Genomic DNA, 57671 nt, shown 5'->3' with positions numbered 1-57671 from the left:
CCTTTGATAGGCCGGCATTTCGGCCATTGTCTTTCTGGCCCTGTACGCTGCCTCAATGGCAAGTTTTACATCCTCATCTGTTGCTGCCGCAACCTCAGCTAGTTTTTTCCCGTCAAAAGGGCTATACAATGGCTTGTAAATTTCTGTCTCATGGTTGGTGCCATTAATCCATAATGATTGTTTCATCTTCTTCCTCCTATTTCCTGCAGCATTCAGTGATGGCATCTTCCAGCACCTGAAGTCCCTCCTCAAGCTGCTGCTCTGTAACAACTAACGGTGTCAGCAGCCGGATTACATTCCCATATAACCCCGCCCCCATGATGATTAAACCGCGCTGATGAGCAATGCTCATTATTTTTTGAACAAGAGGCTGATTTGGTTTTCCGTCCCTGTCAATAAACTCAATTGCGCACATTGCACCCAGTGAACGGAGATCACCAATTTCCGGCGTTGATTGCTTCAGCTTTTCAAAACGCTTCCGAAACGAAGCCCCAATAGCTTCCGCCTTTTCCAATAAGTTTTCGGAATTGATCGTGTTTATAACCTCAAGGGCGGCTACACAGCCAAGGGGGCTTCCTCCGAAGGTGCCGCCTATTTCTCCGGTGCCTGCCGCTTCCATTATATCAGCCCTGCCTGTAACTGCACTGATTGGAAGACCTGCAGCAATTGATTTCGACATGGTCATCAGATCAGGAATCACATCAAAATGCTCAATGGCAAACATCTTGCCAGTCCGCCCAAACCCAGTCTGAATCTCATCCGCGATGAATAGGACCCCGTATTTTTCACAAAGCTTCTTTACACCCTGGACGAACCTTTTAGATGGGATGTTAAAACCGCCTTCTCCCTGGACAGGCTCGAGGATAACAGCAGCAATTTCATCAGGAGGCACTTCACTTAAAAAGAAGCTTTCATACCTGTTCAACAGTAAATCATCAAGATCTTCCTCCGGCATTCCTGATTGAAAATAGAAAGGGAACGGCCATTTATAGGTTTCGGGAGCAAATGGGCCAAATTGATATTTATACGGCTTCACTTTGCTGGTCAACGACATTGCCATATAGGTCCTGCCGTGGAAGCCTCGCTCAAAACTGACAATTCCCTTTCTCCCTGTATATTTCCTGGCAATTTTAACAGCATTTTCAACTGCTTCAGCACCGCTGCTTAAAAAAAAGGTTTTCTTGGCATGGTTTCCTGGAGTAATTCCATTCAGCTTTTCAGCCAGGTCAATATAGGGTTCATACATCATGACATGAAAGCATGGGTGCAAGTATTTTTCAATTTGTTCATGCAAAGCCTTCACCACTCTTGGGGGACAATGGCCTGCATTTTGTGTACCGATTCCCCCTGCAAAATCGATGAATGTATTTCCGTCGATATCAGTGAGAAGAGCCCCTTCCCCTTTTACCGCAAAGGTTTTCATCGTATTGAACGGGCCAGAAGGTACATTCTTTTCTTTCCTTGCTAATAGCTCAGCAGCCTTTGGTCCCGGTATAGCCGTTTTTAAATTTATTGCTCCCATTTCGCCCCTCCCTCGTTTGCCTCGCACCACTTCATGATGGTGAGGGCGATGATTTCCGCTGTTTCAAAGACGTCTGCCAGCTCAATATATTCGTTAGCATCATGCGCTTTCTTTGTAACCCCTGGACCAAACACAACCACTGGCACGTTGGCGACTTTATTGAGGATGCCCCCATCAGTTGCCCAAGGTGAAGCTTCCACTATTGGAGATTTCCCTTTTATCATCGAATAACATTCACTTAAAGCGGCGACAAGTTCATGGTCGATTTCCAGGCTGCCCGGTAGCCAGCTGGCCCCAAACCATTCAACCTCCGGCGGATGACGTTCTAACCATTGATCCTGTCCTGCCATTGCTTTGATTGCAAGCTCCATCTCTTTTTTTGCGTGTTCCATTGTTTCGTCAGGAGCCACTCCCATCCGGCCTTCTATAATCGCTGAGTCGGCAACGGAAGAGGGCCATTCCCCACCATTGATTTTACCGACATTAATCGGAATCGGAATTGGGATTCCCGCAAAAAGCGGATCCTCGATTTTCCTGTTTCTACGTTTCTCTAATTCTCTCAGCTCCATAAGCACCTTTTCGGCCTTCTCAATCGCACTGACTCCCTCGTATCTTGTCCCGCCGTGGGCTTGTTTCCCCTTTACCTTGATTCTGAACCACATGGAACCCTGCTGCTTCGGGAAAAACTTCATATTCGTAGGCTCAGGAATAATGGCGCCATCTGCCCGGTATCCTCTTAAAACTGCGGCTAGGGTTCCGGCCCCGCCGCTTTCCTCTTCGATGACACTCTGGAAAATGACGTCCCCCTTTAAGGATATTCCGCTTTCCACAATTGCTTCAAGCGCCATCACCAAGGAAACAGTTCCGCCTTTCATGTCAGTCGACCCCCGCCCATATAGCTTCCCGTCATGAACATGACCGCTGAAAGGATCATGCTCCCAGACTTTTAGCGAGCCAACAGGAACAACGTCTATGTGACCGTTCAGGATAAGTGATTTTCCTCCGCCAGTTCCTTGCAGCACCCCCACAGCATTGGGATTTCCTTTAAAATTCACCCTGTCCGAACAAAATGCAGGATGGGATGTCAAAGTCTCCCCGCCGATTTCCCAAATGTCCATCTTCAGCCCTAGCTCCCTGCACTTCTCGATTATGACAGCCTGCGCCCTGCTTTCATGCCCTCGTATACTCCCTTCCTGAACAAGCCTTTGCAGAAAACGCTGGCCGCGCCCTTGATTCCTTCGGATATACTGAATAACCTTTTGCTGCCCCTCTTCCACACAGCTAGCTCCCTTCCTTTAAGTCTAGTAAGCTACTTTTTTTACATTGTCCTGCACCTCAAATGTACAGCCCGTTTTAGCTGCTACTTCCTCCACAGAACTTGTATTTCTATGTTCAATTAAAATCAGCTTTTGATTAGAGACCTTAAATACTGCAAGGTCGGTAATGACTAGATCGACGCATCGCCCCGATGTTAATGGCAACGTACATTCATCTACAATCTTTGGGTTCCCAGCCTTATCTGTATGGCTCATAAGGACAATCAGCTTTTTTGCTTTGGAGGCAAGCTCCATAGCGCCGCCCATTCCCGGAACTTTTTTACCAGGAATGATCCAGTTTGCTAAATCCCCCTTGCCGCTTACTTGAAGTGAGCCCAGTATGGAAAGATCCACCCGCCCTCTCCGAATCATTCCAAAAGCTGTAGCACTATCGCAATAGGAGGCTCCGGGGACAACAGTCACCGGAAATCCCCCTGCATTGCATAGGGCCTCATCCTCCTCCCCTGCGTGTGGAGTAGCTCCCATTCCAGTTATCCCATTTTCAGCATGGAACATGACATGCATATCAGGAGGAAGAAAGTTCGGCACCAGAGATGGAATGCCTATTCCCAGATTTACAACCATTCCCGGGCTGATTTCGAGGGCTGCCCTTCTTGCCATTCTGTTTCTTATCTCTATTCCCATGCCCATTTCCAGTTCACCCCGCACGTAGGTATTACCATGTCGACAAACACTCCTGGCGTGACAATTTCCTCTGGGTTCAAAGCTCCAAGGGGGACGATTTCCTCCACCTCAGCAATAGTATAATTCCCTGCCATCGCTACCAAAGGATTAGTATTTCTAGCGCTTTTATCGTAGATCAGGTTCCCATACGGATCGGCTTTTCTAGCATAGACAATGGAAACTTCAGCAGTAAGCGCGGGTTCCACCAAGTAGTCTCTACCATTTAAGATGAACTGCTGCTTCCCTTGTATCACCATCTCGTTGTCCAGTCCAATATCGACTAATATGGCGCCAATACCCATTCCCCCGGCCCGAATTCGTTCTGCTAGTGTTCCCTGCGGCGAAAATTCCACCTCCAGCAAGCCTTCATTCATCAACTTGCCAGCCACAGGGTTTGAACCGATATGGGAGACAATTACTTTCCTGGCCATTCCTCTGCTGACTATTTTTCCAATCCCGATCTCCGGAAATCCAGTGTCGTTTCCAATCAGTGTCAGCTCCTTCAGGTCCTTTTCCAGAATGGCTCCAATAAGAGCAGGGGGGGAACCCACTCCACCAAAGCCGCCAAACATAATTGTCATTCCATCTTGGAAATATTCCATTGCTTGATTCAGCGCGGCTATTTTATGGAAAGAATTAGCTAGTTTTCCCATTGGCTGTATCTCCTCATATTTTTAATTCCTGTTTGAATGCTTCCAAAACGGTTTTTAGCCGTTTAACAAGCTCTTCAATTTCCCTTTTCGTTATAGTTAATGGCGGCGAGATAATGACACCATCTCCACTTGATCCGTCCAGGCCGGCAGCTGCTGGATAGATTAGCAGTCCATATTCCCTGGCAAGATGGACCAGCCGCTCCGTTACCTTCATTTCAGGGGAAAACGGCTGTTTTGAAGTTTTGTCACTGACCAGTTCCATTCCCAGCAGCAAGCCTTTCCCTCTTACATCCCCTATAAAAGAGTACTGTCTCTGGAGCTTTACAAGCAGGTTCTTCAAATAGGTCCCTTTAGATTCCACGTCTTCCATAATGTTATTTTTTTCAAGATATTTAAATACAGCTAAGGCGGCTGCACAGGATTGAGGATTGGCACTCAATGTATGTCCGCTCATCACGACCTTTGAGCCATTTCTAATCGGCTCTATGACCTTTTCGCTTACCAGGGCAGCTGCAATCGGAGCATAACCGGAGCCCATTCCCTTCCCGAGAGCAACAAGATCTGGAAGAACCCCCCAATGTTCACAAGCCAGCATAGTTCCTGTCCGCCCACACCCTGTCATTACCTCATCGGCAATAAACAGAACTTCATACCTGTCACATATCTGTTTGATTTTTTTATAATAGCCAGGCGGGGGAGTTATGGCGGAACCTGCAGCTCCGACAATTGGCTCTGCGATGAAGGCGGCCACGGTTTCAGGATTTGTCCGTTTTAATGCCAATTCGAGTTCTTGGGCACATTCTAGAGCGCAGCTTTCAGGGGTCAGATTATATGGGCAGCGGTAACAATAGGGAGGAGAAACAACCGGGTAATCTTCAAGCAGTGAGGTAAACCGGGCCCTTCTGCCTGGATGGCCTGACATCGATAACGCGCCAAGGGTGATTCCATGATAGCTGATCCACCGTGATAAAATCTTTATTTTCCCCGTCCTGCCTAGTTCCTGCCAATATTGAATAGCAATTTTCATCGCGGTTTCAGTGGCCTCAGACCCACTGTTGACAAAAAAACTCCAGTTTAAATCCCCCGGTGCATGGCGGGCCAATTTTTCAGCCAGCTGTTCGGCGGCAGCGCTCGAAAACTGCGACCTGTAAACAAACGAAACTTTCTCAGCTTGATTGTTCATCGCTTCGATGATTTCTTTCACTCCGTGACCTATATTGGCTGTAACGGCACCAGCTGCCGCATCAAGATACTGCCTGCCTGCTGTATCATAAAGATAAACACCATCCCCGTAATCGACCACAGGATAATCACCGTCAAGGGAAGGCTTGATTAAATACGTTCGCTCCATCCTCTCACTCCGCCCTTTTTAAGCATCTGAACCTTCTGGGACTATTCTTTAAATTGTATGAATCACGAATGTAAATCTTTCATTAAGAATTTCCCTTGGTCGGCGTTTTCTCTTGAAGCAGAGAGAATCAGTCTTTGAGACTGATTAGAAAATGTTTGCTCTGGCATACCCTGAAAGAGTTTTTTAAGGATAAGGGCCCAGCGGGAAGCCAAAAAGGCTACTATGTTCCCTTATGATTTAGATAAGGCCGCACTGAACTATAAAGAGGCAAAAAGAGAAACATCAGTTGCTTGCGCGTTTTTTCTCCTGTGTGAAATTTCACTATGTATTCCTGGATGAGATGATCGTTGGTCAAATAAAAAAATTGTCCGGAAAACCGGACAATCTAGTTTTTATATTACCAATTTCCACAACTACAGCCGATGATGATGAGTAAGATAAAGAGAACCACAACTAATACAAATGTATTATGGCATCCAAATCCTGCACCCGCTACCCCTGCATACGGATATCCGCACATATTATAATCTGCCATAGGCGCTGTCATCGGAGCCGGCATATTAGGTGAAGACATTGGTGCCGCCATATTATCATAGTTATACATTAACATCTCTCCTCACTGATTTCTGTTTTCTTACATTAACACCTTATGTAGTAGGTACTTGACCCGTATGTGTATTTGCCCATTTTCTTTTTTAGGTGGATTGTAAATTTCCCAAAAGTGATGTATGGTTACTTTTACAAAGATGAAGGAGAAACAGCGTCTAATGAAAAGGTTTATCAAAAACTTTATTAATGGAATTCTGACTATTGTCCCAATCATTCTAGTCATCTATGTGATCTATAAGACCTTTATGTTCCTGGATGGCATTCTTGGGAATCTGTTAAAGCCTTATTTTAAGGACGATTATATTCCCGGCATTGGACTCCTGACGACCATTGTTCTAATCACCGCTTTAGGCTGGATGTCGACACAGTTTATTACAGGAAGCATTATCAAGATAATCGACAGGCTGCTTGAGAAAATTCCCATTGTTAAAACGGTTTATTCCGTCATCAAAGATACTGTTGGCTCATTTCTTGGAGATAAAAAATCCTTCTCGAAGGTTGTTCTTGTCACTCTTCCAGGTACGGAGATAAAAAGCATGGGGTTTATTACGACCGAGAATCTTGACAGCTTTTACAGCCCATTGAAGGACCATGCTGCGGTCTATATCCCGCAGACGTTTCAGGTGGCAGGTTTCACCTTTCTTATTCCCAAAGAGCAAGTTGAAGTGATTGATATTCCGCCTGAGGAAGCAATGAAGTTTATCTTGTCCGGAGGAATGACATCCGCGAACAGCAGTAAAACAGCGAGGGAAACCGGAGGCAGAAACCGGGCTTCGCTGGTAGATTAATTAGCACAAAAAAAGGTACGGGCCATCTTGAAGCCCGTACCTTTTTTTATTCAAATGTTACTTCAATTATGGAACTGGTCCCTCTCTCGACCTTCCCTTCACCTTTAATTACGAGGGAAGCTGCCTGATCTGTATTGGTAATGATTATTGGGGTAACGGTGCTTTTTGCTTTCTCTTTAATAATTTCCATGTCAAATGCGACAAGCTTGTCACCGGTTTTTACTTTATCGCCTTCACTTATATAAGTCTGAAAACCCTCTCCATTTAAGGAAACGGTCTCGAGTCCAATATGGATCAGGATTTCCGCACCATTCTTGGCCCTGATGCCGATCGCATGCTTGGTGGGAAAAACCTGCATGATTTCACCGTCGACAGGAGAAACAACGAGCCCCTCAGAAGGTTCAATTGCAAGCCCATCTCCCATCATCTTCTCTGCAAACACGGGGTCAGGCACCCTTTCAAGCGGTACAGCAGTGCCGGAAAGTGGCGCATTTAGCTGAATCGTTTTAACAGGCTCTTCTTTTTTTCCAAATAATTTTTTAAACATGGATGTTCCCTGCCTTTCGATGTAAAAGTAAAAATTATTGTTGTTCTTCAAACAGTTTCAGGTATTCACCATAGCCTTCTGCTTCAAGGTCCTCTTTAGGAATAAAACGGAGTGCCGCCGAATTTATGCAATAACGGAGTCCGGTTGGTCCAGGTCCGTCATTAAAAACATGGCCAAGATGGGAATCTGCCGTCTTGCTCCTCACTTCTGTCCGGGCCATAAAATGGCTGTAGTCCATTTTCTCTTCAACTTCCTCGTCCTTAACTGGCTTTGTAAAGCTTGGCCAGCCGCATGATGAGTCAAATTTATCCTTTGAACTGAAAAGCGGTTCCCCGGAAACGATGTCAACGTAGAGACCTTCCCTGAAATCATCCCAAAATTCATTGCGGAACGGCGGCTCGGTCCCATTATTTTGAGTTACTTCGTATTGCATTGGGGTGAGTTTCTTTTTAAGCTCTTCTTTATCCTTCATTCCCATGTTATACCTCCCGCTGCCTTGCGATAAAATCGGCCCGGCCAGAACCTTTTTGATAAGCATTATATCGCTCAGGGTTTTTCTTATAGAAATCCTGATGATACTCTTCAGCCCGGTAAAATGTCTTCGCCGGAAGAATCTCGGTTACAATCGGCTTTGAAAACCTACCACTTTCCTGCAGCTTCCGTTTTGATTCTTCAGCCAATTTCTTCTGTTCTTCATTATGATAAAAGATGGCAGGCTTATATGAGGTTCCCCGGTCAAAAAATTGGCCGCCCGAGTCGGTTGGATCATGCTGCTGCCAGAAAATCTCCAATAATTTCTCATATGAAAACAATTGTGGATCATAGCTTATTTGAACTGCCTCATAATGACCAGTTGTATCACTACAAACCTCCTGATATGTGGGGTTTTCCTTTGTACCGCCGGTATAGCCAGAAATAACACTTTGGATACCAGGCTGCTGATCAAATGGTTTCACCATGCACCAGAAACAGCCACCCGCAAATGTAGCGAGCTCCATCCTTTTTTCTGCCATTTTAACACCTCCTGGACATTCTCCATTCCTTTTCCCTATTGTACATATAATCACACCGAAAACCAAAACATAGGCTTTACATTGCATTTATCATTTGAGTTAGTCTCTAATAATGGCACGAGCTCCAGATTCCATCTTCATGAAAGCTGTGAACAGCCTTCTTCTCATTCTGATTTCAAAAATTTTGTCCGGGCCAGGTCACATGACATGCCAAAGAGCCATATGATAACCATAAAAAGAATGTTTTAGGAGCGAATGGTATGTACGATAATAAGTCTCAGCATAAATACTTTCGCAGTTTTTCAGATAGAATGCAAGCATGTTTTCCTGTTAGAAATTCTGTTGCAGCCATGCCTGCGACGCTCAGGTTCTTGCATGCTTCGCCAGAATTGCCACCTGTAGATATTTTTTTAGACGGCAGGCCGGTCCTTCAAAATTTCCATTATAAGAGTTCAACCACATATATAAATCTGCCTTCTGGTCAATACCAGTTCGATTTTTATCCAGCTGGAGAGTCAGCCTATGCACTCATCAGCAAAAAGGTTCATATACAGGCGGGGAAATGTTATACACTTGCTGCAGCAGGAAAGTCCGATAATCACAGGATTCTAACATTTGAAGATCAGCATGACGTACCGGCAAAAGAGGCAAAAATACGGTTCATTCATCTTTCCCCCGGCATAAAGGATATTGATATTGCGGTAAAGAGCAGAGATGTGATCTTTCAGAAGATTCCTTACCGGAACTCTACCTCGTATCTTGGAGTTACTCCCATGGTTCTTAATCTCGAAGCCAGAATAGCTGGTACTAGCGAAGTAATCTGTCAGCTCCCTGAAATTAAATTAAAACCGGACCGGGCATATACTGCCTTTCTCGTTGGATTAACGGATGATGAACACCCCATTGAGCTAATACTGCTCCGTGGATAATAGATACTTTACCTTTTACCGGCAGGGAAAGTCCCAGAGCCGGTTTTTCTTATTGATTAGCTCGACACCTGGCCGACAGCAGAAAATAATTTCTATTATAGAATGAAGGAGCTTTAATTTAATGGATTAACCGCAATCATTCAAAGAGAAAATGAATTTCCTCCTTGAAGTTGGAGAAAGGAGCTGTACCTATAAACATAAAAAAATCAGGCGTGAAACCGAGCGGATTTCACGCCTGAACCTTGTTGCACTCGTTCAGCTATCAGAACCAGGACTGTACGCACTTTTTTAATCTACAGGCACAAGCAAAGTAAAAGAAATATTGTCACGCTTTAAATCAAATTTATTGGCCCGGACTTTGATATTTGATTTCAGCTTCATTGTTTGTAAAGAAACATACACCGTTTCTTCACCCGGCCGGATTTCAACCCATTCAGGAATCTCGTAGCTACTTTTAATCAGGTTCATAACATAGGATACAGGAAGATTTAATGCCCCGAGAGAGATGGACTCCTGCCTTAAAACAAGATCCCCGTTCTTTAGCGCTTTTGGTTCAAACGTCAGCTTCATTTGCAGTTCCTGGCCAAATACCGGGATCGCTCCATAAAGTTCTACCTCATCCTGTAATAACACCTGATAATCAATCGAACCTGAAAATCCTTCTTCTTCAAGATAATGATTGATGACTTTATTTAAATCCGCTTTATTGGTGGTGATATCGAAAGAAACTTCTCTTTCAGCAGCCTCACTGGTGTTCGGAATATTTTCACCCTCTTCAACTGGTGCGCTAGCCATGATAAATAAGGTGATTAAGATTGCTGCTACTGAACCGAGCAATATAAAAAATGCCAGCTTCCACTTGTTTTTCATCTATTTAATAACTCTCCTCTTTCCGGACGGTATATGGCTTCTCGCCAAGAACTTCGATCGAATCCTCGCCAAGCTCCTCATATACGCGTTCAGCAATCAATTGATAGCCCCTGTCATTAGGATGGAAGTTATCATCAAATAGCAGGCTCTCTCCATTATCGAGAAAAAGGTCGTCAATATCAACAAAAACGGCATTGGGGTATTCATCAACAACTGAAGATCCAGCTTCATTCCACTCATCTACGATTACGTTCATTTCTTGAATGTTCGAAAACCACTGAAAGAACGGATTATAAAAACCGATCAGGACAATTGCAACATCGGGATTTGCAGACCGTATCGACTCGATCGTCTTTCTCACCCGTGATGCGTAGGCTGATTTCTCAGACTGAAATAAAGATAGCTCCAGGCTCAGGAAATTTTCCCTGATGATTTTCATCATATCATTTCCGCCCACCGTAACGGTTACCATGTCTGCTTCCCCGATTGCTTCCCTGATGGCAGGTTTCCCAAGTCTTTCTATAAGCTGGTCGGTCCGGTGCCCCTTTACTCCATAATTTTGAACGCTGACTTCCTTCACTCCGCTCTCGTTATCCAGCAAGTTTGCAAGATACGGAAGATAGCCGCCCTGCTCTTTACTGTCCCCTACCCCTTTCGTCAGGGAATCCCCAACGGCCACAATGTGAAATGGACCAGGAATGAATTCCTCGGGAACAGGGTCCTTCAGATCAATAGCCGTGTTTTTTGTGGCGGTTTCTCTTTCATCGACCGTTCTTTCCAAATGACTGCACGAAGTTAATAGCAAACCGCACAGATAAAGTAAGGTGATTTTTTTCAACATTGCTTTCACCTGCCTTTATAAATGTTTTTATTATTATACCACTCCAGTTTCCGAGTTGACACACGCACTACCCTTGAAATGGAAGCCAAAAAAAATAGGCTAAAAGCCTATTGTATTGCTTTAATATCCTTTATGATTTCCTCGTATGGAATATCATTAAGACCCGTATAAGATTTCATCACTTTCCCATTTTGATCAACAAGATAAAAATAGGTCTGGTGAATTACCTGATCTCCTTCTTCAGGCTTTTTGACAATGGTTTTAAAATTATCCATCGCGAATTTTTCGATATCAGCCTGACTGTATCCCGTCAGGAAGTTCCAGTTTTTAAAATCTACACTGAAGCGCTCCCCATACTCTTTTAACACTTTGGGAGTATCTACTGCTGGATCGACACTGAAAGAAACAAATTCAACATCTTCGAGCTTCTCCTCTTTCACCAGATCCTGAAGCTTCAGCATGTTGGCTGTCATTGGAGGACAGACATCCGCACAGTTTGTAAAAATAAAATCAGCAATCCAGACCTTCCCCTTTAAGTCTTTCAACCCGATAGGCTTCTCTTCCTGGTTGGTATAATTGAAATCCTCGACAGGCCAGTTCAATGCATTTTCAATCCCTTTTTGCCCGCACGCGGCCATTAGTAAAACGGCGGCACCCAATAATAGTAACAGTTTCTTCATTTGTTTTTATTCACCTGCAATTTTCTGATTCTACCAACTCATTCTAGCAAAGGTTTGTCGAATAAGAAAGAAAAAGGTTAGAAGGGAAATTAAAACTTCAATAAATTTAGATCATTATTCCCCCTGCTCGAAATAATACATAAACCCAATCGCCCCAACTCCCGTGTGGGTGCTGATGATCGGTGTTGTGTCCTCTATCTGGATTTGTGTATACCCTGTCAGCTCAATCAGTGCAGTTTTCAGTTTGGATGCCAATTCATATCCTTCAGCGTGCACTAGGCCCACTCCCTTAATGGTTCTGTTTTTTGTATCTTCAGCAAACTGCTTTGCCAGGTACTTTACAACCTGAGTGTGGCTGCGCACCTTTGCAACAGGCGTATATACACCTCCTTCGAGAGAAGCAATTGGTTTTATATTCAATAACGAGCCAATCATGGCCTTTCCTTTGCCTATTCTTCCTCCCTTTACAAGATTATCAAGGGTATCAACGACGACATAGAGTCTGCTATTGTTCCGCACTTCTTCGAGCCTTGTGATAATGTCTTCCATTTTCTTCCCCTCTTGAGCCATTCTCGCAGCTTCAAGAACTTGAAATGCCAATCCTTTCGAAATGAATCTTGAATCAATAACCTTCACATGGGCCTTGGACATTCCCGCAGCACTTTCAGCGGAGGCGACAGTCCCGCTCATCCCGCCTGTCATATGGATAGAAATAATCTCATACCCCTCATCTGCAAGCTCATCATAAACCTTAAGGAATTCCCCGGCAGATGGCTGGGAGCTTTTTGGAAGCTCAGGGGAGTTTTTCATCTTCTCAATAAATTCTTTTGGCGTTATATCAACTCTGTCCAGATAATGTTCACCATTAATGGAAATGGATAATGGCACAATCCTGATATCATACTGGTTAACCAAACCCTGATCCAGATCCACCGTGGAATCAGTAACAATTTTAATTTTTCCCATATCAAACACATCCCTAAATAAACAGTCTTAAAATATTATACAACTTCCTATTCCGTTAAGAAAATCAAAAAAGCGCCAAGTTAGGCGCCAGGACATATTGAAGCTTTACTATTCAGTTCGGATGTTGTAGCTAATTGTTCGCAGTCGGCCTGATTTAGGAACTTTTTAAATCCGCTCTTCTGTGAGGGCAGATAAATACTCTAAAAAAAACCTTCAAACGCCAGTAGTGCGCTTGAAGGCAAAATATCATTTTAAACAGTATTTTCATTGTCGCTCGCCATGGCGGCTTCCCAATCCTTTTCTTTCTTCAGCTTCTTTTTGTATACAATCTTGGATAGGTTAATACTGATTTCATAAAGGAATAATAGCGGAATCGTCACCAGGATATCAGACATGAAATCCGGAGGGGATATAACGACCGAAATAACCACCAGGATAAAATAGGCATATTTTCTGACCTTCACAAGTACGTAAGGATTAATGACACCTAGGGAGGTAAGGAACATGACCACTACAGGCAGCTCGAACAAAATCCCAAACGGAAGTGTCATATTCAGTATAAATTTGAAATACTTTTCTGCTGTAAAATTCGTTTCAAGCATATCGCCGCTCAATTCAACCAAAAAGTTCAAAACGGTTGGGAAAATGACAAAATATCCAAAGCAGAGCCCTGCAATAAATAAAATGAACAAGGCAGGGATATAAGAGAGCGTAATTTTTTTCTCACTTGGCAATAGGGCTGGTTTAACAAAGAGCCATATTTGAGAAGCAAGAACCGGGATTGTTGCAGCTATTGCAATCACAGAAGCAATCATGAAATATATCCAGATAATGTCGCTGGGCCCCAGAACGATTAGCTTTACTCCCAGGTCCCGTACAAAAAAGTTATAAATTTCCTCAACAAAAACAAATCCCGCCACAAAAAATATCAGAAATGCTGCCACAACGATGATCAGCCTTTTCCTCAGCTCTTCCAAATGGTCTACAACGTTTAGTTCTTTATCTTCCATCTTTTCACCTGCCAACACTATACTTCGTTAGAAAAGCTGCAGAGCATATCATGCCTGCAGCCCGTTTTAAAAAGTTTCCTTGAAAAAAGGTGCAGAGAATTTGCTTCTCCCACCTTTATTTAGTCACTTTGCCAGCTTCCTTTTTATCATCTTCGAATTCTTCCATGACATCACTGGTCAATTCCTTCGTCGACTTTTTGAATTCCCTTAACGTTTGACCAAAAGCACGGCCAATTTCCGGAAGCTTCTTAGGACCAAAAATAATCAAAGCCAGGATTAGAATCAGGATTAATCCCGGGACGCCGATGTTTGATAACATGAATCAACATCTCCTTTTCAATTTGTAACTCTACTGCGATTATAGTACAAGAATACCATTTTGGGAAAATTTGATATGTCTAGTAGCACTACATCATTCCCACAGATTCGATTCTATCTCTTATAACATGATTAGACAAGTAAATTGAATAATTGGTTATCTTTGTTAAGTTCGAGATAAGAAAATCCTTTCCTCTCCATACTTTCAATTAATCTGGCATAATCATTTTTATCCTTCAATTCAATTCCGACCAGGGCAGGTCCGCTCTCTTTATTATGCTTTTTGGTATATTCGAATCTTGTGATATCATCTTTTGGTCCCAGGACGTTATCCAAAAACTCTCGTAACGCACCAGCGCGCTGAGGAAAATTGACAATAAAGTAATGAAGAAGTCCTTCATGAAGCAGGGAACGTTCCTTGATCTCTTGCATCCGGCTTATATCATTATTGCCTCCGCTAATGACACAGACGACCGTTTTCCCTTTTATTTCGTCTTTAATAAAATCCAGTGCTGCAATTGGCAGGGCCCCAGCCGGTTCAGCAACAATCGCATGCTCATTATAGAGCTGCAGGATGGAAGTGCACACTTTTCCTTCAGGCACAACGACAATATCATCAAGAAGCTCCTGACAGATTTCATAGGTTTTCGACCCGACGCATTTCACAGCGGCACCATCGACGAAGGTTTCGATTTTATTCAGCGGAAACACACGATTGTTCTCGATTGAAGCCTTCATGGAAGCCGCTCCGGCCGGTTCAACCCCAATCACCTGGGTCGCGGGAGAGACACTTTTAATATAGGTGCCCAACCCTGACATCAGGCCGCCTCCTCCGATGCTGCCCAATATATAATCAATAGGCTCTTCACAATCATTCATTACTTCTACTGCAACCGTCCCTTGCCCCGCGATCACTTTTTCGTCATCAAAGGGATGGATGAATGAACGGCCTTCGCTGTTTGCACATGCAACCGCTTCGTTAAAAGCGTCATCAAAAGAATCACCCGCAAGAATGATCTCAATATATTCACGGCCAAACATTTCAATCTGCTTGACCTTTTGCCCAGGAGTCGTTGCCGGTACAAAGATTTTTCCGTGCACCCCCAGCTGCCTGCATGCGAATGCTACACCTTGAGCATGATTCCCCGCACTTGCGCAGACCACTCCATTTTCCATCTTCTCACCAAGAAGTTTCATTGAATAATAGGCTCCGCGCAATTTAAAAGAGCGGACATGCTGCAAATCTTCCCGTTTAAGATATACATTGCAATCATATTTTTCAGAAAGACGTTCATTTTTCTGCAGTGGTGTATGGGCAACAATTTCCTTTAGATGCCTGTACGCAATTAAAATGTCCTCAACTTGCACCAATTTTTTTGTAGCCGTATTTTGTTCCATACAACACCCTCACTTTTCCATTTTGTTAATTTGTTCATTATAACATGAAAAAACAGCATGGGAGGAAAGTTTTTTTAATATTTCTACTTACCTGAACACATTCGTTCGTCCTGTCATAAAAGAGAGGGAAAGCTGGGGCGAATTCATTTTTAGCTACCTGTCAGTCTGTTGATTTCCTCTCCACGGCGCTTCGCTTTCCGCGGGAGGCCCCAGTGAGACTCTTCGGCGTTTTATGCGGCTGCCTGTACGATTTCCTATGAACCCTTTCAATCTGTTTTAAGTATACTGGGGCACGTTCCATGTTGACTAAGCTTCCCAACATCCATTGCAGTTGAGATTCCCCTTGCGAGTCAGGATTCAGCCCGGCAGAGTGAAGATCAGCTGTTAAAGCAGGTTATTGTTTTCACAAGCTGGACACAGGTTTTTCAATAAACAAGAAAAATTGATGCATAAACAAAATTAATCTATGCATAAATCAGGATAATCGATCGATAACTAGAAGGAATCGAACAATAAATGATAAAAGGAACTTTTTTCTGGAGAACAACTAGTTACAACCGAGTTCCAGCAGCATATTTATTCGTTAAACTGGTACCTTTTTAGATGTATGAACCTTGTTTACAGATCCTTTAAAGGAATCAAGCTAGTTATTCGCTGGTTTTCACAAGCTGGACACAGGTTTTTCAATAAACAAGAAAAATTGATGCATAACCAAAATTAATCCATGCATAAATCAGGATAATCGATCGATAACTAGAAGGAATCGAACAATAAATGATAAAAGGAACTTTTTTCTGGAGATCAACTAGTTACAACCGAGTTCCAGCAGCATATTTATTCGTTAAACTGGTACCTTTTTAGATGTATGAACCTTGTTTACAGATCCTTTAAAGGGATCAAGCTAGTTATTCCCTTGTTTTCACAGTCTGGACACAGGTTTTTCAATAAACGAGGAGAATCGATGCATAACCAACATTAATCAATGGATAATCAATCGATATCTTAAAAGGATTGACTATAAAAACTGACAAAAAGACCCTTTCGTCAGAAATTATCCATTTAAATTAAAGTGGAACCTATTTCCGGCTTTGATTTCTACTCTGCATAAAAAAAGGCAGCCAATGCCGCCTTAACCTTTTCGTTTATAGATTAGAAATTCGTATTCATACGGGTTTTTTTCATCCTTGACGCCCACTTCCCTGGACTCTAGTTCCCACTGGCTCATATCAAACACCGGAAAATATGTATCTCCTTCAAACACATGATGAATCATGGTCAGATACAGACGATCGGCATAAGGAAGAATCTCTTTGAATATCTCTGCTCCCCCGATCACAAAAACATCCTCATCCTTTTCGGAAGCATACTCCCTCAGTTCCTTAATTGAATGAAGGACGGTACAGCCTTCCTTTTGGTATAGGGAGTCCCGCGTAATGATAATATTTTCGCGCCCCGGAAGCGGCTTGCCAATTGAGTCAAATGTCTTTCGGCCCATTGCAATCGGATGCCCCATCGTCACTCTTTTAAAGAACTTTAAATCCTCGGGCAAATGCCATGGCAGCTTATTATCCCTGCCAATCACCCTCGTCTCATCCATCGCCCAAATCAATGAAATCATACACTAACAACCCCTTTGATATGTGGATGAGGCTCATAGTCCTCCAGTAAAAAGTCCTCATACCGAAAACCGAAAATATCCTTCACGTCGGGGTTCAGCTTCATTTTCGGCAGCCTGCGGGGCTCTCTCGATAATTGCAGTTTCACCTGATCCAGATGGTTGGAATAAATATGTGCGTCACCTAGCGTATGGATGAACTCTCCAGGTTCCAGGTCGCACACCTGGGCAATCATCAAGGTCAGCAATGCATAGGAGGCTATGTTAAAGGGAACCCCCAGAAATATATCAGCCGATCGCTGGTAAAGCTGGCATGACAGCTTCCCGTCTGCAACATAGAACTGAAACAGGCAGTGGCAAGGCGGCAGTGCCATGTTCTCCACGTCGGCCACATTCCAGGCACTGACGATCATTCTCCGTGAATCTGGGTTATTCTTAAGCTGATTAATGACATTGGATATCTGGTCGATGCTTCCCCCGTCCGGTGTCGGCCAAGATCTCCACTGATGGCCGTAAACAGGACCAAGCTCGCCATTTTCATCGGCCCACTCATTCCAGATGCGCACCCCATGCTCCTGAAGATATTTTACATTTGTATCCCCATCCAGGAACCAAAGCAATTCGTGGATGATGCTTTTTAAATGAAGTTTTTTTGTAGTAACCAGCGGGAAGCCCTCTTTTAAATCAAATCTCATTTGATAGCCGAATGTACTGACCGTCCCTGTTCCTGTACGGTCTTCCTTCGTTGTCCCATTTTCAAGTACATGTCTGCATAAATCCAAATATTGTTTCAAGTGAACACCACCTTCAATAAACAGTCTTTGTTTATTTTAAATTATTGCGACAGAGATTGAAAGGACAAAAAAACGGCAGCAGGAAAATGCTGCCGCAGCGGTCTGATCATTGAAGCCCTTTAATAAACAAATAAGTCTCATTTGCGGTTTCCTGGAGCAGTTCTCGATATTCTCCACCCAAATAGTACATTGCAAAGGTTTCTGCAAAGTACTCTTCAGGGTAATCCAGCAGGTAGCTTCTTCCCGGAAATACATACGGACTTTCCTCTTTCCATATTTCCAGAAACCGCTCATCTTCCCTGATCATCCCGTACACATGACGGTCAAGAGAATGTGCAAGCTCATGGAGTTCAAGATTTACAGATCCATGACTCACCCCTTTTGCACTGCTTCCAATTTTAACTAAAACTAGTTTCGATCCGCCAACTCCCGGGACATCATCCCAGGTTTTACCTGATGGATAGCCCCTTGGCGTAATCCCCTTTAAATCTTGGGCCGAGGGGTTATCGGTTAACTTCCCTTCGAACAGGACCATGTTGATCCCATTTGATATGATTTTCTTTAGCATGCTTTCAGGTAGCTGACCCACTCTTGAGATAATTTTGGCCGCTTCCTCGGGCTGTTCCATGGTCTCAGGCAATAAAAAAATCTCACCCAGGAGATTTAACTGTTGAACGTCCAATGAATTTTTTAAAGTAGATTGTCTGGGATAGTCCTTTAGCGCTGTACCATTCACATTAGCGTGAAGGCTTCCCGGCAGGATAAAAGTAAAGAGTGCAACAAAGAAAATGTAGGCAAACCTTCTCATTTTTCGTTCTCCCTTATAGCTTGTCTGTATATGAGCAATGTATCACTAATTTACTAGAATTATAACATATTTTGATGCAGTTTTTATTATCACCCTATAATTTTACATAATAAGGAAAGACAAGAGGCGCATTTCTTTCACGCTTTGGTGTCCATCTGCATATAGTTTAGGAGAACGCTGAAGTAGGTGAAACAAAATGCGCTTTAATCAGGAAGAACGGCGTAAACTGGCTCAAGAAGACCTTGAAATTGTGAAAGATGTTACTGCATCGGGATGGTTTATTTTAATAGATATGTTCTTCTTTATGCTTTTCTTAAGTTTAATGTTCATTACCGGTCCGGAACCTGCGTATTTGTTGATATCCCTCCTCTTTGCCCTTTATGTGATAACCTCCTGTATATGCCTTGTGGTTATAAAGAAAAAAAAGAAAAAGTCAGCAGATTAAAAAAAGAGAGCACGCATGCTCTCTTTTACTGTGCTTTTATATCAGGTCATCCATTTTGGAGGTGTGTTCTTCGCCCAAAAGATGGACCCGAGCTCGTAATGTGTCTGGAATTGGTCATGATGGGTATGATAGTGGAAGTTGAACCAGTAGCCTTCATGCGGCGGCCTGTCTCTTCTGACATGGAAGCGTATGATGTCCTTGTTTCCTTCTCCAACAATATGGAAAATTTTTTCGGACAGCCCCCCGCCAGGCACTTCAGTTATCGCAAGGCTGGTGAGTTCTTCCTCTGGAAATTGCTCTGCAACGGAAGCAATGACGGTTTCAATATTAGGGAGGATCAGCTGCCGGAATTCATCTTCAATTACGGGACCTATCCTGGCTCCAAATTTCTCCAATGATTGTTGCTCCGCTTCCTTCATGACCCTGTCAACAAAACTGGCCCTGAGATCTTCCTCCTCAGTCTCTATTTCCTCGGATTCAATGATGGATGCCTGCACATTGCCACTCTTATCTCCGTTTCTCGTTTCCAGTGACAAGAAACCAGAAGCCTGGTGTGGCGATACCATCCCGAATGTCAATATAGATATGATAATGACGAGTGATTTCCTCAGCCAATTTGGCATTGTTTTTCCCCCCAAACCGTACGAACAGAGTGTTTTATCAGCTTTAAAGACCGTCTTGTAGGTAGACATTCTATGAATCCATTTAATCTTATTAAATATTATACTTCTTTTTTTAAAAAAAATGGAGTAAAAGACATGAAATAGGGTAAATTAAATTTTAGAATAATCCAAAAAGCTAAAATACATACCTAAAAACAGCAATTTGCTACGCATCCTGTTAATTAGGAGGGATTGAAGAAAATGGAATGGATGATCGTTGTTCTGGGTCTTTTGATGCTGGGATACTTTATTTACTTGACAATTGCAGACTAATGACATAAAAAACCTGTTAAAGCAAGTCTTTAACAGGTTTTCTCTATGGTTCCAAAATGGAACTTGGAGGTCTTCCTCTCTATTACATGAAACCCGAACCGGGCGAATCTGGTGCTCCGGAAATGGTCTTTGAGGATGACCCGCCTTTTGGCTATCCGGCAGGCATGCCGGACCATTTCTTCTGTCAGGCCATCAAATGCAGCAAAGCGGGCCAGACCTTTTATCCCATCCGATTCAAGGATGCTCTCTTCAAACATCGGATCGAAATACACACAGTCATAGCTGTCAGTCTCAAGCTTTGACATTGTCTCAAGTGACATCCCATTGATTACGGAAATATTGCTCATCGCCTCATTCATCTCGATAATCCCTGAATCCCACGTGTCCAGGCCTCTCTGAACAAGATAAGCCAGATATGGATTTGCTTCTACTCCGGTTACTTTTCCTGAAGGACCAACAGCAAAGCTTGCAACAATGCTGTCGGACCCTAGTCCCAATGTGCAATCAAGGATACTCATCCCTGTTTCAAGCTTTGCAGCTTGTATGAAAGGATCCGTTTCTCCTTTTAAAAGGCGTTTTATCCGGAACATTGAGGAGTTAGGATGAAAGAAAAAAGGATCATTCTCTCCCAATGGATAAAGTTCAAGCCGATTTTTCCCGACCACAATACAGTCATCCTCTTCCTTGTCCATGATGGCCATAACGGAGCGTTTCTTCCTGGGAACATATTCTGCCCCTAAATCCAGAGCGACTTGTTTTGCTAGATTATTCATTTCATCATTCGTTCTTCCAGCTGTCGTGATGATCATTCAAACACCTGCACAATATATAATAAAAACACAAAAAGGACGTCCCTTGACATCCTTTTGCCTTCGTATGCTTACAGCACTGTTTAGCAGTTTGCTTCAAAAGCAGAATTTAAATTATCCATTATTTCTTCCATCGTTCTTCCCTCGATTTCATGGCGGGGAATGAAATGGACAACTTCCTTTCCTTTAAGAAGCGCCATTGATGGTGAGGATGGCTCCAAACCGGTAAAATATTCACGCATCTTTGCTGTAGCTTCTTTATCCTGCCCGGCGAAAACAGTTACCAGGTTTTCAGGAGCTTTATCGGACCGGACCAATGCCTGTGTGACAGCTGGACGGGCGAGCCCTGCAGCACATCCGCAGACCGAATTGACAACAACAAGAGTTGTACCTTTTGTATTTTCTACAAAGTTCTCTACTTCTTCCGGTGTTAAAAGTTCTTTAAAGCCCGCGTTTACAAGTTCTTCACGCATCGGTTTAACCATCTGCCTCATATATTCTTCATATGCCATTGACATCTGGATCCCTCCCATCTTTAGTTGCAGTGTAAGCATACTATCTTTTAGCTGAATTTGCAATTTAGACGAGCGGAATACCGGGGCTTTAGTCCCCGTTCCCTAGATGATTTTCCACGACTTTTGTTTGATGATTTCCTTCCCGCCGACCGTCATGACATCGTTCAATAATGTATTCAGGCGAAGATTGCTTTCAATTACTGTGTCCCCGCGAATGACTGCATTTTCAATTCTGACGTTTTCACCAATAGTTGTATTGGGCATGATGACAGAGTTTTTTATCATTGACCCTTTTCCGACTGTGACTCCATATGAGATAACAGAGTGAATGACATCCCCATATACTTCGCTGCCTTCTCCCACAATCGATTGCCTGATCCTGGCATCGCCATCAAAATAAGCAGGGGGAAGAGAATGGCTTGCAGTGAAAATAGGCCAGTCTTTGTCCTGCAGGATTGGATTCGTTTCCATGGTCAACAAGTCCATATTGGCTTCCCAGAAGCTCTCCACCGTGCCGACGTCTTTCCAGTAGCCGTTAAATTCATATGAAAATAATCGATAGTTATTTTCAAGCATATAAGGAATGATATCCTTGCCGAAGTCTTTGCAGGCCTGCGGGTTCTCTATAAACTGTTCAAATATATGGCTCAAAGTCTCCCAATTAAATATATAGATACCCATAGAGGCGAGATTGGACCGAGGATTAATCGGTTTTTCTTCAAATTCAATAATCTGATTTGTTTCTGGATCAATGCTCATGATCCCAAACCTATTCGTTTCACTCCAAGGTACATTTACAACAGAAATCGTAACGTCGGCAGCGTTTTCTTTATGTACTTCGAGCATTTTATTATAATCCATCTTATAAATATGGTCGCCAGAAAGCACAAGCACATATTCTGGATCAAACGACTGGATATACTGGCGGTTCTGGGCTATTGCGTGGGCAGTGCCTTCATACCAGCGATCCATATCATCACACTGGAACGGCGGGAGAAAAGTAATCCCATTCTGCATTCGGTCAAGCTCCCATATCTTGCCGTCATTAATATAATTTTGTAAGGTATGTGGCTGATATTGAGTAAGAATTCCTACGGTGCCCATTCCAGAGTTTCTGCAGTTGCTTAACGCAAAATCAATAATCCTGTATTTGCTGCCAAACGGAACTGCCGGTTTGGCCATCTTTTCGGTTAGTTTTTTTAGCCGGGTGCCTCTTCCACCTGCCAGTAACAGCGCTATAATCTCTTTTTTAGACATATTGGACTCCTTTGGTATTTTATTTTTTCCGGGTATCCCCATCACGTAAACCAAAGTTAAAAAATGAACCCTGCTATATCCGCTTCTCGTAGTTGAATTCTATTATTCTCTCCAATTTATCAAATAAATATACTATTTAAAAATAAATTTCCTCGACTCATTTAACCTGTTTTTGACAAACTTCCCGGGCTTGTCCCAACAGGCTTGTCCTCAAAAGGAATACGGCCGAGGCAAATTAAGTTTTTTGAATGTTTTTGTCGAAATTCGAATGTAAAATGAGTCTAAAGTATGACGAAAATCCATGCAGCAAAGAGCCTGTTCCTCATCAGGAACAGGCTCTTTGAATTGATTTATTTTTTTCTGGCTTCAGTCATTTGCTTCCAGACAGATCCTTTTGCTTCTTCTCCATGTTCAATACGTGCCAGTGCCAGTTTCACTTGAAGACTGACCTCAAATTCCGGATCATCCTCTGCAGCCCTCAATGCCGGAACAGCCTTGGCATCCCCAACTTCATATAAAAACATGGCTGCCCTCCAGCGGACAAGCTTACTGTCATCCTTAAGCGCCTCGATCATTGCATCCTGTGCCTCAGGATGCCCGAGATCGGACAAGCAGTCTCCTGCGGTCCTTCTCACCGTGACACTTTTGTCTTTCAATGCCTTGTATAAGTAAGGGAGCACTTCTTTATCTTCAATCATTCCAAGATAAACAGCGGCAAGCCTTCTTATGGAAGCTTTTTCGTCCGAAAGTGCCTTATCAAGAAGCGGCAGATCTTCTAATGTTGGATCATCCATCTGTTCCAGCAGCTGATACCGGCGGCGCCAGTCGGGATCATTAAATTCATCCAGCCTTACAACGGTCCGCTCTTTGGCAGCCTTTGGCTTATCCGGATTTTTGGCCTGATTCACCAGTTCCTGAAGCCTTTCCTGCGGATAGGCAGCCATGAGCTCTTCCGCTACTTCACCGCCAATCTGATCCCACTCACCGTAACGAACGCCGTAATCCTTCCATCTTCGAACCATGACAAGATTGTCATCAGGCCCCTGGACTTCAAGTGCGGCCTTGGCGAATGCCTCTGGAAGAGCATATCTTTTTTCTTGTGTCCCATCTGTCAGCTTAATTTGAACTGGGACTCCTTTATACATATGGACCTGGACTTTAATCTCTCCAAAATGTTCATCGATTTCAGCGCCTTCAGCGCCTTCTTCCTCAATGTTTTGCCCAAAAGCGGTTCTCACTTCAGGCAGGATGGCTTTCCAGTCATATCTCGCGTTCCGTTCAACTGCAAGAAAGTCAGCAACATGATAGACTCCTTTGACCCCTTCTATCTCCAGGATCCTTTGCACAACTTCAGGTGCCCCGTCTCTTGCTTCCTTTTTATAATTATTGCTTTTTCCCATCGGAAGCTCTTCATCAAGATTAATTTTCATCGTATTCGGGCTTGGAGTCGGCTCGATCGATATAATTTTCATATTGTCCCACCCCCGTTTTTATGGATAATTTATTCTATCATACAACCCTTTCATCTTCATAAACCCCGCTTGGGAAAAAATATCCCGGCATCCAATGAATGCCGGGCTTTCTCAGTCCTCGAATTCGGACAAATAGCTCCACCTTTCAATAAGGAGCTCAAGTTGTTCATTCAGGTCACTTTCTTCCTTCATCAGCCTTTGGCCCTTTTCAAAATCGCTGCCTATACCGGCCATTTCCTGCTGTATAGCCTCAAGCCGATCCTCTGTGGCCGCAATTTTTCCTTCTATCTCTTCCCATTCTCTTTTCTCCATATAGGACATTTTCTTTTTCTTCGGCTTGTCCTGATTTTCAGGTTTCTCTTTCTTTACTTCTGATGAAGGCTGTATTTTAACACTCTGTTTTTCAAGATATTCTGTATAGTTTCCATAGAATGACGAAATGTTCCCTTCTCCTTCAAGAACAAGAAGCTGGTCAACTGCCTTATCCAGGAAATACCGGTCATGTGATACCGTAATAACGACGCCAGGGAAATCCTCAAGATAATCCTCCAGTACCGTCAATGTCTGGGTATCGAGATCATTTGTTGGTTCATCGAGCAATAGGACATTGGGTTCTTCCATCAGAAGCTTTAATAGATACAGTCTTCGTTTTTCTCCGCCTGAAAGCTTTCGAATTAGCGTTCCATGCGTAAATGGAGGAAACAGGAACCTTTCAAGCATCTGGGCTGCCGAGATGGTTTTCCCATCTGACGTATGGACAATTTGAGCCGTTTCCTTCAAGTACTCAATCATTCGTTTATTTTCATCCAGGCCTTCGTTCTCCTGGGTATAGTATGCGATTTTTACCGTTTGTCCGGTCAGGAGTTCTCCCGAGTCAAGGGACAGCCTGCCACCCAGGATATTTAGCAGCGTCGACTTCCCGGTGCCATTTCTTCCGATAATCCCCAGCCTGTCTCCCGGCTTGATCAGGAAACTGAAATCTCTCAAAATCACTTTATCTTCGAAGACCTTAGTAGCCTCCTTCAGCTCCAGCACCTGTTTTCCAAGCCGGCTACCACTAAGGGAGATATCTAGCTTTTCGCCTCCCCTCCCTCCGGAAACCTGGGATTCTAGCTCATCAAAACGCTGAATTCTAGCCTTTTGTTTTGTCGACCTGGCTTTGGCTCCCCTTCTTATCCATTCAAGCTCCCGCCTGAACAGATTTTTCTTTTTCTCGAGAGTTGCAGCTTCATTCTCTTCCCGAACCGCTTTCGCTTCGAGGAAGCTTGCATAGTTTCCTTTATAGCTGTACAGGAAACCCCCATCCAATTCAAAAATCCGGTTGGTCACCCTGTCAAGAAAATAGCGGTCATGTGTTACCAGCAATAAGGATCCGGAATATCTCCCGAGGTACTCTTCCAGCCATTTCACAGTCTCATAGTCAAGATGGTTTGTAGGCTCATCAAGGATCAGAAGATCTGGTGCCTCGATCAACACTTGAGCAAGGGCTACCCGTTTCTTTTGGCCTCCAGAAAGCTCTCCTGTCTTTTTCGTAAAATCCGTAATGCCCAATTTTGTTAAGATCGTCTTTGCGGCCGTATTGGCATCCCATCCTCCAATACTGTCCATCCTCTGTTGGAGCTTCAAAATTTGTTCGTGAAACCTTGGTTCATCTGGATACTTTTCTAATTGAACCAGAGCCAGTTCATATTCTTTCATCAGCTTAAGGATAGGTGCCTCGCCGTGGAATACTTGTTCCAGCACAGTCCTCTCTGGATCAAGGTCGGGCTGCTGGGAGAGATAGCTGATTTGATAATCCTTCCCGCTCACGATATCTCCTGAATCACTCTGATCGATCCCTGCAACGATTTTAAGCAGCGAAGATTTTCCTGTTCCATTTACACCGATCAGACCTGCTCTTTCCCGCTCGCCAATTGTAAAAGAAATATCACTGAACAATACTTTTTCCCCATAGGATTTTGTTACATTTTCAATCGAAATCATTTTCAAGCTTGACCATTCCATTCCCTGTAAAATTGTTCGAGAAAAGCGGACATAAATTCATGCCGCTGCTCTGCAATCTGTCTTGCTGCCTCTGTATTAAGCAAATCCTTTATTTTTAAAAGCTTTTCGTAGAAATGATGAATCGATGAGCTTTTTTCAGTCCGGTATTGTGTTAATGTCATCTTGTCTCGGACAACAATTTCGGGATCGAAGAGAGGCTGCCCTTTCTTTCCTCCGAAAGCAAACGTCCTGGCAATCCCGATTGCCCCCAGGGCGTCAAGCCGGTCGGCGTCCTGAACAATTTTAGCCTCCAGGCTATTTAATTGGATAACCCGGCCGCCTTTAAAAGAAACACTCTCAATACAGTCAACAATATGCTGGACTGTACTTTCTGTTAATCCAAGTTTATTTATAAAATCCTCAAGCTTCTTCCAGCCTGCTTCCTCAGTTTTATTCAGCTTCTCATCGGGAACATCATGGAGCAAGGCAGCCATTTCAACGACAAAGCGATTGCCGGTTCCCTCTTTCTCCAGAATCAGCAAAGCATTCCTTCTTACTCTGTCGATATGGTGCCAGTCATGGCCGGTCCCTTCTTTGTCAAAATGCTCCCTGACAAATGCTTCTGTCGTTCGAAGTATCTCATTCATGCGCACACCTTCTTCCTACCGAGAATTTTACCGCAGATTAAGAAACAGCGAAAGCCTTACGCCCAAAGAAGTGAGGGGGCAGCATCAACTAGGGGGTCAGGCACCCTTCATCGCTTTAAAGGAAGAACGAGGGTCAGGCACCTTTCAATTCTTTAGAGCAATAACGAGAGGAGGCCACGCTCTGTACTGTAGCAAAGTACTGGCTAACTTGAATAAAAAAAGTGCCAATTATGATGGCACTATGATTGCTTATTATACCAGCTGAGTCCAATCGTGTGTTCGCCGGCATGGACCCCGATTACCGCTCCCAGAGGGTAACTGTTGAAAGCAATTCCTTCGAATTCCGTTTCAAGGTCCTTTTTCCATTTTTCCGCGACTTCCGGATGAAGTCCATATAGGATCCACGCTTCCTTGAACATATGCTTTTCATGTGAATCACGTAAATATTGAGTGATTTTTTCTTTGGCTTTTTTCTCACTTCGTGCCTTGTCTTTTGTTACCAAAACACCATTCTCTATCGCAATGATTGGTTTGATGCTGAGCATGCTGCCAAGAAGGTATTTGGCTCCGGTCATCCTTCCGCTTCGATGGAGCTGCTCAAGGCTGCCAATCAGGACATAGGTCTCATTTGTCCCTGCCATTCCTTCAAGTATGGTCTTGATTTCAATGCTGTCTTTCCCCTCTGAAGCCAGGGCAATCCCTCTTTTAATCAAGGCCGAAAGGGGATAGGACAGGATTTTAGAATCGATTGTGATAACCGGCTTTCCGAGGAGCTTTGATGCCTGTGAACTTGAATCGACTGTTCCGCTCAGCCTGGAAGAAACAAGCAAAGCAAATACTTCATCATAATCATCCACTAATTTGGTGTATAAGTCCAAAAATGCACCAACTGAAGGCTGTGATGTTTTTGGGGGCTCTTTCAATGTTTTCAGCTTGCTGTAAAGTTCCTCCGCAGACAAATCGAGCCCATCCATGTATTCGCGGCCTTCCAATATAATGGACATTGGAACCTGGAATACATCCGGATCGTTCCTCAGCTCCTCATCGAGAAATGCAGTACTGTCCGTTACCCACGCTATCTTTTTCAATCTCATCTCCCCCTTTGTAAAATGCATTATTTTATAATAGGAGAACTGCTCTGCCTGTTCTATACGTAAAAAGCACAGCAGGGCAGCTAAATAAACGTTTCGAGTTCCTTCAGGGAAGCAATGATATAAACAACCATTTCAGCGAGATCCTCAATTTGGTCCTCCAGAACAAGGCGGTTAAAAGTCACGGTTACTTCGTTAAGGATATCCGGCTCTTCTTTCAGTGGATTGACACTGACTGTCTGCTTAATCGTTCTGTCCCTTCCCCAGATTCGCTCCAGAACCTTTTGGATTTCAAAGAAAAAGTCCTTTTCGTTCGGATGCCTGAGGCGAAACCCCACGGTAACGGCACAACCAGCGAGGTGCAGGGATTGATCGGTCCCGAGCAGTTCAGCTGCAAGGTTCTGAAGGCCTGATTCCAGGGTAAGCGTAGCCTGGATATCGCTGCTTTCATTGTGCCTCAACGTAAAAGAAATGCTAAATTTTCTTGACAGTTTCGCCAGATTTACAAGGTCCTCCCGGTCTGTTACAAGGATTTCCCCATCAAGGTCCCTGTCATATACAGCTCCCTCAACGACTACTTTTATATTCTCAAAGGCAGTAGGGTCAAACAAAACATTCACCACTTTCACAGAAAAGCATTAGCGCTAGACTCAATTGATTTTCTAACATTGGAGTTAAAGCTTATTGTACCATTTTACCAGCATGTTTAAGGACGAATTTACGGAATTTCAAAAAAATTATCAATCTTAAATTGCCTGCTGGCGAAAGGAGGCTTATAATTAAGCTTACCTGAAAATTCGTAAAAGGAGGGGTATGGATTGCCGATAAAAATTCCAAAACTTTTACCAGCCCGGGAAATACTTGAAGAAGAAAATATTTTTATCATGGATGAGGACCGGGCCAACACCCAGGATATCCGGCCGCTGAATATCCTGATCTTAAACCTGATGCCTGAAAAGGAAAAAGCGGAAGCTCAATTCCTTCGCCTTCTCGGCAATACACCACTCCAGGTTAACATCACTTTCTTAAAAACGGCTACATATGAATCCAAAAATACAAGCCGCCTACACCTGGAGCAATTTTATACAACATTTGAGGAAATAAGGCACAAAAAATTTGATGGAATGATCATTACAGGGGCACCGGTCGAGTTAATCCCTTTTGATCAAGTGGATTACTGGGGAGAATTGGTCAAAATATTTGAATGGACCAAAACGAATGTCACTTCGACCCTCCATATTTGCTGGGGAGCACAGGCAGCGCTTTACTATCATTATGGGGTTGGAAAGTACGAACTGCCGCAAAAGTGTTCCGGGGTTTATTCCCACCGGATATTTGACGATAAAGAGAAGCTTCTTCACGGTTTTGACGATGTTTTTTATGCACCGCATTCCAGGCACACCGATGTATCAGAGGAAGCCATTATAAACTCCCCTGATTTAAAGCTGCTGTCTTCTTCGGAGGAAGCCGGACCTTTCATAATCCATTCAGCTGACCGTAAACATATCATGGTCACAGGCCATCTTGAATATGAAACTGCTACTCTAGCACAAGAGTATTCACGGGATATAAGCAGAGGGCTGGACGTTCCTGTTCCCCAGCATTATTTCCCTGATGACAACCCTGACAGAAAGCCGGTCAACCGCTGGAGATCGCACGCCAACCTGTTCTTTTCCAACTGGTTGAACTATTATGTCTATCAGGAAACTCCTTATGAGTGGAAATGAAAGAGTCAGCCCATTTTTTAGGGCAGGCTCTTTTATTTGCCTTTCCGGGTTTGCAACTTTTCCTGCCAGCTAATAACGACAGTATATCCCCCAGGATTTTTGACCACAATAAAGCAATAATAAGTTGGAGACAGGGTGATAGATGTAATGAGAGAACAGCTGGTTGCAGTTTATAAAAATCATGCAGGAGATGTGATTTCCTTCCAGACTTCAGGGGGCAGAATTATTTCCTACCGAAAGGCTCTTCAGGAGGCTGAAGAAGGAACGATAACAGGGATCAATATTCAGGAGAACGCAGCTGAAGGTGATACTCTCCATGGAAGCTTTGAGAGCCAATCAATCTCAGCATTGCCGGAATACTACTAAAAAACACCTGACAAAATGTCAGGTGTTGCTTTTTATTCTTCACTTTGGCGCTGAATTGTTCTTAATGCTTCCACCCGGTCTTCATTCTCTTCAAAATACTGGACAAGGTCTCCAATGCGGTCAATTGCATCCCAGCTTAAATGATGTTCAATGCCTTCAACATCCTGATAAATATTTTCATCCTTGACACCGATGATCTTCAACAGCTGCTCGAGCAATTCATGCCTGTACACCAGCCGTTTCCCTGTTTTCTTTCCTTTCGGGGTCAACATAAGTCCCCGGTATTTTTCATAAACAAGGTACTGATCCTTATCAAGTTTCTGAACCATTTTCGTAACTGAGGAGGGATGGACAGAAAGCGCTTCGGCAATATCCGAAACTCTTGCATACCCTTTTTCTTCAATCAAAATATAAATCTGTTCAATATAATCTTCCATACTCGGTGTCGGCATCCCTAAACCTCCATTGTTCTTCCAAATAACCATATAAGTTTACTATAGAAGCTTATTGCATACAAGCTTGGTCCTGTTTTTGCATCTTATCCAGCACCTAATGCAAACTTGATTTTCTGTTCCTGTTCATCCCATAAAAGCTTTGCATTGAAGCTTTTTTCCTTACTCTGGAACCCCTCGATCAATTCTGTGCTCCCATCCTTCAATAACAATTTAATATTTTTTTGGGTAATGGTTTTCCCAAGGATTTTTTTGGAGACAGTAAAGCCGCATTTTGTTTTTTGATAATTGGAGCAGCCGTAGAAATTCCCTTTATCAATGACACTACCGCCGCACAGCCTGCATTTTCCCAGGCTTGTGCTTCGGGATCCTTTCCCGCGCTTTTTCCCTGGCATGAAAGCATCTGTTACATCCGATCCAAAATTCCATTTCAAAGAACTGTCCGCTGTTTCGGCTACGAGATGAGCCACCATCTTGCCTGTCAGCTCCATAAATTGTCCTGGTGAAGCTGATCCTTGTCCGATTTCCTTGAGTCGCTGCTCCCATTTAGCGGTCATTTCAGGAGAAGCAAGTATCTGTTCTCCAATAGCCTGGATGAGTATTTTCGCTTTGGCTGTCGCATGGACGAGGTTTTTTGTTATTTCAATATAAGCCCTGTCCTTCAGCATGGTAATAATTCCTGCCCTGGTTGCTTCGGTTCCAAGTCCTTCAGTTTTCATCAATACTTTTTCCAGCTCTTTGTCCTCGATATGCTTGCCTGCTGTCTTCATCAAGGTGATCAGCTGCCCTTCAGTATATCGTTTTGGCGGCTGGGTTTTACTTTCTTTTACATCAACTTTGGAAACGACGCCTGTCTCCCCCTCCAAAATTTGGGGAAGCACCTGTTCTTTTTCCTTCTCCTTTTGCGGGAGGACTTTTCTCCACCCTTCATCAAGCTGTACTTTGCCCTTTGAGATAAACTCTGCCCGTCCCTCAACCAATGTTTTAATTGTCGTATATTCAGCGGTCGAATTAGGGTAATGAGCCGCAATCAAGGTCCTTGCAATCAGCTCATAAAGCTTTTTTTCATCACCAGAAAGCCGTTCGAGATTAGGTACCTGCTCAGTAGGAATTATCGCATAGTGATCGGTAACCTTTTTTTCATTTACATAACGGCTATTATGCCTGATTGAGTCAATCGGCAGCGGAAAAAGTCCCTTAAATTCTGGGATGGCGCTTAATTTGCCCAGTATGGCCGGGAATCCATCGGCTTCCCCGGGAGTGACATAGCGGGAGTCGGAGCGGGGATAGGACACGATGCCTCGCTGATAAAGTCCCTGCAGGACATCAAGCGTCTTTTTCGGTGAAAATTTAAATCTTCTATTGGCATCAGCCTGGATAGCGGATAGGTTATATAGGAGCGGCGGCTGGAATTCTTTTTTTTCAGCTTTCACCTCGACAGCCTGAGCTTGTTTCCCGCTGCAGAACTGCGCAATTTTTTCAGCCAGTTCTTTTGTCTTTATTCTGGAGTCACCAGTGTTCTCCCATTTGCCGGAGTACTTCTTGCCGTTCATATTAAATTTTGCTTCCACTTCCCAGAAAGGCTCGGATACAAAGTTCTCGATTTCCAGCTCCCTTTTGACAATGAGGGCCAGAGTAGGGGTCTGTACCCTTCCAACCGAAAAAACATCGGAAAATCCCTGCTTTTGTAAAAGCAAGGTGTAAAGTCTTGAAGCGTTCATTCCGACAACCCAGTCTGCACACGCCCTCGTATAAGCTTCATAATAAAGATTCTTTGTATTGGATTCACTTAAAAGGTTTTGAAAACCTTCCTTGATTGCCTTTGGGGTCAGTGAAGATATCCACAGCCTTTTCATCGGTTTGGAGCAGCGGGCTATCCTGAGAATGTTCCGGATGATCAGCTCTCCCTCTCTCCCTGCATCTCCCGCATGGATGATTTCGGTAACCTGTGGATCATTCGCAAGTTTATTTATGATGGAATATTGCTTGGCTTTCGATCTAACCACTTCGTATTGAAAATGATTTGGAATGATTGGGAGCCCTTCAATACTCCATTTTTTCCAGGCTGAATCATATTTTTCTGGGGCCGCCAGCTCGGTCAGATGCCCTATGGCCCAGGAAACATAAGCACCCTCCGGAAAAATCTCATTAGGCTGGATTTCAATGAATCCTTCCCGTTTTTTTGTTTTAAAGACGGAGGCGAGCGTCCTGCCCTGGTCAGGCTTTTCCGCGATAATCAGTTTCATAGGTCCTCCTGCATGCTGTACATAAATATTATTACTCATTTCTATTTTAGCCGAGCCTCTTTACATCCGTAAAGAAACAAATAGAGGAAGCACCCTGTACACCTGGTGCTCCCTCTCTGAATCTATTCTTTATACGGTTCAATGCCTGAGTGATTTCGAACAAACCACTGGTCTTTCGGAACAATGGTTGAAACAGTCAGGATAAACGAAGGCACCTTCTCAATCCGGAAAACGACTACTCCCATTTTTTGATCAAAAAATAAAAAAGAGTCTCCGTGTGAATGTCCGGCAACCTTCCCTCCCAGCTCCGTGAGTGATTTTATGATGATTTCTTTATCGTCATCGTCAATCTGAAGGTGTGGAGAAAACCTTATAATCCAGTTCGTACCATCCATAGAGAACCTGTACATTTTCTCACCCTTTAGCCTTTTACTAAAAGATATGAAAATACTTGATTATTATGCCGGTTCATCCTCTTCCTTCAATATCCTTTCAATTCTTACGTCCCTCTTAAACCTCAGGTCAACAAGCCCCTTTCCAGTTCTCACCAGGGCACGAAGCGGCTCATACTGATCGACCATTAGAATAGAACCTGCTTCGCCATTGCTTAGCAGGACCTTTCGCCCAACCAGGCTCAGCATCATCCTGTATAAAAAGATCCACATAATTTTGGGATCAAATTTCCCAAACACATCATTTTGCATTTGGTCGATCACAAGATGGAATGGCTCGGCCTCCCGATAAACCCTTGTAGAAGACATGGCATGAAATACGTCCGCTATCGCCACAATTTTTGCCATCAGGTCAATGTTTTTGCCATGGAGGCCAATGGGATACCCCCCTCCACCTTCCCTTTCATGGTGCTGAAGGGCAATCCGGGGGATTCTCTTGTCTAACCCGGGTATGTCTTTTAACAGCTCATATCCATACAAAGTATGCCGCTTCATTTCTTGGTATTCTTCTTTCGTAAGCTTGCCGGGTTTATTTAAAATCTGTGATGGGATCTTTGCCTTTCCAATATCATGCAAGGTTGCACCGAGTGCAAGTTCCTTCAGGTCCGAATCCTGCAGGTTCAGCCACTTCCCAATTAGACTGGCAATGATCCCGACAGCCACTGTATGCTGATATGTATATTCGTCCTTCGTCTTAAGTTCATAAAACAAATGGTAAAGATGGGGAATATCGGCCGCCTGTTTTATTACCGGCATAACGACATTCTCCACATCCTTTAGAGGGACAATGCCTTTTTGTCCTGTATAATCAAAGATTTCTTCCATCCTTTTAGCCGCCCATTCAATCTTCCTCTCCTGGTTCATTGGCGGGTGTTCCGGGAGCTGGGAGATCCCGCCTTCGAGTTCTTCGCTGTCTCTTATGCTGCTAAACAATGAAGATAGCTCATTGGATGATAATGAAGTCAGATCCTTGTTTGATTGTCCGGGTTTATCCATATGGCAGCCTCCAGATTATAGAAGTATTCTTAAAAATAATACCAAATAAACCGGGAAACAGGAACTTGTCATAAACATAAATGAGCAATAAATTTTCAGCGAAATATCATGTTCCTTTCTTGACTGTCAAGGGCCTTATCATGTATATTTAAAGCATCATTTATCAGAATATAATATTTTTTTAGTCAAGCTTATATTCTTTTAAATGAAAATATTCAACTTTGACACTTCCATATAGTGTCTCTATAAGGCTTAGGAGGAAAACGTAACATGCAAAACGGTAAAGTTAAATGGTTCAACAACGAAAAAGGTTTTGGATTTATTGAAGTTGAAGGCGGCGAAGATGTATTTGTTCATTTCTCCGCAATTCAAGGAGAAGGCTACAAGTCCCTTGAAGAAGGCCAGGAAGTTTCTTTTGAGATCGTTGAAGGCAACCGCGGACCTCAAGCAGCTAACGTAGTAAAATTATAATTCGAATTCTAACAATTGATAATGAGGCTGGCATTTTGCCAGCCTTTTTGCTTCTCTTTTTACTTGCAGATTCCTTCTGAAAGTTTGTCACCGCAGCGCTTGATCTTTTCTCCAACCGTGCAGGCCGAAATGCAAAATTTATGGGCATATCTCTTTCCATTATCTTTTCGGTGCTGACTTTTCAGGAAACAGCCCTCGCAGTATGTGTTTAAAAGATCTTCAACTTCCAACAGCAGTTCTTTTCTGGTCAACCCTGTTCCTCCTTCCTTATTAAATAATCTGCATCTTGCTATGAATCATTTTCCCTTCGAGTGCCTGTGTGGCCAGTTTATCTGCTTCTTTATTCGCCTTTCTTTCTATAGGCAGATATTTCGGATACAGACCCATCTGTTCTATTTTATGTTCTATTCTATCTAGCCACCGGTTCAAGGTTTCCTCGTAGCACGGCCAGTCACCCTCCAATTGTTTCAATACTACTTGTGAATCCCCTTTAAACTCACAGGAAAGCTGTCTGACACCTAATTCTTCCAGTAATGAAAGTCCAAAATAGAACGCTGCATATTCCGCTTCATTATTCGTATCCATTTCTTCGACCACCTGGTTCGCACGAAGCCTGTATTTCTTCTTCCCTTGGTTATAATATACAATTGCCCCTAAACCGGCCCGGTTCGTTCCTTTGTCAAAACCTCCATCAAAATACATGGTTATATCATGTGGTTCTTCTTCAATCTCGGCGAGAAGTTTCTTCATTTCCTTGATTGTCCAGGAAGTTCCGGCTTCATCATAGAAGGTTATATCTACAGCCTTCCCGGAGCCTTCAAGCTCTTCCCCTGCCTGCAGGGCCAATTCACCGTTAAGCCAGTCGGATGTGAAATCGATTCCTTCAGATCCTTTTAATTTATATTTCCATTCTAATTTATATTTCATTTTTCCACCCCTTTTGAGCCGTCATCATATTGTGTTTTTATATTATTTTATATTATCGTTCAACACTGCTGTTTTATGATACACTTACCTAAAACATTATAAACCAGAAAGGAGCAAAGTTCCTTTGATTGAAGTGTATATAGACGGTGCCAGTGCCGGAAATCCCGGACCGAGCGGCGCAGGTATTTTTATTAATGCGAACGGCGAAGTATTCCGATATTCAATCCCGCTGGGCGAAATGACAAACAATGAAGCCGAGTACCATGCTTTTATTAAAGGGCTTGAAATCTGCCTGGAGAAAAATTTCAAAACGGTATCATTCAGGACGGATTCTGAGCTTGTTAACAATGGCGTTGAAAAAGAATTTGTAAAAAACCGGGTTTACGCTCCGCTTCTGGAAAAAGCCCTTCAATTGGCGGGACAGTTTGATCTTTTTTTTATGAAGTGGATTCCTTCTTCCACTAATAAAATGGCAGATGAGCTAGCTCGTAAAGCCATTCGCAGCAATCCTGCCAAAAGGATGGATTCTGAATGAAGCCCACATGGTTCGCGGATGTTTCACTGCTTTTGGTGGCCCTCATCTGGGGAGCCACTTTTGTCCTTGTCCAGAATGCCATTTCTTTTCTGGAGCCATTATCTTTTAATGCTGTGAGATTTACGTTGGCTGCCATTCTGCTGGGCTTTTGGCTTCTTCTCTTTGAACGGCAGCAGCTTAAAATGTTCAGCATCAAGCTGTTAACGTCAGGAATAATGATAGGAATATGTCTGTTTATCGGATACGCTTTCCAGACTCTTGGTCTAGTGTATACGACCTCATCTAAAGCTGGATTTATAACCGGACTCAGTGTAGTACTGGTCCCTCTGTTTACCGTACTTATTTTTAAGCATAAACTTGGGGTTAATTCTTATCTGGGTGCAGCTGCTGCAACTGCCGGCCTTTATTTACTCACACTGACCGACATAGCCTCGCTAAACATGGGGGATGGATTTATATTGATCTGTGCGGTCGGATTTGCCTTCCACATCCTGATGACTGGAAAATACAGCAGCCATTACCCTTCATTGCTCCTCACGGTCGTCCAGATTGCCACAGTCGCTCTTCTGTCAGGAGCCTTGGCCTGGCTGTTTGAAGACTGGAAGCAGGCATTTAATCCTGCTGTGCTCCTTTCACCTGAGGTCGCAGCCGCCCTGCTTGTTACCGCAGTCTTTGCAACCGCCCTTGCCTTTTTAATCCAGACTAATTTTCAAAAATATACATCAGCGACAAGGGTCGCCTTAATTTTTGCCATGGAGCCTGTCTTTGCAGCAATTACAGGTTATTTCTGGGCAGGAGACAGGCTGTCCTACAGCGCAGCACTTGGCTGCCTGTTTATTTTTCTTGGAATGGTGGCAGCTGAATTGCCTTCGTCCGTGCTGGATCGATGGAGAAAGAAATTCAACCTGCATGTAAAAAAAGGAGCCGACTCAGAAGTGTAAATCACTTTCTGGGCCAGCTCACCTCTAAATTATATTTAATCTTTTCTTTAAATCGGGAGAAGCTGTTTTTGCTTCACATATCGGATGGCTTGCTTCCTGGTCTTGATATTATTGGCAGGGAACATTTCAAGCAAAGAAATATAAAAGCTGCCGTCAAACTTTTTTTGTGACTTCAATGTCAGCTCGATAGCAATAATGGTTAATTCATCCGTTGAACCGGTATATTGCTTCCCAAAATAAATGAAGCCTACAGCATCTTCTCCAAATTGAAAACCTTTGCCTTTAAGGTCCAGCAAAAAATCTTCCAATGTTTTCACTGATGGCTCAGCCCTCTCTGGTGAGTATCTCCTATGTAGATATTACCAGAGGATTCGACAATTTTCTATCCTTTTTTTGTTAAATAATAACCCGCCATGCCAAGCAAAACCCCTAGCGCGGCACCTCCAAGAACTTCACCTGGTTTATGCCCCAGAACCTCTTTCAATGGATCTGGCGCTTTTTCCTCATATTCCACAGGATCATCTTCATGGATTTTATCGATTAATTCGTCAAGGTCATTTACCTTTAAGGTAAGTTCCCCGGCCTGTCTGCGAATTCCTTGAGCATCATACATGACGATTAGCCCAAAGACAACCGATAGGGCAAAATCAATCGAAGGAACGCCCCGTTTCAAAGCAATATAAGTGGTTAAAGATGAAACACCAGCTGAATGGGAACTTGGCATTCCACCTGTCGCTACAAATAGACCCGGTTTCCATTCCTTGGTTTTCATATAATGTAAGGGAATTTTTAATGCTTGTGCGATTCCGATACTTGATAATGCAATGACTATGCCTTTGTTCAAATCGCTCACCTCCATTTTATTTTGAAAAAAAGCGGCTGTTTTTATTCTTTCGAAGCATAATAAGAATGCGAAACGCTCTAATCATCAGCCTGATGAACAGCGTTGGCGTAAAGGACAGCCTATTAAGTTATTTCACTTTTTGGTAAAAGTTTAAACAATCTCAAAGGGGAGTGCAGCGAAATGAGCAAAAAGTCCGGCAGAGGAACTAAAGCCCCTGGCGTCAATCCGCAAGGCTACGGGCAGGATGCAGAACTGACGGAAGACCCGAAATCCAAGCTTGAAAATGCAGCTAAACGAAGCAATACAAAATAGTATTAGAATGAACCTTGCGCACACAAAAAAAGAAACGGCGAATAGCAGCCGTTTCTTTACGCTAATTCTTTTTGATTTTGGACGGAAATCAGTTTATGCAGCCCCCTGAACTCCACTTCCTGGAATTTATTCAAAATCTTTTCCCGATTAATTTCATACATAGCTGCAGATAGATCACAATCAATTTCCACATCACACTTAATCTCTGCAAGCTGCCTGCTAAGGTGCAGCATCTCCAGATCCTGCTCAATTTTAGCCCGCTGTGATTTTGTCAGAAGGTGAAGATTGTCAAGAATCCCTTCTACATTTGAGAACTGCTGCAGCAATTTCACAGCCGTCTTCTCTCCAATTCCCCGGACTCCTGGATAGTTATCACTTGGATCTCCCATCAATGCCTTGAGATCGATCATTTGCTCGGGCCAAATTCCTTTTTCGGTATATAGTGTCTCTCGGTTATGCACCATGTAATTCCCATACCCTTTTTGGAGGAGAATCACGGAAATCCGGTCATCAATAAGCTGCAGGATATCTTTGTCCCCTGTCAGGATGGATACCTGCATATCGTCCCCAACTCTTTTTGCTATCGTGCCGATGCAGTCATCTGCTTCATATCCGGCAAGGCCAATATTGGGAATATCGAAGGCCTCTACTATATCCTTGACAAGGTCAAACTGTGGAATCAGCTCAACAGGAGCTTCCCCCCGATTCGCCTTATAATCCGGAAACAAATCCGTCCTGAAGGTTTTACTTCCCATATCCCAGCATATTGCAACATGGCTGGGCTTAAAATTTGAAATGGCTGTCAGCATATGCTTGACAAAGCCTTGGACACCGTTCGTTGGAATCCCTTTGGAATTTATCATAAATTGACCAGTAACAGCAGTCGCATAAAAGGCTCTAAATAACAAAGCCATACCGTCTACAAGCATCAATGTAGGCTTGTTCATTTTTGGATTTCCTCCTTCGGCTTTAACAGGTTACATTGCTTTCTCATAAATAGGGTAAAAAACAACTTTATCATTATAACATGAATGTCCGCCCTTTATATCCTTTTCCAGCAAAAAGACGCAGAAAAGCACCGGTATCTCAGTAACCGATGCTTATTCATTATGGCCCCGCTTATTCATCAGCTCTTTCACTTTATCCTTTGGCTCCCAGCACTTAAATTGATAGGTTGTTTTTGTTTCATATCCAAGCCGGCCGCAAAAATAGGACATTTTTCCGTCCATGCGTTTTGCAACAAAATGAATGCAGGTTGCGCAAGCATGATAAGAGCCTTTCATGTATCCTTCCCCTGCGATTCGAGCGACTCCCAAAACCATTTATCAAGTAATTCTGTCATCTGCTTGCCAGTCCCAAAGTCCTCCACTGTTTCCTCTAAACAATTAAGCAGGCAATGAATCAGCTCCATAACCTCCTCCACCTCCCCAGGAAAAAGCAACGAGCTATTTTTCCTGGCATTGACCAATTTTAGATAGGCAGCCAATTCTGGACTGGTGCCATCAGATGAATGCTTCATGCATCCCGGGAATAGTCGTGCCGAGATTTCCTGGTTTTCGCTCAGCCCTTTGATGATCATCAAAGAGCGGAGGCTGTATAAAAGCTGTTTCTGCCGCCCAGCCAAATTGGAGCTACCTTCTGCATCCTTGAGGTTTCTCTTTGCAAGGTTCAGGTAGTGTTTGCCCAATGAATAGGGAGAATAACCGTATTTAATAATTTCCCTCAGTTTATTTCCAAAACCGTCTCGATTCCTGTAGACAATAGGAGAATAAGACCATTCCAGCAGGCTGGGGTTTGATTTCCTCATTAAACGGAACGCCTTTTTTACATCCCAGCCCTGAGAATCAAACGGGAACGAGTGGTCGATGACTTCAGGTGGATCATCGATTGAGAGGTAGTCTCTTAATTCCTTGTATTTATATATATACCGGATATCCCGGTCTGATTCAGGGGAATGATATCCCCATGCCCTGCTGCCTGCCTCACAGGCAAACAGGACATCAATGTGATGGTCAGTCTCAATTTTTTTGAGCCATTCCTCCACTCGTCACACTTCCTTGGACTGTTCTTTTAAGGAACATAAAATATTTTTAAGGTCATCTATAGGATAATCGATTGTTAATGCCGACTCTACCCCGACATAGTATTCCTTCGCCTGCTCAGTATAGTCGTCCAGCAGTTCTTTAAAACATTGCCTCATCACTTTGTCGTAATGGTGCTTGAGAAGGTCATTTTGCACCCTCAGGTAATCATCGGCCGGATGCTGAAGCAGCTGTTCCAGGGCATCGCTCATGTCCTTTTTTTCATTCTTTTCGAAGAATGCTTTGGGATTCCTGAATAGCCCAAGTGCCTTTTTGAATAGCGTTTTGTCGAGATCCTTAAGAGCTTCTTCAAACTCTATCTCTGGAAACTCCTGCATCTCCCAAAAGGAGCATGCCATGTCAGCATTCACTCTTCTGATTTCTTCTTTGAGCTGGTGCTGGAACTCTTGAAGAACTTTTCCAATAAAGGCTTCGATCCTCAATGTGGACGCCCTCATTTCCTGGAGGAGGTCATATCCGATACTGGATATCAGCTCGTCCAGAGCCGTCTGCAGGGCTCTTTTTAAGTCACGCCCATCCTGTTTAATTAGAGTTGGATTAAAGGCTTCACGGAAAAATTCTCCGAAACGGAAAAATACTCTCTGTTTAATATAATAAATTAATTCATCGGATTCCTGGGTGAGCTGATTCAGAAGAATTTCAGGTTCCTTTCTGTTGATCAGGCTAAGTACGGCAGCCTTTTGGTTCTCCAGTTGCTTAAGCTTTAAGTCTTTTTCCTCTTGCCCTTCCTCGGCAGAATGAATCATTCTTTCCAAAAGACTTAGAGACTGCTGCCGCTTGGCTTCTGCGGAATCCATTGCCATTTTCATAAGGTCGTCGGAGATAAATGAATAAAACGCCTTTTCAAAGACCTGGAATTTTGATGTCAGCAAAGGCCTTGCTTCCAATTTTTCCTGCAGCGCCTGAAGGCTTGATACTGGGTACATATGAGGTTTCCTAATTCCGTATTGAACAAGCTGCCCTTCCACATACTCAAGGACGGAATTCATTTCTTCTTCTGAGCCGGCCAAATCGATGGCATTTACAATAAAGAACATCTTATCAAGTTCGAAGGTATCCTTCACTCTGCCAAGCTGGATGAGAAATTCCCGGTCTGCTCTTGAAAATGCGTGATTATAATAAGTGACAAACAGAATGGCGTCGGAATTTTTAATATAATCAAAGGCCACTCCGGTATGCCGGGCATTAATGGAGTCAGCTCCTGGAGTATCAACAAGAGTAATCCCTTCATTTGTGAGTTCACATTCATAATAAACCTCGATCCATTCAACAAAACATGACTTTTCCTCATCTGCGACATAGCCCCGGAAGGAATCCAAATCTGTTTCAAAAACCATGCCTGAACGGTTGCTGAATAAAGGGTAACCCTTGGCAAAGGCTCTCAGGAATGAATAGTGAAGATTTTCAGATGAGCCAGTGTTTGCCTTTTTGTCTGTGATAGCAGCAATCTTGTCAGTTGCATCCTGCAGGCTTGAAGCCTCGAGCTGAAATAGTTTAAGGGAACGGTTTACCTCTTCAAGGAGCAGTGTCTGTTCTTTTACTTTCACCATGACTGTGCCATGTGGATGCTCTTTATCAACTGGTTTAATTTTATTGATTGCCGCCGTAGTAGGATTGGGTGAAACAGGGAGCAGGTTTTCGCCGATGAGCGCATTGGCAAAGGAAGATTTACCAGCACTGAAAGCTCCGAACAGCGCCACGGTAAACTGCTGGTTTTCCAGGCTCGCCGCTTTATCCCTCAATTCTTTGGAAATTCTTTTTAGTCCCGGCAAATCGGCAACTAATCCTGAAGTGTGATGCAGTTTCTTTACAAGAGTGTTAACTTGTGTTCGATTTATGCCCGGAAGTTTATTGGTATCGGGTTGGCCATCTTCCTGTAACTCTTCTGTTTTCATGCTCTCCGCCAACACTGTTTTGGTTGTAGCCGACTCTGTGACAATCTCTTCCTTCTGAACCTTCATGAAGACAGCCCTGGCTGCCTGGTCATTTACTTCAGTTTCCTCCTCACCATATAAAACTTCAAATATTGCTTTTTTCTTCTTATCCAGGAGGTCCTGAACAGCCAATAGATTTCTGTACATACTGTCAAGGGATTCGAGCTCCTGCAATTTACCATTCATTTCATTGATTTCATTTTGGACCTCTGCCTTTATTTCTGCCAAATAACCGTCCCTAAAAGCAGCTGCCTGCTTGCGCGCATGTCTCTTCAAAGCCTCAGCTACATCCGAAGTATAATTTAACACATAGTCCCCTGTTGCCATTGCGCCAGTTTTGACCGTATCTGTCAGCAGTTCTTTTGAAAAGTCAATTTGGAAATTCTGTGCTTTTTTGTCAAGTTCAGTATTACGAATTCCAGATTCTTTTAACAGTCTGCGGAAATATTCCCGTACATGCCAGTCAAGCTGGGCCTTTACCTTTTCCGCAAGATCCTGATAAAACCGCTCGAGCCTTTCCGACCGTTCCTGCGCAGTCTTTTGTTTAGCAAAGAACAAGCCTGCTTTGAATCCTGGCTGCATAGCTTCTAAATAAGCAGCTGCGAGTTCCCTCGTCTGAAATGGCATTAAATATGCATTTTTCAAAATGCTGTCCAGCTCATTGGAAAAGCTGGATGCTGCATTGACCTCCCTTTGAAGCAGACCCTCAACCCTGGCTTTGAGATCGGCATGCTTGCTGGCAAGCCTAGGCCACTCTTCTTCGGGGACTGCACTCAGTGCTGAAAGACAGGCTTCCGATTGCTCCTCAGCCTGCGTAGAGATTAGTTTAATATGGTCTTCTGTTACTTTGACCAATGAATTGAAAACAGATGCAGGAAGCAGCTGGTCCCTGTGAGAAATTCTCTCCCGTAAAAACTGCTTAAGTTCAATAAATTGATTATATGGCAGTTCTGAATTCCTTAAAGAGGTATAAAATATTCCCTTTGGCCGGACACCCCATGCGTCAAACGAGTCAGCCACACTTTGCTTGAATTCCTCAAACCGCAATTCTTCTTCCCGATGCTTGTCAATCATGTTTACTACCAGGTAAAGCTCCTTGCCTGCATCAGTCAGCCCTTTGGTAAATAAAAAATTTAATTCTGATTGAACATGGTTGTAATCCATAGCATAAAAAACAAGGTCCGCTAAATGGAGAGCCGATTCAGTAGCGATTCGGTGTGCGTCGTCAGCCGAGTCAATCCCAGGAGTATCCATGATGACAACGTCTTTCAGAAATCCGCTTCCAGCATGGCTAATTTCAATGCTCTCAATTTGATCTCCGTCCTTGCAAAAATTCTTGACTGTCTCATAATCATAAGGAGCAGGATATAGCCTCGGAATTCCTTCCTTAAAGAAAACACGGGCATATTCTTCCCCCTGTTTTACTTTCACAAGGTTGGCACTGGTCGGAATCGGACTCGAAGGGAGAATCTCCTCGCCGACAAGAGTATTGATCATACTGGATTTCCCTGCTGAGAAATGGCCGCAAAAAGCCACAGCATACTCTTTTTCCATCAATTTTCTGCCGAGCTCGATTGACTTGTCAGAAGCATCTATATTTTCATGGTTTAAAAACAATTGTTGAAGCTGCAGGATTTTCCCAAGCAGCTGCTTTTCTTTTCGTGCAACTAAATGACCCATTTGATAAACCCCTTGTGACAGATTTGTGAATTCCTCCTTCATTTTATATGATTTTTCACTCTTTTCCCAATATTAATTTTGAAAATAGGCTGTTTAATAATACATTCAGTTACAGCAAACCGTTGATTGAGGAAGAATGGCGCAGGAGTCTTTCATGGAAAGGGGGAAAGGCGCAAAGCTGGCACGTTCAGCGCCGGGAGACTTTCGTAACCTAACCCCACTGGACACGGTAATCAGCACGGAGCTAAAAATAAAAGCCCGGAGCGATTTTCCGGGCCGTACAAATGGTTTGTTTAGTTATTGGTTTTAAGCACATGGCCTAATACATATTTCATGACACCTGAATATATGGCTACAGTCGTTATAACAAATAATGAAGTCATTGTTAACTCACCATCCCTGTAGATGATAACACCGTAATTGAGAATCAATTTCAGCCTATTAACAATAGTAGCATTATTGATTCTCATTATCAATGAGTTTCATTATTTATCATACTTTTTTAACAACTTTGGGATGAAACGGCTATTGTCCTCAAATTGTGCTTCATAATAAGTCAGTTCATTAAGAGCTTGCTCCTCAGCCGGAATTCTGATGCCCAGGATCAGAAGATTCAGCCCAGTAAATATGAAGGCTGTAAAATACGCATTGAACAGTAACGGAATTGTGATAATTTCCACCGCGACAACCAGGTAGTTTGGATGCTTAATGAACCGGTAAGGCCCCTTTTTGACAATATCCGCATTTGGAAGGACAATGATTTTAGTATTCCAGTAAGGTCCCAGCGATGAAATGGCCCATACTCTTATCCCCTGTGTCAGTAAAAATACGGCAAGAAGCACTGGCCAGAAAGTGGACAAGCCCCGATTATAATAATAGACTTCAAAAATCGTTGAAAGGATAAATGCTGTATGGACGAAAACAATAAAAGGATAATGCCCTGATCCAAACTCAATGGCTCCCTTGGCCTTCATCCACTGTTCATTTCTTCGCGCAACAGCCAGTTCTGACAGTCTTTGGACAATGATAAACCCGATAAATATTAAAAATGCCATCCTATTCCCACCTCAGCAGCAGCAGTTCTGAGCTAAAACCCGGACCCAGGGCAGCTGCAAGCCCAAGTTCGCCAGATTCAGCGTTTAACATGAAATCCTTAAGAACGTAAAGAATGGTAGCTGAGGACATGTTTCCATAATTCCGTAGGATTTTAAGTGATATATCTGTCATATTTGGAGGCAGATTCAAAGTGTTTATGTAGGCATCCAACACTTTTTTTCCGCCAGGATGAGCAATAAAGTGGGTTAGGTCAGAAACCATGATGCCTTGAGAGTGTAGAAATCCAGTTACATTGGGCCCAAGCCAGTTTTCTACAATGCTGGGTATGCTCCTCGAAAAGACAACATATAGACCTTCGTTTTTCACATCCCACCCCATGACATCCAGGGAATCCTTCATTAAAGTCGAGTTCGCTGCCAGCACCCGAGGTACAGCTTCCCTCATACGGTTTTTCTGATAAGGAGATTCTTCCCCGCAAACGAGGGCACATGCCACCCCATCGGCAAACAGCGAGGTTCCGACAAGATTGCTTTTAGAACGGTCATTTCTCTGGAAGGTCAGACTGCATAATTCAATTGAAAGGACTAATACATTCGCTTTTGGGAAGGCAAGACAGTACTCATAGGCTCTGGACAATCCAGATGCCCCACCGGCACACCCGAGTCCCCAAATGGGTATTCGTTTTGTATGGGGAGAAAAAGGCAGGATATTCATAATCCTTGCCTCAATGCTCGGTGTCGCAAGCCCGGAGCTCGTTATCGTAAAGATTGCGTCAATATCTTCAAATGGAACAGGTTCCTGTAGGAAGTTGGTGCTGGAAAGGCATTTTTCAATGGCCTCTGTCCCAAGCCTTAGGGCAGCTTCAATAAAGGCATCGTTTTTTTCCTGAAAGCTATGATCACTCTTGAACCATTCCAGGTCCTTGGCAAAATAGCGTTTCTCAATCTGGGCATTCATAAATACGGGCAGCAATCTCTTAATATCTTTAAACGATTCAGAAAAAAGTTCTTCTGCAAACTCCATCACCCTGTCCTGCCCAATAGAATAAGGCGGGGTTGCTTCTTCCACTGAAAGAATGGTCGGCATTCGGCTACTCTCCTCACTTCTTCATAAGGTTACTTTTTCCATTTACCCAGCGACTATGCAGTGAAACTACTGACAGGACAAAGAAGCTCTATTTTTATCAGAAAAACTCTATAGGTAGAAAAAAAGCCTTCCCGAAAAATCGGGAAGGCCTGACGTTTTGAAGGGAGTTGCTGTGCCTCTTTATTATAATGGATTGTAACGCTCTATACAGCAGAAAATCATTACCAGTTGAAAAAGTTAAAAGCCGTGAATTGTCATGCCCCCGTCCACAAACAATGTCTGGCCGGTTACATAGCTGCCTGCATCGGAACTTAAGAACACTGCGGGTCCAACCAGTTCGGGAAGCTCCCCAACACGATCCAGAGGGGTAACCGCAAGAATGTCCCTCAGATACTCCTCATCCGCGAGCAATTTTTCCGTCAGCGGCGTTTTAAAATACCATGGCCCAATACTGTTCACATTGATTCCATACTGACCCCACTCCATGGCCAGCACTTTTGTCATTTGAATCATGGCTGCTTTTGTAGAAGCATAGACGACGCCTGTACGAAGTGCGACATGGCCAGCTACTGAAGCGATATTGATGATCCTTCCTCCGGTATCCTGTTCTTTCATCAATGCCCCGACTTCCTGGGACATCATAAAGGCCGATTTCAGGTTAGTATCCATGATTGTCTGCCACTCCTGTTCAGACACATCAAGAGCCTTGCTGCGAATGTTCATTCCCGCATTATTGATAAGAATATCAATTTTCCCCCACTTGCCATGGATCCTGGAAATGGCATTATGTATTTCTTCTCTGCTGGTTACATCGGCACGAATTGGGAGGGCTTCCCTGCCCATGTCTTTGATGATTCCCGCAGTATCCTTGAGATCTCCTTCAGTTCTGGCAATCAGGACTACATCTGCCCCAGCCTCTGCAAACCCTATTGCCAGGGCTCTTCCGATTCCTCTTCCTGCACCTGTTACGACTGCCACTTTTCCATCTAAACTAAATGAAGGCAAAAACATTAAATCACCATTCCTTTTCTATTTTTCCAAAAACATTTTAACACATTATCGAAAAAAGGCACCGGAACCCCGATGCCTTTGGTTTATTTAGAATTCGGCTGGGATTGTACCTCAATCCAAATTTTCTTGACCGCCAATGTACCGCAGCGCTTACAGGTTTGCAATTCATTATACAGCTGACGGCACCGGTCGCAGTAAAACTTCTGCATCTTTCATCACATCCCTGACAGGATCAATTTATACTAGTTTATTGCTTCGGCCAAATAAAGGTGAAATAAAAACAAAAAAACAGCTTTGGATGAATCTTCGAGACTATGAATTTTATGATTGCCTACTGCGGATAAAGTCCAAATGATTGGAGCTGCGAAGCCACCTGCGGGAGAAGATTTTTGAAGAACCAAGGAGCTTAGGGCTGGCTCCCCGGTCACCCTGCCGTTAGCGAACAAAACACCTGTAACGATAGGTAAAGACTGATTGACAGCCGGCAATGCTTTAACTTGTTTCATATAAAATGCTGTTTGAGGAAATATAGCCTATTCATCGAGAACTATTATTATCATGGCAACAAATCAGCCTATGCAGGTCCACTCTGAAGAGAAAAACATTCAAGTAAAAAGCGAATAAGGTTCAGAAAGAAAGTCCTTCTGAACCTATCTCCACAAAAAAACAGGCAGCCCCTTGAATAAGGGCTGCCTGTTAATTCTTTTAATTACATTTTGCGGACGTTTGCTGCTTGAGCTCCGCGCTGGCCTTGTTCGATATCAAAAGATACTTCCTGGCCTTCATCTAAAGATTTAAAGCCTTCGCCTTGAATTGCTGAGAAATGAACGAATACATCTTCTCCGCCTTCACGTTCGATGAATCCGAAACCTTTTTCTGCATTAAACCATTTTACTTTTCCATTTTCCATGTTTGTTGCCTCCCAGTGCGAAGAACGCACAATGTATTACTATCCTTGCTCATATTCAAGACGTAAAGCTTTATCACTTATCGATCCTTACATAGCGAACAAAAATAATTCTTTTTAAGAATAACAAACTGAAGACTGAATAGCAAGGAATGCTGGAAAATATATTATTCCAATAATTGTCAGGACGCTTTCTGCTCTTCCAGAACTGGAATGGAGCGGGTTTTTCTGCCAGGGATGACATTAAACAGGATATTCAATGCTATTGCTGTTAAACTTCCTGCCACAATCCCGTTGCTGGTAAGAATTTGCACACTTGCAGGCATTTCTGCAAACAGGCTTGGGACAGTAGTGACGCCAAGGCCCATTCCAACAGAACAAGCAATGATCAGGAGATTCTCCTGAGAAGTAAAATCAACCTTGTTCAGCATTTTTATTCCATATGCAATAACCATCCCAAACATCGCTACCATTGCTCCGCCCAGTACAGCCGAAGGAATGACGGTCGTCAGCGCGCCGATTTTTGGTACCAGCCCGAGAAGAACCAGCATTCCGGCGGCCGTGTAAATTACATTTTTCCCTTTGACCCCAGACAGCTGGATAAGCCCGACATTTTGAGAATAAGTTGTATATGGGAAAGAGTTAAACAGGCCACCCAGGATGATGGCAAGGCCTTCTGCACGGTAACCCCTGGCCATTTCCTGTCCTGTCAGTTTCTGCCTGTAAATATCGCTGAGTGCGAAATAAACTCCTGTCGCCTCAACCATGCCGACCAAAGCGACTAGAACCATTGTGAGAATCGGTGTTACTTCAAAGGTTGGCATACCAAAGTATAGCGGCGCAGGCATATGGAACCACGATGCTTCGCCGACAGCTGAAAAGTCTGTCAAGCCCATGAAGGATGCTGTAACAGTTCCTGCGGCCAGTCCAAGAAGGATTGAAATGGAACGAACAAAGCCATCAAAGAAGCGGTACAGAACAATGATGAAAAGAAGGGTACCAAATGCAAGCGAAATATTGGACAGGGATCCAAAGTCAGCACTTCCTTCTCCCCCTGCCATATTATTCATGGCAACTGGGATTAGCGTAATTCCGATAATGGTAACAACTGAACCTGTAACAACGGGCGGAAAGAACTTAATCAATTTGCCGAAGATACTAGAGACTAACACAACAAATAGTCCTGAAACAAGAATTGCACCATAAATGGAGGAAATGCCATATTCGGCCCCTATTGAAATCATTGGCCCAACGGCAGTGAAGGTACACCCAAGAACGACCGGCAAGCCAATCCCAAAGTACTTATTTTTCCAGACTTGAAGCAGCGTTGCGATTCCGCACATCATAATGTCAATGGACACAAGGTAAGTAAGCTGTTCTCCCGTCAAGCCGAGAGCACCTCCGACAATCAACGGAACAACTACAGCCCCTGCATACATGGCCAATACATGCTGGATTCCCAGTGAAGCAATCTTTAATGGATTGTTTTTCATTTTAATGCTTCCTCTCTTTCCCGGATAAAAGTTACCTGTTTATTTGCCAGGGATTGAATACGTGCAAGTGATTCCACCTTATAGCCCTGCAGCCTTAATTTCTCCCCGCCATCCTGAAATGCCTTTTCAATCACAATCCCGATTCCTGAAACGTTCGCTCCTGCCTGCTTGACAATATTGATCAGTCCCTGCGCTGCTTCTCCGTTTGCAAGGAAATCATCAATGATAAGCACATGGTCATTTTCCTGCAGAAAATTATTTGAAACGGAAATCTCATTGGACTCATTCTTTGTGAAAGAATAGACAGATGATGTTAAGAGATTTTCAGTTAAAGTAAGCGACTTTCGCTTTCTCGCAAAAATAACAGGAACATCCATATATAACCCTGCCATAACAGACGGTGCAATCCCTGAAGATTCAATCGTAAGAATCTTTGTTACTGGTACTTCTTTGAATCTATTTGCGAATTCTTTCCCGATCTCTTTCATTAAAATTGGGTCAACCTGATGGTTTAGAAAAGAATCTACCTTTAACACTGAATCGGATAAGACCTTTCCCTCTTGCAAGATCTTTTGCTGCAATAGTCTCATGTTCTCCTGCTCCTTTTGAACCAAAATAAAAATGCCTGGAGGTCAAAGCTTCACATCAAGGTTCGAGTGAAGCAATGACCTCCAGGCATCTGGCGTTAAAGGTTTCAGAAGAACCATAAGAGGGTCTTCCCATTGCCCACTCATAGTCGGATTATTTACGGCAATCCGGTAGAAACTTGCAGGCCATATCCCTGCGATTATATGAGTGAAACTATCAATTTCATAAATTATTATAACACTTGCTCTTAATATTTCAATAGTAATCACTGAAATCCGAATATTTTTTACAAACTGCGAATTAATAGTTCGCAAAAAATTCTCTATTTGTTTGTATATTCATCCAGGCATATTCCCGATACTGTTTTGATACCCTTTCAAATGCCCACTTTTTCACAAAATGCGGTTTCACATATTGTTCACAGCTTCCCCCGAAGTGATGTGATAAAAATCACTGTTACAACAACTTTACACTACTATCATAGTAAATATAACAAGAATGAACAATTTGTGAACTGGGGAAAACCCGATGGCAGTTACACAATTGTTTTGTATGATGAAAATGTACTCATTGTTTAATTAACGGAAGGGAGTGGGCATTAGTGGCACAGCCTGGACTCGAAAAAAAGACGAGCACGAAGGTGGAAGACCAATCTTCATTGAAAGGAACATTGGCCTCCGTTTTCTTGCTTGGGTTCTTTCTGATCATTACTTGGGTTGGCGTTTTTTATTTATTTGTTGATCGATTCTAGTATAAATAACCAAAGGGGAATGAATGAACATGCATATTCACAAATTTGAAAAAATCTGGCTGATATTTGGCGTAGCCACATTGCTAGTCTTCCTTTCGGTCGTAGGCGTAAGCGCCTTTTACCTGGGGAATCAGCCTCCCAGCTGCCTTGCTACAATCAATCCAGAAAAGGTAGATACCACTGCGCCATTTGATCAGCCTGGGCTAAAAAAAGTTAAAGGAAAAGAATGGGATTATGAACTAGTATTCGTCGCTTCCGCCTTCCAATACAACCCTGGTGAAGTAGAGGTGCCTTTAGGTGCAAAAGTGAAGGTGCTGGCAACCACTAAGGATGTGGTTCATGGCTTTTCCGTCGCCGGAACCAATATTAATATGATGCTGGAGCCCGGCTATATTTCTGAATTCACAACAACCTTTGACAAAACAGGAGAATTTCTGATTCTCTGCAACGAATATTGCGGAGCCGGACACCATATGATGACGTCTAAAATTAAGGTGGTGGAAAAATGAATTCTGTATCTGAAAAAATAAAAGTGGACCGCAGGGACGGAAAACTTGGCATGGCTCATTTTTATGTAGCTTTTATCGCCCTTGCAGTGGGCGGCATGGCCGGTCTGCTACAAGTACTGGTAAGGTCGGGAAAATTCCAGCTACCTGCCGGGATTGGGTACTATCAAATTCTGACGGTCCATGGTGTAGTTCTCGGACTTGTTTTGACTACTTTCTTTATCATTGGTTTTCAGATCGTCGCTGTAAGCCGTACTTCGGGAACTTTAACCAATAAACAGCGTCTCGCAGGCTGGACTGGTTTCTGGATCATGACTGCGGGGACCATTATGGCAGCGGTGATGATTCTATTGAATGAGGCTTCTGTTTTATATACTTTTTACGCACCTCTGCAGGCACATGCCCTCTACTATCTTGGGCTTACCCTGGTGATTGTCGGAAGCTGGGTTGACGGTTCGGTCATCATCATGGCGTATGCTGCATGGAGAAAGAAAAACCCTGGAAAACCCAGCCCGCTGCTGACTTTTATGTCATTGGTAAATACTCTGATGTGGATTATTGCCACCATTGGGGTTGCCTCTACCGTCTTATTTCAGTTATTGCCTTGGTCACTGGGCCTGGTTGAAACCGTTGATGTAGCGATAAGCAGAACATTATTCTGGTATTTTGGGCACCCCTGGTTTATTTCTGGCTGCTGCCAGCTTATATGGCATGGTATGTGATCATTCCAAAAATTATTGGCGGAAAGATTTTTTCGGATTCACTTGCCCGTTTAACTTTTATCCTCTTTTTACTATTCTCCATCCCTGTTGGCTTCCACCATCAGCTACTGGAGCCCGGCATTGACCCTGCATGGAAATTTTTCCAGGTTATTTTGACTTTTATGGTCATCATCCCATCCCTTATGACAGCCTTTTCACTTTTTGCCACTTTTGAAACCTTTGGCCGTTCAAAGGGAGCAACGGGGCTGTTCGGTTGGCTCAAAAAGCTGCCATGGGGCGATGCGCGTTTTATCGTTCCATTTATTGGGATGCTGAGCTTTATCCCTGCCGGCGCTGGCGGCATAATTAATGCATCTCATCAGATGAACCAAGTTGTCCATAATACAATCTGGGTCACAGGCCACTTTCACTTGACGGTCGCAACAGCTGTAGTTCTTACGTTTTTTGGTATAAGCTACTGGCTTGTCCCGCATCTTACTGGCAGGACTTTGACAAAGGCGATGAACAAACTGGCCATTGTCCAGGGAGTTTTCTGGGCAATTGGCATGACCTTTATGTCGGGGGCTATGCATGCGGCAGGTTTGCTCGGTGCTCCTCGCCGCTCTGCATACTCTGAGTATGGGGGTGCAGCTCAGGCAGCCGAGTGGATTCCATATCAAATCGCGCAGGCTGTTGGCGGTTCGATTTTATTCTTGGGAATCATTCTGATGCTCTACATTTTTATCAATCTTGCTTTCTTAGCTCCTAAAGGCGAAGAGGATTTCCCAGTGGGTGAAGCAGCAGACAAGAGGGAAAAAGCGCCAATGGTGCTTGAAAACTGGAAGCTTTGGCTTGGTATTGCTGTACTTCTAATCTTGTTCGCCTACACCATCCCATTCATTGATATGATCCAAAATGCTCCAGTCGGATCAAAAGGCTATAAGCTTTGGTAGCAGACTGCCCAGGAAAAACAAAAAAAGCGTTCCATTCAGTCATGGAGCGCTTTTTTGTCTGTTTGCATGAACAGTTTAACCTTCAAGCTGGCGTTTTCTCTTTGGAAGATTTACAGCTGATACTGATAAAAGAATAAGTACGATTCCCAATGTTTGGGATATATTGAGGGTATCTCCAAAAGCCATCACCCCAAGGAAGGCCGCAGCTACAGGTTCAATCGTAGCAATGATGGCCGCAGTACTGCTATCAACTTTCCCCAATCCCCAGGAGTAAGCAAAATAGGCCAGGACTGTTGGTACGACCCCCAGCCCAAGAGCATACAGGTAAAAGTCCCCGCTCCAGCCAATTTGCACTTTTTCCCCTGTGAAAAACACAGGGAGCATAAAGACCGAAGCTGTCACAAATGTATAGATTGTGAGAGTAAAAGGGTGGTATTTCCTTAGCGCTAATTTCCCGAAAATACTATATAGCGCATAGCCCAGACCAGCTCCCAAACCAATCATGATACTTGAAACTGGAAAGCTGCTTCCTTGAACGGAATAAACCCCGGCCACCAATGTACAGCCGGTGATTGTTCCAACTACAGCAATCACCTTGTAAACAGTTAATTTTTCTTTTAAAAACAGCAACGATAAAACAATCACAAATGCCGGTGATGTATAAAGAAGCGCTGCGGCCACCGGAATATTCATCTTTTCCATGGCAGTAAAGTAACACCAGTTAAAAAACACAATGCTTAACAGGCCGGTGCCCATAAACAGCGGCAAATCGCTCCAGTTTATTTTTAAATAGGAACGATAAAAGATAATACCTATGCCGATCAGCACTATTGCAGCCACAGTCACTCTGATTGTGACTATGTCCATTGCGCTGAACCCTGCCGAAGAAAGACCCTTGACAAAAAATCCAATTAACCCCCACATGAGTGCCGCAAAGGCGATTGCTAAATATGGCAACTTCCTCACCCTCGCCTTTCCATATTAAACATAGTGGAAAAGGCTACTGCTTCAAGGATAGTCTGTAGACCTCCTGATATTTATTTGTGAGGTAGTCGGCAAGGTAAGTGGCATTCAGTCCTTCTCCTGTTACATCCCGGAGAATTTCGAGCGGCTGTTTCATTTTTCCATGCTGATGAATCTTTTCTGTCAACCATTGCTGAATGGGTAGGAGATTGCCCTCTTCAAGCAGAGTGTCAAAGTCCAAGTCTAGTTCCATCGCATTTTTGAATTGGGCGGCATACATATAACCCAGTGCATACGATGGAAAATAGCCAAAGCTTCCTCCAGCCCAATGAACATCCTGAAGAACCCCTTCTGCATTTGTTTTCGGCCTGATTCCAAGATACTCCTCATACTTATCGTTCCAGATTTCAGGAAGGTCCTTCACTTCTATTTCATCATTAAACAGACCTTTTTCGATTTCATAACGCACCATGATATGCAAAGGGTACGTCAGCTCATCCGCCTCAATTCTGATCAGAGATGATTTTGATTCATTTATTGCCCGGTAAAAATCCTCGATGGGAACATCATCGAATTGCTCTCCTGCAAAGTCTTTCAGCAAGTGATAATTCTTCTTCCAAAAGGAAAGATTGCGCCCAACAAAATTTTCATAAAACAGTGATTGTGATTCATGGATTCCCATGGAAGTACCTGTTGAGAGCGGTGTCCCGATTAACTCACTGGAAAGATTTTGTTCATAAAGCGCATGGCCCCCTTCATGGATAGTCCCAAAGACAGCCGTCCGAAAATCGTTTTCATCGTATTTTGTCGTTACACGCACATCTCCTGGGTTGATTCCAATGGCAAATGGGTGAACTGTTTCATCAAGACGACCGGCATTAAAGTTATATCCCATTTGCTTTAGAATCTCCAGGCTGAATTCCCGCTGGTTTTCCTTTGGAAATTTTTCAAACAAGAAGCCAGTATGCGGCTTATTCGGAGATTCCGAAATTTCCTTTACCAGCGGAACGATCCTTTTACGCAAATCTCCAAAAACAGTATCGAGCATCTCCACTGTCACGCCGGGTTCGTACATTTCAAGAAGTGTGTTATACTTGTTTCCTTTAAAACCCCAGTAGCCAATGAACCTTTTTGTGGTCTCAACAAGCTTTTCGAGATAAGGTCTGAACATTTCGAAATCTGAATTTGACTTTGCTTCTTCCCAGACACTTTCTGCTTTTGACTGGAGAATGACATATTCTTTATACTCCTCCGCAGGAATTTTCCTGTTGCGTTCAAACTCTTTCCTGCAGACTTCAACTGCCTTTTTGACCAGTGAAGAGGTGTTTTCTTCCGAACTTAAGGCAGATATATAAGAAGCCATTTCTTCAGAAGTGGACATTTTAAAGACCTCAGAAGATAAGACTCCGATCACTTCAGAACGCTGATCTATTCCGTCTTTTGGAGCTCCTGTCCGCAAATCCCAGTAAATAACGGCTAACGCTTCCTCGTAGGCGGACATTTTTTTCACATACTCAAGAAATTGTCTTTCTATTTTAAGTATATCCATTAAGGTTCCCCCTTTTTATTCTCTTCCTTATATTAACATATTCAATCAATAACAGGTCTAAAACAGACCATTCAATCTAAAAAAAGGAACACCTGAAATGGTATGATTATGTCATGAGCCTGAATATATTACTAGAATCAAGGAGGAGATTTAGTGAAAGAGCTGGTTGGAGAATGTATTCAATGCGGAAAAGAAGTATTCTGTCTGGATGGATTCCTGAACGGGTCCGTGGATGACCAGCAGCAGCTGCTGTGTTTCGAGTGTGATGGTGCTGAAGACATGCCAAAAAGGGTGTCCCCTTAATTGAGGGACACCCTTTTGTTCGTTAAGCCAGTTTGGCTCCGTTATTAAGCTTTGAAGGGTGAACAGGCAAAACAGAATGGATTCGTTCCAGGACTTCAGGCTCAAGATTTTGATCAAGGAGAACATGAACTTCTCCTTGATCTGTGCTTGTCCTGATCAATCGGCCAATTCCCTGTCTAAGCCTTAAGAGCATGTAAGGCAAGTCCACTTCGGTGAACGAGTTGCTTGCTTCTTCCCTTTTGGCAGCAAAGACTGGATCATTTGGCGGAAACGGAAGCGTAAACAGAATAACATTTTCCAATGCTCGCCCCGGGATATCCAGGCCTTCCCAAAGGTTTACCGAGCATAACACGGATTGTTCTTCATTTTGAAAGCGGGAGACGAGTGTTGAAATTTCTGCATCTCCTTCAAACAAGAGTGGAAATCCGAAGCTTCCCTGCACATACTTCTTAAAGCTATGAAGGTCATTCATGTCGGTAAACAAGACAAGAGCCCTGCCATTTGACGACTGAATTTGATCCATAGCGTATTTTGCCCTGGCTTCAAAATCCACTGGAGAGAATTCTGGTAAATAAAGACGCATTTTTTCTTCATAATCAAACGGCGAACTGACTGAAAAGGAAAGATAGTCGTCAATTCCCAAGCTTTTTGCGAGATAGTCAAACGAGTTACCCTCGGATAGCGTTGCGGATGAGAAGATAAAAGGCTTTTGCTGTGAAAATACCTCTTTTCGCAATATTTCTTCCACCATTTTAGGCATGATGACAAGCGTCTTTTCGCCGTTATGATTTTCAAGCCAGTTAATTCCGATCGAACGCCGTGCAAAAAGCGATAAGGAATAGCTAATCTGGTCAAGGTACTCTTCCACTATTTTTAGATTATAGTCATCGATGACAAACATTTCACTTTCAAACACTAATTCTTCCTGGATTGAATCAAGAAGCCAAAGAAGGTTTTCTGCCAAAGCGGTAACCGATGGCGCTTTATGCACAGTCATTTTCTCCGATGCCCGGCTTTCAGAGCTGCATTTAGCCAGCTCAGCAAAAAACTCATCATTTTTCGATATGGCCTGTTCCATCAGGTCCAGGGTCTTTTCCCTGACATCATTATCCATGATTCTGGTCAGCAATGTTTCCAATGTCCGCTCGGCAAAGCGGTATGTCAATGCCTTTTGGCTGGCGAACTCAAGAAGATGCCCCTCATCAAAAACGACACAGCTGCCATCCGGCAGGAAAGGAAGTTCCCCTTCCCTTATCCGTGACTCCTTCGTCCAAATATGCTCCATATAAAAATCATGTGAGCAGACAATGATATCGGCGGCATTTCGGTAGTGCTCCCGCTGAAGCGTCAATCCGCAGCGGTGACGCCTGCTGCAAGCCAGGCAGTCCTGCAAAGGGTCCCAGGATATATTCGCCCACTGTTCATCCGTCAGCGATGGATACTCTGTCCGGTCTCCATAGCGGTGGAATTTTTGCAGTGTTGATGTACTGTTAACGAAAGCAGGCAGACTGTCATACACCGCATTGTAGGCTTCATCATCATCAGTAACAAGCGGGTCAAGCTTATTCAGGCATAAATATTGGTCACGTGACTTAGCAAGCCTGACATCCATATTTAATTGAAGGGCTTGTTCAAGCTTTGCAATATCGCCTTCTTTTTTTACAAGCTGTTCAATCAGCCTTTCATCTGCACAGGCAATGATAGCTGGCTGGTTTGTATACCGTGCATAGCAGACAGCATATAACAGATAGACGATCGTCTTGCCGGTGCCAACACCCGCTTCTGCAAACATAGCCTTCTTATCTTTGAATGCCTTTTCAAGCTGAAAAGCCATGAAAATTTGTTCATCTCGTTCCTCGAATCCCGCTTCTGGCAATATCTCATAAAAAACATCACCGATCCATTCACTCAGCTTTTCAAAAAAAGAATCAGTCTTCGATATGGTAAATGGCA

Annotated in this window: 64 protein-coding genes, 1 pseudogene and 1 riboswitch (2 of these 66 running past the window's edge); of the genes and pseudogenes, 14 read left to right on the top strand and 51 right to left on the bottom strand. The window is 43.4% G+C overall.

The window, feature by feature from the left end; genetic code table 11:
* The 7 genes from EV146_RS18255 to EV146_RS18225 form a co-directional block, all read right to left on the bottom strand.
* Positions 1-186: the start of an aldehyde dehydrogenase family protein gene (locus EV146_RS18255; RefSeq protein ID WP_132009157.1), read on the bottom strand. It extends 1236 nt beyond the left edge of the window; 186 of the gene's 1422 nt are visible here — the first part of the coding sequence; its start codon is at positions 184-186; its stop codon lies off the left edge, out of view.
* 10 nt (positions 187-196) lie between these two features.
* On the bottom strand, positions 197-1522 hold the full coding sequence (gene gabT / locus EV146_RS18250) for a 4-aminobutyrate--2-oxoglutarate transaminase (RefSeq protein ID WP_132009154.1): 1326 nt from the start codon (positions 1520-1522) through the stop codon (positions 197-199).
* Complete coding sequence (locus EV146_RS18245; RefSeq protein WP_132009151.1) at positions 1510-2799, bottom strand: peptidase; 1290 nt, start codon at positions 2797-2799, stop codon at positions 1510-1512. Before EV146_RS18245 ends, gabT begins: the two co-directional genes overlap by 13 nt.
* Before the next feature lie 24 nt (positions 2800-2823).
* Complete coding sequence (locus EV146_RS18240; RefSeq protein ID WP_132009148.1) at positions 2824-3489, bottom strand: 3-oxoacid CoA-transferase subunit B; 666 nt, start codon at positions 3487-3489, stop codon at positions 2824-2826.
* Complete coding sequence (locus EV146_RS18235; protein ID WP_132009145.1) at positions 3474-4175, bottom strand: CoA transferase subunit A; 702 nt, start codon at positions 4173-4175, stop codon at positions 3474-3476. Before EV146_RS18235 ends, EV146_RS18240 begins: the two co-directional genes overlap by 16 nt.
* A 13-nt stretch (positions 4176-4188) precedes the next feature.
* Positions 4189-5526, bottom strand: a complete 1338-nt coding sequence (locus tag EV146_RS18230; protein WP_132009142.1) for an aspartate aminotransferase family protein — start codon at positions 5524-5526, stop codon at positions 4189-4191.
* Between the two features lie 397 nt (positions 5527-5923).
* Positions 5924-6061, bottom strand: a complete 138-nt coding sequence (locus EV146_RS18225; protein ID WP_121613965.1) for a YjcZ family sporulation protein — start codon at positions 6059-6061, stop codon at positions 5924-5926.
* A 232-nt stretch (positions 6062-6293) separates the two neighbouring features.
* On the opposite strand from EV146_RS18225, the gene EV146_RS18220 reads away from it, so the two are divergent.
* Entirely contained in the window at positions 6294-6923 is a 630-nt protein-coding gene (locus tag EV146_RS18220) for a DUF502 domain-containing protein (protein WP_132009139.1), read from the top strand.
* Positions 6924-6969: 46 nt separating this feature from the next.
* Here the strand turns inward: EV146_RS18220 and EV146_RS18215 are convergent, their stop codons facing one another.
* Genes EV146_RS18215 through msrA form a run of 3 tightly spaced genes read right to left on the bottom strand, consistent with a single transcriptional unit; the run spans position 6970 to position 8483 of the window.
* Positions 6970-7470 carry a PTS sugar transporter subunit IIA gene (locus tag EV146_RS18215; protein WP_132009136.1) on the bottom strand — a complete coding sequence of 167 codons (501 nt, stop codon included), beginning with the start codon at positions 7468-7470 and terminating at the stop codon, positions 6970-6972.
* 34 nt (positions 7471-7504) lie between these two features.
* A complete protein-coding gene (msrB, locus tag EV146_RS18210) occupies positions 7505-7942 on the bottom strand; it encodes a peptide-methionine (R)-S-oxide reductase MsrB (RefSeq protein WP_132009211.1) in 438 nt (145 codons plus the stop codon).
* Between the two features lie 7 nt (positions 7943-7949).
* A complete protein-coding gene (gene msrA, locus EV146_RS18205; protein ID WP_241993950.1) occupies positions 7950-8483 on the bottom strand; it encodes a peptide-methionine (S)-S-oxide reductase MsrA in 534 nt (177 codons plus the stop codon).
* A 260-nt stretch (positions 8484-8743) separates the two neighbouring features.
* Between msrA and EV146_RS18200 the strand changes: the two genes are divergently transcribed.
* Entirely contained in the window at positions 8744-9412 is a 669-nt protein-coding gene (locus tag EV146_RS18200; protein ID WP_132009133.1) for a DUF4397 domain-containing protein, read from the top strand.
* Between the two features lie 288 nt (positions 9413-9700).
* Here EV146_RS18200 and EV146_RS18195 read toward each other — a convergent pair whose 3' ends face one another.
* The 10 genes from EV146_RS18195 to EV146_RS18150 form a co-directional block, all read right to left on the bottom strand.
* Positions 9701-10282, bottom strand: a complete 582-nt coding sequence (locus EV146_RS18195) for a YpmS family protein (protein WP_121612105.1) — start codon at positions 10280-10282, stop codon at positions 9701-9703.
* A 4-nt stretch (positions 10283-10286) separates the two neighbouring features.
* On the bottom strand, positions 10287-11123 hold the full coding sequence (locus EV146_RS18190; RefSeq protein ID WP_121612104.1) for an SGNH/GDSL hydrolase family protein: 837 nt from the start codon (positions 11121-11123) through the stop codon (positions 10287-10289).
* Positions 11124-11230: 107 nt separating this feature from the next.
* A complete protein-coding gene (locus EV146_RS18185) occupies positions 11231-11803 on the bottom strand; it encodes an SCO family protein (RefSeq protein ID WP_121612103.1) in 573 nt (190 codons plus the stop codon).
* A gap of 114 nt (positions 11804-11917) precedes the next feature.
* Positions 11918-12769, bottom strand: a complete 852-nt coding sequence (locus tag EV146_RS18180) for a DegV family protein (protein WP_132009130.1) — start codon at positions 12767-12769, stop codon at positions 11918-11920.
* Positions 12770-13020: 251 nt separating this feature from the next.
* Entirely contained in the window at positions 13021-13779 is a 759-nt protein-coding gene (gene tatC, locus EV146_RS18175; RefSeq protein ID WP_121612101.1) for a twin-arginine translocase subunit TatC, read from the bottom strand.
* A gap of 115 nt (positions 13780-13894) precedes the next feature.
* The gene (tatA, locus tag EV146_RS18170; RefSeq protein WP_121612100.1) at positions 13895-14098 is read right to left on the bottom strand and encodes a twin-arginine translocase TatA/TatE family subunit; all 204 of its coding nucleotides are present in this window, start codon (positions 14096-14098) and stop codon (positions 13895-13897) included.
* Between the two features lie 131 nt (positions 14099-14229).
* Positions 14230-15495, bottom strand: a complete 1266-nt coding sequence (ilvA, locus tag EV146_RS18165) for a threonine ammonia-lyase IlvA (RefSeq protein WP_121612099.1) — start codon at positions 15493-15495, stop codon at positions 14230-14232.
* A 1129-nt stretch (positions 15496-16624) separates the two neighbouring features.
* Positions 16625-17113: a dihydrofolate reductase gene (locus EV146_RS18160; protein ID WP_132009127.1), complete on the bottom strand. Its 489-nt coding sequence runs from the start codon at positions 17111-17113 to the stop codon at positions 16625-16627.
* Complete coding sequence (locus EV146_RS18155) at positions 17110-17904, bottom strand: thymidylate synthase (RefSeq protein ID WP_132009124.1); 795 nt, start codon at positions 17902-17904, stop codon at positions 17110-17112. Before EV146_RS18155 ends, EV146_RS18160 begins: the two co-directional genes overlap by 4 nt.
* Before the next feature lie 106 nt (positions 17905-18010).
* Positions 18011-18712 (bottom strand): anthrax toxin lethal factor-related metalloendopeptidase, encoded by a 702-nt coding sequence (locus tag EV146_RS18150; protein ID WP_121612096.1) that lies wholly within the window; start codon positions 18710-18712, stop codon positions 18011-18013.
* Between the two features lie 250 nt (positions 18713-18962).
* On the opposite strand from EV146_RS18150, the gene EV146_RS27625 reads away from it, so the two are divergent.
* Positions 18963-19157, top strand: coding sequence for a hypothetical protein (locus EV146_RS27625; RefSeq protein ID WP_199232692.1), 195 nt, complete (start codon positions 18963-18965; stop codon positions 19155-19157).
* 41 nt (positions 19158-19198) lie between these two features.
* Here EV146_RS27625 and EV146_RS18140 read toward each other — a convergent pair whose 3' ends face one another.
* The 9 genes from EV146_RS18140 to EV146_RS18100 form a co-directional block, all read right to left on the bottom strand.
* Positions 19199-19780, bottom strand: coding sequence for a YpjP family protein (locus EV146_RS18140; protein ID WP_132009118.1), 582 nt, complete (start codon positions 19778-19780; stop codon positions 19199-19201).
* A 341-nt stretch (positions 19781-20121) separates the two neighbouring features.
* Positions 20122-20901: a class I SAM-dependent methyltransferase gene (locus EV146_RS18135; protein ID WP_132009115.1), complete on the bottom strand. Its 780-nt coding sequence runs from the start codon at positions 20899-20901 to the stop codon at positions 20122-20124.
* An 83-nt stretch (positions 20902-20984) separates the two neighbouring features.
* Entirely contained in the window at positions 20985-21419 is a 435-nt protein-coding gene (locus tag EV146_RS18130) for a BrxA/BrxB family bacilliredoxin (protein WP_132009112.1), read from the bottom strand.
* A gap of 99 nt (positions 21420-21518) precedes the next feature.
* Positions 21519-22673 carry a glucose-1-phosphate adenylyltransferase gene (locus tag EV146_RS18125; protein ID WP_132009109.1) on the bottom strand — a complete coding sequence of 385 codons (1155 nt, stop codon included), beginning with the start codon at positions 22671-22673 and terminating at the stop codon, positions 21519-21521.
* Between the two features lie 350 nt (positions 22674-23023).
* Positions 23024-24145, bottom strand: coding sequence for a conserved virulence factor C family protein (locus EV146_RS18120; protein ID WP_132009106.1), 1122 nt, complete (start codon positions 24143-24145; stop codon positions 23024-23026).
* 111 nt (positions 24146-24256) lie between these two features.
* Positions 24257-26134: an ABC-F family ATP-binding cassette domain-containing protein gene (locus EV146_RS18115; RefSeq protein WP_132009103.1), complete on the bottom strand. Its 1878-nt coding sequence runs from the start codon at positions 26132-26134 to the stop codon at positions 24257-24259.
* Complete coding sequence (locus EV146_RS18110; protein WP_373566079.1) at positions 26131-26781, bottom strand: HD domain-containing protein; 651 nt, start codon at positions 26779-26781, stop codon at positions 26131-26133. The genes EV146_RS18115 and EV146_RS18110 overlap by 4 nt, the downstream gene beginning before the upstream one ends.
* 233 nt (positions 26782-27014) lie before the next feature.
* Positions 27015-27869: a DegV family protein gene (locus EV146_RS18105; protein ID WP_309136121.1), complete on the bottom strand. Its 855-nt coding sequence runs from the start codon at positions 27867-27869 to the stop codon at positions 27015-27017.
* 80 nt (positions 27870-27949) lie between these two features.
* Positions 27950-28495 (bottom strand): hypothetical protein, encoded by a 546-nt coding sequence (locus tag EV146_RS18100; RefSeq protein WP_241993949.1) that lies wholly within the window; start codon positions 28493-28495, stop codon positions 27950-27952.
* A 189-nt stretch (positions 28496-28684) separates the two neighbouring features.
* Here EV146_RS18100 and metA point away from each other — a divergent pair, with 189 nt between their 5' ends.
* Positions 28685-29593: a homoserine O-acetyltransferase MetA gene (gene metA / locus EV146_RS18095; RefSeq protein ID WP_132009094.1), complete on the top strand. Its 909-nt coding sequence runs from the start codon at positions 28685-28687 to the stop codon at positions 29591-29593.
* Positions 29594-29740: 147 nt separating this feature from the next.
* Complete coding sequence (locus tag EV146_RS18090; protein ID WP_132009091.1) at positions 29741-29959, top strand: DUF3892 domain-containing protein; 219 nt, start codon at positions 29741-29743, stop codon at positions 29957-29959.
* 32 nt (positions 29960-29991) lie between these two features.
* On the opposite strand, the gene mntR is transcribed toward EV146_RS18090, so the two are convergent.
* From mntR to EV146_RS18070, 4 genes are all read right to left on the bottom strand, one after another.
* A complete protein-coding gene (gene mntR, locus EV146_RS18085) occupies positions 29992-30411 on the bottom strand; it encodes a transcriptional regulator MntR (protein ID WP_121612083.1) in 420 nt (139 codons plus the stop codon).
* An 86-nt stretch (positions 30412-30497) separates the two neighbouring features.
* On the bottom strand, positions 30498-32657 hold the full coding sequence (locus EV146_RS18080) for a DNA topoisomerase III (protein ID WP_132009088.1): 2160 nt from the start codon (positions 32655-32657) through the stop codon (positions 30498-30500).
* 122 nt (positions 32658-32779) lie between these two features.
* Positions 32780-33067, bottom strand: coding sequence for a hypothetical protein (locus tag EV146_RS18075; RefSeq protein ID WP_121612081.1), 288 nt, complete (start codon positions 33065-33067; stop codon positions 32780-32782).
* Positions 33068-33115: 48 nt separating this feature from the next.
* Positions 33116-34105 carry an HD-GYP domain-containing protein gene (locus EV146_RS18070; RefSeq protein WP_132009085.1) on the bottom strand — a complete coding sequence of 330 codons (990 nt, stop codon included), beginning with the start codon at positions 34103-34105 and terminating at the stop codon, positions 33116-33118.
* 270 nt (positions 34106-34375) lie between these two features.
* On the opposite strand from EV146_RS18070, the gene cspD reads away from it, so the two are divergent.
* Positions 34376-34576: a cold-shock protein CspD gene (gene cspD / locus EV146_RS18065; RefSeq protein ID WP_121612079.1), complete on the top strand. Its 201-nt coding sequence runs from the start codon at positions 34376-34378 to the stop codon at positions 34574-34576.
* A 59-nt stretch (positions 34577-34635) separates the two neighbouring features.
* Here the strand turns inward: cspD and EV146_RS18060 are convergent, their stop codons facing one another.
* Positions 34636-34827 (bottom strand): zinc-finger domain-containing protein, encoded by a 192-nt coding sequence (locus tag EV146_RS18060; protein ID WP_121612078.1) that lies wholly within the window; start codon positions 34825-34827, stop codon positions 34636-34638.
* 19 nt (positions 34828-34846) lie between these two features.
* Positions 34847-35503, bottom strand: coding sequence for a reverse transcriptase-like protein (locus tag EV146_RS18055; protein ID WP_121612077.1), 657 nt, complete (start codon positions 35501-35503; stop codon positions 34847-34849).
* 124 nt (positions 35504-35627) lie between these two features.
* On the opposite strand from EV146_RS18055, the gene EV146_RS18050 reads away from it, so the two are divergent.
* Positions 35628-36038 (top strand): reverse transcriptase-like protein, encoded by a 411-nt coding sequence (locus EV146_RS18050; protein ID WP_121612076.1) that lies wholly within the window; start codon positions 35628-35630, stop codon positions 36036-36038.
* Positions 36035-36979 carry a DMT family transporter gene (locus EV146_RS18045; RefSeq protein ID WP_121612075.1) on the top strand — a complete coding sequence of 315 codons (945 nt, stop codon included), beginning with the start codon at positions 36035-36037 and terminating at the stop codon, positions 36977-36979. The genes EV146_RS18050 and EV146_RS18045 overlap by 4 nt, the downstream gene beginning before the upstream one ends.
* A 47-nt stretch (positions 36980-37026) precedes the next feature.
* Here EV146_RS18045 and EV146_RS18040 read toward each other — a convergent pair whose 3' ends face one another.
* Both EV146_RS18040 and EV146_RS18035 read right to left on the bottom strand, forming a co-directional pair.
* On the bottom strand, positions 37027-37296 hold the full coding sequence (locus EV146_RS18040; RefSeq protein ID WP_121612074.1) for a DUF6123 family protein: 270 nt from the start codon (positions 37294-37296) through the stop codon (positions 37027-37029).
* Between the two features lie 65 nt (positions 37297-37361).
* Positions 37362-37823, bottom strand: a complete 462-nt coding sequence (locus tag EV146_RS18035) for a divergent PAP2 family protein (RefSeq protein WP_132009082.1) — start codon at positions 37821-37823, stop codon at positions 37362-37364.
* Between the two features lie 180 nt (positions 37824-38003).
* Between EV146_RS18035 and sspL the strand changes: the two genes are divergently transcribed.
* Positions 38004-38135, top strand: a complete 132-nt coding sequence (sspL, locus tag EV146_RS18030) for a small, acid-soluble spore protein L (RefSeq protein WP_132009079.1) — start codon at positions 38004-38006, stop codon at positions 38133-38135.
* A 56-nt stretch (positions 38136-38191) separates the two neighbouring features.
* On the opposite strand, the gene EV146_RS18025 is transcribed toward sspL, so the two are convergent.
* The 4 genes from EV146_RS18025 to EV146_RS18010 form a co-directional block, all read right to left on the bottom strand.
* Positions 38192-39082 carry a 5'-3' exonuclease gene (locus EV146_RS18025; protein ID WP_132009076.1) on the bottom strand — a complete coding sequence of 297 codons (891 nt, stop codon included), beginning with the start codon at positions 39080-39082 and terminating at the stop codon, positions 38192-38194.
* Positions 39083-39235: 153 nt separating this feature from the next.
* Entirely contained in the window at positions 39236-39418 is a 183-nt protein-coding gene (locus EV146_RS18020) for a hypothetical protein (protein ID WP_132009073.1), read from the bottom strand.
* A complete protein-coding gene (locus EV146_RS18015) occupies positions 39415-40179 on the bottom strand; it encodes a nucleotidyltransferase domain-containing protein (RefSeq protein WP_132009070.1) in 765 nt (254 codons plus the stop codon). The genes EV146_RS18020 and EV146_RS18015 overlap by 4 nt, the downstream gene beginning before the upstream one ends.
* 3 nt (positions 40180-40182) lie before the next feature.
* Positions 40183-43851, bottom strand: coding sequence for a dynamin family protein (locus EV146_RS18010; protein WP_132009067.1), 3669 nt, complete (start codon positions 43849-43851; stop codon positions 40183-40185).
* A 154-nt stretch (positions 43852-44005) separates the two neighbouring features.
* Here EV146_RS18010 and EV146_RS27125 point away from each other — a divergent pair, with 154 nt between their 5' ends.
* Positions 44006-44161: a hypothetical protein gene (locus EV146_RS27125; RefSeq protein ID WP_158287129.1), complete on the top strand. Its 156-nt coding sequence runs from the start codon at positions 44006-44008 to the stop codon at positions 44159-44161.
* Between the two features lie 175 nt (positions 44162-44336).
* On the opposite strand, the gene EV146_RS18005 is transcribed toward EV146_RS27125, so the two are convergent.
* The 7 genes from EV146_RS18005 to EV146_RS17975 form a co-directional block, all read right to left on the bottom strand.
* Entirely contained in the window at positions 44337-44906 is a 570-nt protein-coding gene (locus EV146_RS18005; protein WP_132009064.1) for an isoprenylcysteine carboxyl methyltransferase family protein, read from the bottom strand.
* 1 nt (position 44907) lies between these two features.
* Positions 44908-45993 (bottom strand): type III polyketide synthase, encoded by a 1086-nt coding sequence (locus EV146_RS18000; RefSeq protein ID WP_132009061.1) that lies wholly within the window; start codon positions 45991-45993, stop codon positions 44908-44910.
* Positions 45994-46230: 237 nt separating this feature from the next.
* Positions 46231-47004 carry an SDR family NAD(P)-dependent oxidoreductase gene (locus EV146_RS17995; protein WP_132009058.1) on the bottom strand — a complete coding sequence of 258 codons (774 nt, stop codon included), beginning with the start codon at positions 47002-47004 and terminating at the stop codon, positions 46231-46233.
* 242 nt (positions 47005-47246) lie between these two features.
* Positions 47247-47510: a hypothetical protein gene (locus EV146_RS17990; RefSeq protein ID WP_121612064.1), complete on the bottom strand. Its 264-nt coding sequence runs from the start codon at positions 47508-47510 to the stop codon at positions 47247-47249.
* 203 nt (positions 47511-47713) lie between these two features.
* Positions 47714-47914, bottom strand: coding sequence for a cold-shock protein (locus EV146_RS17985; RefSeq protein WP_121612063.1), 201 nt, complete (start codon positions 47912-47914; stop codon positions 47714-47716).
* A 179-nt stretch (positions 47915-48093) separates the two neighbouring features.
* Positions 48094-49404, bottom strand: a complete 1311-nt coding sequence (locus tag EV146_RS17980) for a nucleobase:cation symporter-2 family protein (protein ID WP_132009055.1) — start codon at positions 49402-49404, stop codon at positions 48094-48096.
* Positions 49401-49994 (bottom strand): xanthine phosphoribosyltransferase, encoded by a 594-nt coding sequence (locus tag EV146_RS17975; RefSeq protein WP_121612061.1) that lies wholly within the window; start codon positions 49992-49994, stop codon positions 49401-49403. The genes EV146_RS17980 and EV146_RS17975 overlap by 4 nt, the downstream gene beginning before the upstream one ends.
* 123 nt (positions 49995-50117) lie before the next feature.
* Positions 50118-50219, bottom strand: a riboswitch (purine riboswitch).
* 374 nt (positions 50220-50593) lie between these two features.
* Between EV146_RS17975 and EV146_RS17970 the strand changes: the two genes are divergently transcribed.
* The 3 genes and pseudogenes from EV146_RS17970 to EV146_RS17960 all read left to right on the top strand — a co-directional run bounded on the left by EV146_RS17970 (position 50594) and on the right by EV146_RS17960 (position 52903).
* Positions 50594-50743 (top strand): cytochrome c oxidase subunit 2A, encoded by a 150-nt coding sequence (locus tag EV146_RS17970; RefSeq protein ID WP_121612060.1) that lies wholly within the window; start codon positions 50594-50596, stop codon positions 50741-50743.
* A gap of 29 nt (positions 50744-50772) precedes the next feature.
* Complete coding sequence (locus EV146_RS17965) at positions 50773-51252, top strand: cytochrome c oxidase subunit II (protein WP_132009052.1); 480 nt, start codon at positions 50773-50775, stop codon at positions 51250-51252.
* Positions 51249-52903 (top strand): annotated as a pseudogene (locus EV146_RS17960) (b(o/a)3-type cytochrome-c oxidase subunit 1). The gene EV146_RS17965 and the pseudogene EV146_RS17960 overlap by 4 nt, the downstream one beginning before the upstream one ends.
* 75 nt (positions 52904-52978) lie before the next feature.
* Here EV146_RS17960 and EV146_RS17955 read toward each other — a convergent pair.
* Both EV146_RS17955 and EV146_RS17950 read right to left on the bottom strand, forming a co-directional pair.
* Positions 52979-53869 carry a DMT family transporter gene (locus EV146_RS17955; RefSeq protein ID WP_132009049.1) on the bottom strand — a complete coding sequence of 297 codons (891 nt, stop codon included), beginning with the start codon at positions 53867-53869 and terminating at the stop codon, positions 52979-52981.
* 34 nt (positions 53870-53903) lie between these two features.
* Positions 53904-55415: a carboxypeptidase M32 gene (locus EV146_RS17950; RefSeq protein WP_132009046.1), complete on the bottom strand. Its 1512-nt coding sequence runs from the start codon at positions 55413-55415 to the stop codon at positions 53904-53906.
* A gap of 153 nt (positions 55416-55568) precedes the next feature.
* Between EV146_RS17950 and EV146_RS27620 the strand changes: the two genes are divergently transcribed.
* Entirely contained in the window at positions 55569-55718 is a 150-nt protein-coding gene (locus EV146_RS27620) for a hypothetical protein (RefSeq protein ID WP_162990231.1), read from the top strand.
* 22 nt (positions 55719-55740) lie between these two features.
* Here the strand turns inward: EV146_RS27620 and EV146_RS17945 are convergent, their stop codons facing one another.
* Positions 55741-57671, bottom strand: the 3' portion of a protein-coding gene (locus EV146_RS17945) for an ATP-dependent DNA helicase (protein ID WP_132009043.1). It continues 13 nt past the right edge of the window; 1931 of the gene's 1944 nt are visible here — the last part of the coding sequence; the start codon falls outside the window, past its right edge; its stop codon occupies positions 55741-55743.

This window comes from Mesobacillus foraminis, assembly GCF_004340465.1.
Lineage (GTDB): Bacteria > Bacillota > Bacilli > Bacillales > Cytobacillaceae > Mesobacillus_B > Mesobacillus_B foraminis.
Note: the sequence above shows the minus strand (reverse complement) of the source record. Positions and strands in the feature narration are given on the sequence as shown.

Bases quoted from the DNA above. Each gene is read 5' to 3' on its own strand.
- EV146_RS18045 (WP_121612075.1), top strand. From the start codon at position 36,035: ATGAAGCCCACATGGTTCGCGGATGTTTCACTGCTTTTGGTGGCCCTC.
- EV146_RS18070 (WP_132009085.1), bottom strand. From the start codon at position 34,105: ATGGATAAACCCGGACAATCAAACAAGGATCTGACTTCATTATCATCC.
- msrB (WP_132009211.1), bottom strand. From the start codon at position 7,942: ATGAAGGATAAAGAAGAGCTTAAAAAGAAACTCACCCCAATGCAATAC.
- EV146_RS18180 (WP_132009130.1), bottom strand. From the start codon at position 12,769: ATGGGAAAAATTAAAATTGTTACTGATTCCACGGTGGATCTGGATCAG.
- EV146_RS18195 (WP_121612105.1), bottom strand. From the start codon at position 10,282: ATGAAAAACAAGTGGAAGCTGGCATTTTTTATATTGCTCGGTTCAGTA.
- gabT (WP_132009154.1), bottom strand. From the start codon at position 1,522: ATGGGAGCAATAAATTTAAAAACGGCTATACCGGGACCAAAGGCTGCT.
- EV146_RS18160 (WP_132009127.1), bottom strand. From the start codon at position 17,113: ATGATTTCATTGATTTGGGCGATGGATGAGACGAGGGTGATTGGCAGG.
- tatA (WP_121612100.1), bottom strand. From the start codon at position 14,098: ATGTTATCAAACATCGGCGTCCCGGGATTAATCCTGATTCTAATCCTG.
- EV146_RS18105 (WP_309136121.1), bottom strand. From the start codon at position 27,869: ATGAGATTGAAAAAGATAGCGTGGGTAACGGACAGTACTGCATTTCTC.
- EV146_RS18135 (WP_132009115.1), bottom strand. From the start codon at position 20,901: ATGATCATCACGACAGCTGGAAGAACGAATGATGAAATGAATAATCTA.
- EV146_RS18055 (WP_121612077.1), bottom strand. From the start codon at position 35,503: ATGAAATATAAATTAGAATGGAAATATAAATTAAAAGGATCTGAAGGA.
- EV146_RS17950 (WP_132009046.1), bottom strand. From the start codon at position 55,415: ATGGATATACTTAAAATAGAAAGACAATTTCTTGAGTATGTGAAAAAA.
- EV146_RS18005 (WP_132009064.1), bottom strand. From the start codon at position 44,906: ATGGCATTTTTAATATTTATCGGGTTTATCATTGTCCAAAGACTGTCA.
- EV146_RS18185 (WP_121612103.1), bottom strand. From the start codon at position 11,803: ATGAAGAAACTGTTACTATTATTGGGTGCCGCCGTTTTACTAATGGCC.
- EV146_RS18075 (WP_121612081.1), bottom strand. From the start codon at position 33,067: ATGTACAGGTTCTCTATGGATGGTACGAACTGGATTATAAGGTTTTCT.
- EV146_RS18140 (WP_132009118.1), bottom strand. From the start codon at position 19,780: ATGCCAAATTGGCTGAGGAAATCACTCGTCATTATCATATCTATATTG.
- EV146_RS18200 (WP_132009133.1), top strand. From the start codon at position 8,744: ATGTACGATAATAAGTCTCAGCATAAATACTTTCGCAGTTTTTCAGAT.
- EV146_RS17980 (WP_132009055.1), bottom strand. From the start codon at position 49,404: ATGAAAAACAATCCATTAAAGATTGCTTCACTGGGAATCCAGCATGTA.
- cspD (WP_121612079.1), top strand. From the start codon at position 34,376: ATGCAAAACGGTAAAGTTAAATGGTTCAACAACGAAAAAGGTTTTGGA.
- EV146_RS18080 (WP_132009088.1), bottom strand. From the start codon at position 32,657: ATGAAACTGATTATCGCGGAAAAGCCTGACCAGGGCAGGACGCTCGCC.
- EV146_RS18230 (WP_132009142.1), bottom strand. From the start codon at position 5,526: ATGGAGCGAACGTATTTAATCAAGCCTTCCCTTGACGGTGATTATCCT.
- EV146_RS18240 (WP_132009148.1), bottom strand. From the start codon at position 3,489: ATGGGCATGGGAATAGAGATAAGAAACAGAATGGCAAGAAGGGCAGCC.
- tatC (WP_121612101.1), bottom strand. From the start codon at position 13,779: ATGGAAGATAAAGAACTAAACGTTGTAGACCATTTGGAAGAGCTGAGG.
- EV146_RS18150 (WP_121612096.1), bottom strand. From the start codon at position 18,712: ATGAGAAGGTTTGCCTACATTTTCTTTGTTGCACTCTTTACTTTTATC.
- EV146_RS18215 (WP_132009136.1), bottom strand. From the start codon at position 7,470: ATGTTTAAAAAATTATTTGGAAAAAAAGAAGAGCCTGTTAAAACGATT.
- EV146_RS18090 (WP_132009091.1), top strand. From the start codon at position 29,741: ATGAGAGAACAGCTGGTTGCAGTTTATAAAAATCATGCAGGAGATGTG.
- EV146_RS18025 (WP_132009076.1), bottom strand. From the start codon at position 39,082: ATGAACAAGCCTACATTGATGCTTGTAGACGGTATGGCTTTGTTATTT.
- EV146_RS18020 (WP_132009073.1), bottom strand. From the start codon at position 39,418: ATGAAAGGCTCTTATCATGCTTGCGCAACCTGCATTCATTTTGTTGCA.
- ilvA (WP_121612099.1), bottom strand. From the start codon at position 15,495: ATGGAACAAAATACGGCTACAAAAAAATTGGTGCAAGTTGAGGACATT.
- EV146_RS18235 (WP_132009145.1), bottom strand. From the start codon at position 4,175: ATGGGAAAACTAGCTAATTCTTTCCATAAAATAGCCGCGCTGAATCAA.
- EV146_RS17985 (WP_121612063.1), bottom strand. From the start codon at position 47,914: ATGGAAAATGGAAAAGTAAAATGGTTTAATGCAGAAAAAGGTTTCGGA.
- EV146_RS27125 (WP_158287129.1), top strand. From the start codon at position 44,006: ATGGAAAGGGGGAAAGGCGCAAAGCTGGCACGTTCAGCGCCGGGAGAC.
- EV146_RS17975 (WP_121612061.1), bottom strand. From the start codon at position 49,994: ATGAGACTATTGCAGCAAAAGATCTTGCAAGAGGGAAAGGTCTTATCC.
- EV146_RS18120 (WP_132009106.1), bottom strand. From the start codon at position 24,145: ATGAAAATTATATCGATCGAGCCGACTCCAAGCCCGAATACGATGAAA.
- mntR (WP_121612083.1), bottom strand. From the start codon at position 30,411: ATGCCGACACCGAGTATGGAAGATTATATTGAACAGATTTATATTTTG.
- sspL (WP_132009079.1), top strand. From the start codon at position 38,004: ATGAGCAAAAAGTCCGGCAGAGGAACTAAAGCCCCTGGCGTCAATCCG.
- EV146_RS17995 (WP_132009058.1), bottom strand. From the start codon at position 47,004: ATGTTTTTGCCTTCATTTAGTTTAGATGGAAAAGTGGCAGTCGTAACA.
- EV146_RS17965 (WP_132009052.1), top strand. From the start codon at position 50,773: ATGCATATTCACAAATTTGAAAAAATCTGGCTGATATTTGGCGTAGCC.
- EV146_RS18000 (WP_132009061.1), bottom strand. From the start codon at position 45,993: ATGCCGACCATTCTTTCAGTGGAAGAAGCAACCCCGCCTTATTCTATT.
- msrA (WP_241993950.1), bottom strand. From the start codon at position 8,483: ATGGCAGAAAAAAGGATGGAGCTCGCTACATTTGCGGGTGGCTGTTTC.
- EV146_RS18225 (WP_121613965.1), bottom strand. From the start codon at position 6,061: ATGGCAGATTATAATATGTGCGGATATCCGTATGCAGGGGTAGCGGGT.
- EV146_RS17990 (WP_121612064.1), bottom strand. From the start codon at position 47,510: ATGAAACAAGTTAAAGCATTGCCGGCTGTCAATCAGTCTTTACCTATC.
- EV146_RS18190 (WP_121612104.1), bottom strand. From the start codon at position 11,123: ATGTTGAAAAAAATCACCTTACTTTATCTGTGCGGTTTGCTATTAACT.
- EV146_RS18125 (WP_132009109.1), bottom strand. From the start codon at position 22,673: ATGTCTAAAAAAGAGATTATAGCGCTGTTACTGGCAGGTGGAAGAGGC.
- EV146_RS18130 (WP_132009112.1), bottom strand. From the start codon at position 21,419: ATGTCAATGGCATATGAAGAATATATGAGGCAGATGGTTAAACCGATG.
- EV146_RS18220 (WP_132009139.1), top strand. From the start codon at position 6,294: ATGAAAAGGTTTATCAAAAACTTTATTAATGGAATTCTGACTATTGTC.
- EV146_RS18010 (WP_132009067.1), bottom strand. From the start codon at position 43,851: ATGGGTCATTTAGTTGCACGAAAAGAAAAGCAGCTGCTTGGGAAAATC.